Source organism: Streptomyces cellostaticus, from assembly GCF_001513965.1.
GTDB classification, from domain to species: Bacteria; Actinomycetota; Actinomycetes; order Streptomycetales; family Streptomycetaceae; genus Streptomyces; species Streptomyces cellostaticus.
Genome location: NZ_KQ948021.1, coordinates 14,852 through 72,032 on the forward strand (window position 1 = coordinate 14,852; position 57,181 = coordinate 72,032).

A 57,181-nucleotide genomic window follows, 5' to 3' on the forward strand; every position below is an offset into this window, starting at 1 on the left:
CCCGCCACAGCGGCCCGCGGGCCGAACGCCGAGCCGGACGTGCCGTGCAGTACGTCGGCCAGGCGTGGGCCGCCCGCGACGACCACGGTGAACACGCCCTGCATCCGGCCGCGCATCTCGTCGGTCGCGGCGGAGAGCAGGATGGCCCCGCGGAACACCATGGAGACCATGTCGGCGACACCGGCGGCGGCGAGGAAGGCCACGGCCAGCCAGAGGTTGCCGCTCAGCCCGAACCCGGCGATGGCCACGCCCCAGCCGACCACCGCGCCGATGACCATCCAGCCGTGCCGCCGCGCCCGCGAGAAGACGCCGGAGAACAGTCCGCCGAGTACCGCGCCGACCGGGATCCCGGCGAACAGGACGCCGAGCGCGAGCCCTTCGCCGTAGGAGGCGTACGTCTGCGCGGCCAGTTGCGGGAACAGGGCGCGGGGCATGCCGAGGACCATGGCGACGATGTCGGCCAGGAAGGAGAGCAACAGCACCTTGTGCCCGGAGATGTAGCGGAACCCGGCCGCTATCTCGCGCACCCCGGCCCGGCGGGCCGGCCCCTCGCCCAGCGGCGGCAGTGCAGGCAGCCGGAACACCGCCCACACGGTGACGCACAGGGCCAGCGCGTCGATCAGGTACAGCACGGGCAGCCCGATGACCGGGATCAGCACACCGGCCAGCAGCGGGCCCGCGACCAGGCCGGTCTGCATCACGGTCGAGCCGAGCGCATTGGCCGCGGGCAGTTCCCCGGCCGGGACGAGTCGGGCGATGGAGGCGTTGCGGGCCGGGGAGTTGAGGCCGAAGAACGCCTGTTGCAGCGCGAGCAGCACCATCAGGACGACGACCGAGTCCAGGCCGGTGACGGCCTGCGCCCAGAACAGCAGCGAGGTCACGGCGATACCGCTGTTGGTGACCAGCAGCAGCTTGCGCCGGTCCACCGTGTCGGCGACCGCCCCGCCCCAGAGTGCGAACACCACCATGGGCACGAGACCGGCGAGGCCGGCATAGCCGACCCAGGCCGAAGAGCCGGTGATGTCGTAGATCTGCTTGGGTACGGCGACGGCGGTGAGCTGGCTGCCGACGGCGGTGACGATGGTCGACGACCACAGCCGCCGGTAGGCGGGGATGCGCAGGGGCCGGGTGTCCATCGCCCAGCGGCGCCAGCCGCGCCGGGGCGGGGCGGGCGCGGCCGGCGGGGCGGTGTCGGGCTCGGTGCTGCTGCTCTCGCTCGTGTCCACGGGTTCCTGGTTCCTCGACAGAGGTCGCTCGACAGAGGTTGCTCGATACATCTTTCGATTCGAGCCTCACTATGGCAGCAACTCCTGTGGTCACCGAACCGGTTGTCTCACGATCCGGCGACGAGCACGGCCCCGAACGCCAGCATGGTCACGGCCACCAGGCCGTCCAGGGCCCGCCAGGCGGTGGGCCGGGCGAGGAAGCGGCCGAGCAGCCGGGCGCCGAAGCCGAGGGCGGCGAACCAGCACAGGCTGGCGAGGGCGGCGCCGAGCCCGAAGGTCCAGCGCAGCGGGCCGCGGTCGGCGGCCAGGGAACCGAGCAGGAACACGGTGTCCAGGTAGACGTGCGGGTTGAGCCAGGTCAGCGCCAGGCACGTCAGCACCGCCCGCCGCCGCGAGCCCACCGCCTCGCCCTCCGTGCGCAGGCCGGTGCCGGGCCTGAGCACCCGCCGGGCGGCGAGGGCGCCGTAGCACAGCAGGAACGCGCCGCCGACGAGCCCGACCGCCCGCACCGCGCCCGGCCAGGCCACCACCACCGCGCCGACCCCGCCGACACCCAGCGCGATGAGCACCGCGTCGGACAGGGCGCAGATGCCGACCACGGCGAGGACGGCGTCCCGGCGCACCCCCTGGCGCAGGACGAAGGCGTTCTGGGCGCCGATGGCGACGATCAGAGAGAGGCCGGTGCCGAATCCGGCGGCCGCGGCGGTCAGAGCGTGGTTCATGCCCTCGACGTTAGGCAAGCGATCACCGTAGGTACAGCTAAAGATTCTTACGTATCCTTAGCTCTCGTGATGACCGAGCTTCCCCTGGAGCAGGTGCGGACGCTGCTCGCCGTGGTGGACGAGGGCACGTTCGACGCGGCGGCCGCTGCCCTGCATGTGACGCCGTCGGCGGTCAGTCAGCGGGTCAAGGCGCTGGAGCAGCGCACGGGCCGGGTGCTGCTCCAGCGCACCAAGCCGGTGCGCCCGACGGAGTCCGGTGCGGTGCTGGTGCGGTTCGCCCGGCAGCTGGCCCGGCTGGAGCGGGACGCGCGCGGCGAGCTGGGGCTGAGCGGCCCCGGGGAGCCGACGCGGGTGTCGGTCGCGGTGAACGCGGACTCGCTGGCGACCTGGTTCCTCCAGGCGCTCCTCCGGGTGCCCGGGCTCTGCTTCGAACTGCACCGGGAGGACGAGGACCACACGGCGGCGCTGCTGCGCGAGGGCCTGGTGATGGCGGCCGTGACCTCCTCACCGGACCCGGTGCCCGGCTGCTCGGTCCGGCCGCTCGGCAGGATGCGCTATCTGCCGGTGGCCGCACCGGAGTTCGCCGCGCGGCACCTGGACGGGCCCCTGCCAGATCTCCTGCCCGAGGCCCCCGTCATGGTCTTCGACCGCAAGGACGACTTCCAGGACGGCTTCGTGCGACAGCTGGGCGGTACGGCGGCCGGCCCGCTCCGGCACCACGTGCCGACCTCGGAGGGCTTCCTGGACGCGGTCGCCGCGGGGCTCGGCTGGGGCATGGTCCCGGAGGCCCAGGCCCGCCCGCTGCTGCGCGAGGGCCGTCTCGTCCTGCTCGCCCGACGGGAGTGGATGGACGTCAGGCTGCACTGGCAGCAGTGGAAACTCGACTCCCCCGCGCTGGCGGCGCTGGCCGAGGCGGTGTCGACGACGGCGGCGCAGGCGCTGCGGCACTGAGGCCGGCCGCGCTGCCGGCGGCCCGGCGGCGGACGGCCCGCTGCGGCACCCCGAGCGGCCGCCGGCCGTCCTGCCCGGGCGGGGACGTCCCGCGCCGAAGCCGGTCGCCGGGGCCGCCGCCCGCGGCCCGCGTGCGCCGTCGCTGCCCCGGCGCCGCCTTCATCCACCCGCCATCGCCAGCCTCCCCGCGGCGCTGTCGAGGAGCATCTCCAAAGCCGTCGGATAAGCGCTGGTGACCATGCGCCCGGCCAGCAGCGGCGCCGCCTCGGCGATGCGGGGGTGGCTGGCGCGGGGCAGGCGGGCGTAGGTCGAGTGCCATTTGTCCTCGTCCGCCCGCTGGGAGGCGGTCGGCAGGGCCAGGGAGGCGGAGTCGAGGGCGGCGAAGGCCAGCGTCTGGTCGATGAAGGCGTGGTAGACGCGGACCGTCTCCTCGAGCGAGAAGCCGGCCGTGCGCAGGACGTCCAGGACCGCCTCGTCGGCGGCCAGTTCGTGGGCGCGGCCGGTGACCCGGTTGGCGGTCAGCAGCGCCGCCTGCGGGTGCGCGACGTACGCGGCGTGGATGCGCAGCCCGATCGTCCTGAGGTCCGCCCGCCACTGTCCCGTCGGCCCCCAGCCGGTCAGCGCCTGCCCGATCAGCGCGTCCCCGATGGCCAGGGTCAGGTCGTCCATGCCGCGGAAGTACCGGTACAGCGTGCTGGGATCGCAGTCCAGGGCGAGGCCCAGGCGGCGCGCGGTCAGCCCGGCACTGCCGTGCTCGCGCAGCAGACGCAGCGCGGTCTCGACGATCAGCCGCTCGGACAGCACGGTGCCGCTGCGGGTCGGGCGGCGCCGGCGGCGCTTCTCCTCGGGCACCACGGGCTTGGGCACGGGGGTCCTCCCTGCGATCCTTATGCCAACGCCATTGACCTTACGTCATGCCCGGGCGTTGGATTCCGGTCAAGGCGCGCCTGCCCCGTCCTCATTCCGTCCGTGTCAGGCAGGGAGTTTCGTCATGCGTGTACTGCTCGTGGGAGCCGGTGGTGTGGGCACCGCCATCACCCGGATCGTGGCCCGGCGCCCGTTCCTCGACCTGATGGTGGTCGCCGACTACGACCCCGCCCGGGCCGAGGCGGCCGTCGCGGCGCTCGGCGACGCCGGGGACCGGTTCCGTGCCGAGCGCGTCGACGCGGGCGACGAGGCCGGCGTGGCCCGGCTGCTCGCCCGCCACGGCTGCGACGTCCTGCTCAACGCCACCGACCCGCGCTTCGTCATGCCCCTGTTCCGGGCGGCACGCGCGGCTGGTGCGACCTACGTGGACATGGCGATGTCGCTGTCCCGGCCGCACCCCGAGCGGCCGTACGAGGAGTGCGGCACCAAGCTGGGCGACGAGCAGTTCGCGCTGGCCGGCGAGTGGGAGAAGGCGGGTGCGCTGGCGCTGGTCGGCATGGGCGTGGAGCCCGGTCTGTCGGACGTGTTCGCGCGGTACGCGGCCGACGAACTCTTCGACAGCATCGAGGAGATCGGCATCCGCGACGGCGCGAACCTCACCGTCGACGGCTACGACTTCGCGCCGTCCTTCAGCATCTGGACCACCATCGAGGAGTGCCTGAACCCGCCGGTCGTGTACGAGGAAGGGCGCGGCTGGTTCACCACGGCCCCGTTCAGCGAACCCGAGGTGTTCGACTTCCCCGAAGGCATCGGCCCGGTGGAGTGTGTGAACGTCGAGCACGAGGAGGTGCTGCTGGTGCCGCGCTGGGTCGGTGCGCGGCGCGTCACGTTCAAGTACGGGCTGGGCCGGGAGTTCATCGAGACGCTGAAGACGCTGCACCGGCTGGGACTCGACCGCACCGCGCCGGTGACCGTGCCCGGCGCGGACGGGCCGGTCGCCGTCTCGCCGCGGGACGTGGTCGCCGCGTGCCTGCCGGATCCGGCGACGCTGGGCGAGCGGATGCGCGGAAAGACGTGCGCGGGCACCTGGGTGCGCGGCACGAAGGACGGGGCGCCGCGCGAGGTGTACCTGTATCACGTGGTCGACAACCAGTGGTCCATGGCGGAGTACGGCTGTCAGGCGGTGGTGTGGCAGACGGCGGTCAATCCGGTCGTCGCCCTCGAACTCCTCGCCACCGGTGCCTGGTCGGGCACGGGCGTCCTGGGCCCGGAGGCCTTTCCCGCTCGGCCGTTCCTCGACCTGTTGACCGCGTACGGCTCCCCGTGGGGCCTGCGCGAGGAGTGACCGGATGTGCGTGTTTGACGGTTGGCTCGACGGTGACCCGAACTCGCGTTACACAGGTGCAAGGGCGCGGACGACATCGATCGCAGGTGACTTTCATGGGCAACTGGCGAGACCAGGCCGCGTGCCGCCACACGGACCCCGATCTCTTCTTCCCGATCGGCACCACCGGGCCCGCGACGGTGCAGACGCAGCGGGCCAAGGACGTGTGCGCGTGCTGCCGGGTCCGGGAGCAGTGCTTGGAGTGGGCACTGGGGACGGGGCAGCCGGTCGGCATCTGGGGCGGCACGACGGAGACGGAACGGCGGGTGCTGCGCCGGCGTCCGGGCGTGCGACAGCGCCGCTGATCCTGCACAGGGCACCGTTCCTCACCCGTCCGCCGGCGCCGCCGCGGGCAACCGCAGGGTGAACACCGCGCCTTCGCCGGGCTCGCTCGCCGCCTCGGCCGTGCCGCCGTGCGCGGCGACCAGGTGGCGGACGATCGGCAGGCCGAGCCCGCTGCCGCCGGTGCGGCGGCTGCGGGACTTCTCGGCGCGCCAGAACCGGTCGAACACATGCGGCAGGTCCTCGGGCGCGATGCCCGTGCCGGTGTCGGCGACGGTGAGGACGACCTCTTCGCCGTCCCGGCGGGCGGTCAGCGTGACCGTGCCGTCGGCGGGGGTGTGGCGCAGCGCGTTGGAGACCAGGTTCCCGAGGGCCTGCCGCATCCGTACCGGGTCGGCCTCCAGCCAGGCCGTGTCGTCGGCCTCGGCGCGCAGGGCGACCCCGGCGGCGTCGGCGGCCACCCGGTGGGCGGCGGCGACCTGGCCGAGCAGGTCGCCGGCCGGGACCGGCTCACGGTGCAGGCGCAGGGTGCCCGCGTCGGCGGCCGCGAGATCCTCCAGGTCGTCGATGATCCGCTGGAGCACCAGCGACTCCTCGTGCAGCGAGGCGAGCAGGGCGGGATCGGGGTCGACGACGCCGTCGCGGACGACCTCCAGCCAGCCGCGGATGTTGGTGAGCGGGCTGCGCAGTTCATGGGCGATGTCGCTGACCATCGCCTTGCGCTGGGCCTCCAGGCGCTCCCGGCGCTCGGTCAGGTCGTTGAACGCCTCTGCGAGGATGCCGGTCTCGTCCCGGGTGGTCACCGGCACCCGCACATGCAGTTCGGGCGGTTGCTGTGCGGCCTCGGTCAGCGCGCGCAGCGGCCGTACCAGCCGGACGGCGACGACGGCGGTCACGGCGAAGGTGACGGCGAGGACCAGCCCGGCCGCGCCGACCACTGTGGCCTTGTTGGCCGCGGACATGTCGAAGCGGGAGGGGTTCTGGTCCCCGATGCCGAGGAACAGCTCGGCGACCGGGGCGACATAGGGCTCCAGCTGGGTGCGGCGGGCGCTCAGCACACAGCGCTGCGCCGCCTGGCCGGCGGCTTTGGTGTTGCCGGGCCTGGGGGACTTGGCTGCCAGGTAGCCGCCGCCGAAGGGATCCTTTCCGCTGGGGTCGAAGGTGAGGAACAGCGGCCCGCCGAGGTCCAGACCCGCCCGTTTCAGACAGGGGCGGGCCAGGTCCGAGAGGTCGGTCAGGGCCTTCTCCTCCGTGGGCACGGGGGTGTTCAGCTGTCCGTCCGCGCACTGTTCCGCAGCGTAGGAGGTGTCGGTGCCCTCGGGGCTGCTGAGCACGGGGCGTCCGCTCGGGGTGCGCACGACCGTGGCGTCGACGCCGAAACGCTCGTAGCACTGCCTGCGCTTGGCGGCCAGCGCGTCCAGCCGGTCCCGCTCCTTGGCCGTGACCCGGTAGGGGCCCACCACCCGCGGGTCGATGCCGCTGAGCTGGGCCCCGGTCTCGGTGTAGGTGTCGGTGCGCAGGGGGTCGACGGTGGCGGCGGGCCGGGGCGGCAGCGGCGCGCCGCGTTGCGCGGAGTCGGCGACGAGCGTGCGGTCCGCGCTGGTGAGGGCGATCCGCCTGCCGGTCTCGCGGGCCAGGTCACGGACGGTGCGCTGGACGTCCGACCAGTCGGGGTGGGTCGCCGCGTACCCGCTGAGCCGGGCCAGGATGCTGTTGTCGGCGGCGAGGTCCTGGCCCTGTTCCTCCTTCAGGGCGCTGGTGGTGGTCGTCACCGCGAGCCAGGCGGTGGCGGCCACCGAGCAGACGGCGATGAGCGCGGAGACGAACAGCAGCCGGACGAGCAGCCGTTTGCGCAGCGGTGTCCGGCGCTTCACGGACGTGCGCCGCTCAGCTTGTAGCCGACGCCGAACACGGTCACCAGACGGACCGGGCGCCGCGGGTCGGCCTCGATCTTCCGGCGCAGGTTCATGATGTGCACGTCGACGGCCCGCTCGGTGGAGGCCCGGTCGAAGCCGCGGGTGCAGTGCAGCAACTGCCGCCGGGAGAAGACCCGGTCCGGCTCCGCGGCCATGGCGAGCAGGATCTGGAACTCGGCGGGCGTGCAGTCGACCGGCACCCCGTCGCAGCGCACCTCGTGCCGTACGGGATCGACGCTGACCCCTGCGGCCCGTACGACGGGATCGTCGTCCCGCACGCCGACACCGCGCCCGCTGCGCCTGAGGACCGTACGGATGCGAGCCATCAGCTCGCGCGGGCTGTACGGCTTGGTCATGTAGTCGTCGGCGCCCAGTTCCAGGCCGAGCAGCACGTCGTCCTCGGCGGCGCGGGCGGTGAGCATGACCACGGGGATGCCGGGGTCCTCGGCGTCCTTGCGCAGTACCCGGCACACGCCGAAGCCGTCGATCACCGGGAGCATCAGGTCGAGCACGACGAGGTCGGGTCTCAGCTGCCGGGCCGCGTCGAGCGCGGCCGCGCCGTCGTGCACCACCGTGGCGGTGTGCCCCTCGGCCAGCAGCGAGCGGCGGATCAGTTCGGCCTGCTTCTCGTCGTCCTCGGCGACCAGCACATGTGCGCACACGAGTTCGGATCCTAGCCAGGCGGCTCAGCGGGCGAGCCGGTCGGCGTACCCCATGGCGACGACCGGGTGCCGGTCCGGGTCCAGGGTGCGCAGGAGCTCCTTCATATGAGCCTGGGCGACGCTGACGCAGCCGTGGGTCGGGCCGCCGTGGTCGATGTGCAGCCAGACCCCGCCGCCCCGGCTCGGGCCGAGCGGGCGGGTCCGGTTCAGGGGTGAGGTGCCCGGCTCGCGGTCGTAGTCGATGGCGATGACGTAGTCGAAGGATCCGGCGAGGGGTTCGCCCTCGAAGCCGGTGCCGGGCGGGACGAACCCCGAGGAGTGGTGGTACGGGAGCCTGCTGCCCGGATCGGTCAGCAGGCCGCCGGCGTCGCTGAGGGTGTAGACGCCGAGCGGGGAGCGCAGGTCTCCGGCCAGGTGGTGGCTGCTCCAGCCGTGCAGCGCGTTGTCGGCGGGCCATGCGGCGCCCGCCTGCCGGCCGGTGGCGGTGCGCTGGTGCAGAACGACCGTGCACAGCGGGGAGTTCCTGCCGCGCCCGGTGACGACGACGGCCTGCCGGCAGCGGTCGGGTATCGCGGCGGTCACCTTCGGGCCGAGACCGGGTATGCCCTGCGGTGCCGGCTCCGCCTGGACTTGCGGTGTGGGGGTGGCCGTCGGCGCCGGGCGGGTGGCGGGGACGCGGCGCTCGGTCGCCTCGGCTCCGCCGCCGCAGCCGGTGAGCAGCAGCGGGGAGGCGAGGAGAGCGACGGCGGTTCTGCGATGGATCATGGGTCGACCATGGCCGACACTTGTGTGGAACTCGTCAGGGTTCAGGCGCTCTTCGGCTTGCCCTTGACGTAGAGCCAGGTGTGGAACAGCCCGTCCAGGTCCTTCCCGGACTCGCGCTCCGCAAGCCTCACGAACTGGGCCGTCGTACCGTGCCCGGCACGGTGCTCCGCCGCCCAGGCGTGCAGGATCCGCAGGAAGTCCGTGTCGCCGACGGCCTTGCGCAGCTCGTGCAGCGCCATGGCGCCGCGGGCGTAGACGGGCGTGTCGAAGATGTTCTTGCCGCTGCCCGGGTCACCGGGCGGGAAGGCCCACAGGTGGTCGCCCGCCGGGCGGGCGTAGAGGGCGTCGAAGGTCTTCTGGGCGCTGTCGCCGCCGTGCTGCTCGCTGTAGAGCCACTCTGCGTAGGTCGCGAAGCCCTCGTTGAGCCAGATGTCCTTCCAGGAGGTCAGCGAGACGGAGTCGCCGAACCACTGGTGGGCGCTCTCGTGGACGAGGGTGCTCAGGTCGGGCGCCGAGTCGTAGACGGGCCGGGTCTGGGTCTCCAGGGCGTAACCGACGCCCGGGGCGTGGTCGACGATCGCGCCGGCGGCGCGGAAGGGGTACGGCCCGAACAGCTTGCTCTCCCAGGCGAGCACGGAGGGCAGCTGCTTCAGCACCGGTGCGGACGCGTGCGCCTCCCGGGGGTCGACGGCGTTGTAGACCTGGATGCCGTCGGGGGTGGTGTACCGCTCCACCTTGAACGTGCCGACGGTGGCGGTGGCCAGATAGGCGGCCATGGGTGCGGCCTCGTGCCAGCGGAAGGTGGTGCGGCCGTGCGCGGTGTGCTGCCCGCGCAGAATGCCGTTGGCGACGGCGGTACGCCCCTCGGGGACCGTGATGGTGAAGTCGTACGACGACTTGTCCTTGGGGTGGCCGTTCGCCGGGAACCAGGTCATCGCGCCCTGCGGCTCGCCCGCGACGAACGCCCCGTCGTCGGTGGGTATCCAGCCGTCGGCGGAGCCGTCCGGGTCGGTGACCGGCTTGGGGGTGCCGTGGTACGTGACCGTGACGCGGAACTCCTGGTCCTTGCGCAGGGCGTGGCGCGGGGTGACGACGAGTTCCTGGCCGTGGCGGCGGTAGCCGGCGGCGGTGCGGCCGACGGTGACGCCGGTGACCTTCAGGCCCTTGAGGTCGAGGTCGAAGCGGGTGAGCCGCTGGGTGGCGCGGGCGCTGAGGACCGCCTTGCCGTCCAGGTGCCGGGAGGCGGTGTCGTAACGGAGCGTCAGGTCGTAGTGGCTCACGTGGTAGCCGCCGTTGCCGCTGAGCGGGAAGTAGGGGTCGCCGGCCCCGGCCGCGCCGGTCGTGCCGGCCGCCGCGGGTCCGGCGGCCCCGAGCAGTGCCGCGACGGCGACGGGCACGGTGGCGAGGACCGCCTCTCGGCGGAGGACTGCGGTGCGTCGTCTTGCGGCCTGACGGCGGGGTGGCGGCGTCACATGCGCTCCTCGGGGGGGGTGGGCGGGTGATCGATTCGCCCACAGACTAGGGGCGCGGGTGAGCCGGTTTCCCCCTCATTCTGGTCAAGTCACGCCGCGTCGCCACCTGGCGGGCCGGGCCTGCCGCAGTACGCTCGCGGGACCGTCCGCGACCCGAGAGGGGCCCCGACCGTGAGCGTGCGCGTACGCCGGATCTACGATCCGCCCGAGCCCGATGACGGCCTGCGGGTGCTGGTGGACCGGCTGTGGCCGCGCGGTCTCGCCAAGGACGCGGCGCACGTCGACGAGTGGCCCAAGGGGCTCACGCCGTCGACGGAGCTGCGCCGCTGGTTCCACGCCGGCGAGGGCTCGTTCGAGGAGTTCCGGCGCCGCTACGAGGCGGAGCTCGCGGCTCCTGAGGCCGCCGAGCTGCTCGACGGCCTCGGGGAGTCGGCCCGCAAGGGTCCGGTCACGCTGCTCACGGCGTCCAGGACGCCGGAGCAGAGCCACGCCTCCGTACTGGCTCAGTTGCTGGAAGGCTGAATGCAGCCCGTCTGCTTCATTCAGCCCGTCTGCTTCGCCGCCGCCCGGCCCGCCGCGCGGCCCGAGAACAGACAGCCGCCGAGGAAGGTGCCCTCCAGGGCGTTGTAGCCATGCACGCCGCCGCCCCCGAAGCCGGCCACCTCTCCGGCCGCGTAGAGGCCGCCGACGGGCGTGCCGTCGGCGCCGAGGGCGCGGGAGTCGAGGTCGGTCTGGATGCCGCCGAGGGTCTTGCGGGTCAGGACGTGCAGCCGGACGCCGATCAGGGGGCCCGCGGACGGGTCGAGGATGCGGTGCGGGGTGGCGACCCGGCCGAGCCGGTCGCCGATGTAGCGGCGGGCGTTGCGGATGCCCTGGACCTGGGAGTCCTTGCTGTACGGGTTGGCGATCTGCAGGTCGCGGGCCTCGATCTGGCGGCGCACCTCGGCGGCGTCGAGCAGGGGCTTGTCGGTGAGGCCGTTCATCTTCTCGACCAGCTGCTCCAGGGAGTGCGCGGTGACGAAGTCCGCGCCCTTGTCGAGGAAGGCCTGCACGGGCGCGGGGGCACCCTTGCCGAGCAGCCGGTCCCGCAGCACGGCCTTGCGGTCCTTCGCGGTGATGTCGGGGTTCTGCTCGGAGCCGGAGAGCGCGAACTCCTTCTCGATGATCTTCCGGGTGAGGACGAACCAGGAGTGGTCGTACCCGGCGATGTCCTCGGTGGTGCGCAGGTACTTGAGGGTGCCCAGGGTGTCGTAGCCGGGCAGGCAGGGGTCGGGCAGGCGGCGGCCGAGGGCGTCGAGCCAGACGGAGGACGGGCCGGGCAGGATGCGGATGCCGTGGCCGGGCCAGACGGAGTTCCAGTTCTGCAGGCCCTCGGTGTAGTGCCACATCCGGTCCCGGTTGACCAGGCGCACGCCCGCCTCGGCGCTGATGTCGAGCATCCGGCCGTCGACGTAGGCGGGGACGCCGGTGACCATCTGGGCCGGGGGCGTGCCGAGCCGCTCGGGCCAGTAGCGGCGGACGATGTCGTGGTCGGCGCCGATGCCGCCGCTGGTGACGATCACGGCCTGGGCGGCGAGTTCGAAGTCGCCGACGCGCTCGCGGCTGGAGGTCACGCCGCGCGGTGAGTCGTCGTCGGCGAGGACGGTGCCGCGCACCCCGCGCGCCGTGCCCTCCTCGATGACCAGCTCGTCCACCCGGTGGCGGTGGTAGAAGGTGAGCAGTCCGTCCCGGGCGGCCTGCCGGGCGTAGCGGACGAAGGGTTCGACCACGCCGGTGCCGGTGCCCCAGGCGATGTGGAAGCGGGGTACGGAGTTGCCGTGCCCGTCCGCCCGCAGGTCCCCGCGCTCGGCCCAGCCGACGGTCGGCAGCAGGCTGATGCCGTGTCCCTCCAGCCAGGACCGCTTCTCACCGGCGGCGAACTCGACGTAGGCGCGGGCCCAGCGCACCGCCCAGGAGTCCTCGTCCTCCAGCCGGTCGAACCGGGCGCTGCCCCGCCAGTCGTTCCAGGCGAGGTCGAAGGAGTCCTTGATGCCGAGGCGCCGCTGCTCGGGCGAGTCCACGAGGAAGAGCCCGCCGAAGGACCAGAACGCCTGGCCGCCCAGGTTGGCGGCGTTCTCCTGGTCGACCAGGGCGACGCGCCGGCCCCGGCTGGTGAGTTCGTGCGCCGCGACCAGGCCGGCGAGGCCCGCTCCGACGACGATGACGTCCGCGTCCATGGCGGCCATGGCGTCTGTGTCCTTCCGTCTACGACTCATACGGGGGTGCGCTGCCGTCCGTCAGCAGGGCGGTGAGCAGTTGCTTGAGCCAGGTGCGGGCGGTGTCGACGTCCCGGTCCAGCAGCAGCTGGGTGGTGACGCCGTCGTAGGCCGCGACGACCGCGCGGGCGGCGCCGTCGACGTCGCCGAGCACGGCGGGCAGTTCGGTGTGGCCCCGGGCCCGGAAGAGCCGGTCGGCGATGGCCTCCCGGAGCCGGGTGCGGTGGTCGAGGAGGGCCTGGGCGACGGCCGGGTCGCGGGCCGCGTGCACCAGGAAGTCGGTCTTCACCAGCAGCCAGTCCACGTCGAGCAGCAGGACCTCGGTGACCCGGTCCACGGAGGCGGGCACGTCGAGGTCCGAACTGTCCTGGGCGAGGGCGTCGGCCACCTGGGAGGCGATGAGGTCGGCGCGCTCCCGGTACAGGGCGAAGAACAGTTCGTCCAGGGTGGCGAAGTTGGAGTAGAAGGCGCCCCGGCTGTAGCCGGCGGCCTCGCAGACCTCCTCGATGGAGGCGCGGCCGAAACCCTTGGCGGCGAAGACCGCGAAGGCGGCGTCGAGCAGGTTGGCCCGTGTCCGGGCCCGCCGCCTGGTGACTCGCCGTGCCGCGTCCTGCGCCGTCATCGCTGAGACCTCCGTTCGATACATGAATGTATCCGATACACCGATGTATCGAAAGAGCCTCCTCCACCCCCATAATGGGAACGCATTTTCGATTTAGGAGTACGCTGGGCTCATGTCCACGCACCTCCAGGGCTCCCTGTTCGACCAGACCGACGAGCTGCGGCTCGGCTCCCTCGACGGACTGCGCCGGACCGAACTGGGCCCGGGCGCCTGGATCGACGTGCTGCCGGGCTGGCTGAGCGGCGCGGACGCCCTGTTCGAACAGCTGGCGGCCGAGGTTCCATGGCGCGCGGAACGCCGCACGTTGTACGACCACGTGGTGGCCGTACCGCGCCTGCTCGCCTTCTACTCGGCGCACGACCCGCTGCCGCACCCCGTCCTGGACGAGGCCCGCGCAGCCCTGTCCGCGCACTACGCCGGGGAGCTGGGCGAGCCGTTCACCACCGCCGGACTGTGCTTCTACCGCGACGGCCGGGACAGCGTCGCCTGGCACGGCGACCGGATCGGACGGGGCGCCCGCGAGGACACGATGGTGGCGATCCTCTCCGTCGGCGCGCCCCGGGACCTGCTGCTGCGACCGGCGGGAGGCGGCGGTACGACGGTCCGGCGGCCGCTCGGGCACGGCGACCTCATCGTGATGGGCGGCTCCTGCCAGCGCACCTGGGAACACTGCGTCCCCAAGACCGCTCGCGCGACGGGACCGCGCATCAGCATCCAGTTCCGGCCGCACGGCGTGCAGTGAACGGCTCGTTGCGCATGCCCTCGTGGACGGGATCCCGGCGACGCCCGGCGGGGCCTTAGGGTTCGTCCCATGGCCTTGCAGATCAGCGCCACGAACCCGGAGCACCCCGCGCTCCTGCTCGCACTGCCCTGGGACGTGCCCCTGGAGGAGTGGCCCGAGGAGTACCTCGTGCCACTCCCCCGGGGCATCTCCCGGCACGTCGTGCGCTACGCGCGCGCCGGTGACGAGGTGATCGCCGTCAAGGAGCTGGCCGAGCGGCCCGCACTGCGCGAGTACCAGCTGCTGCGCGACCTGGACCGGCTGGGCATCCCCGCCGTCGACCCCCTCGCCGTGATCACCGGCCGCACCGACCGCACCGGAGCCCCGCTGGAGCCGGTGCTGGTCACCCGGCATCTGCGCGGCTCGCAGCCGTACCGTTCGATGTTCGAGACGACCATGCGCCCGGCGACCATGCACCGTCTGATGGACGCCCTCGCGGCATTGCTGGTCCGGCTGCACCTGGCCGGGTTCGCCTGGGGCGACTGCTCGCTGTCCAACACGCTGTTCCGCCGGGACGCGGGCGCGTACGCCGCGTACCTGGTCGACGCCGAGACCGGCGACCTGCACCCGCGCCTCAGCCCCGGCCAGCGGGAGTACGACCTGGACCTGGCCCGGGTGAACATCAGCGGCGAGCTGCTGGACCTGGAGGCGTCGGGCGCCCTGCACCCGTCCGTCGACCCCGTCGAGTTCGGCCACGAGATCTGCACCCGCTACGGCGGCCTGTGGCAGGAGCTGACCCGCACCTCGGTCTACCCGGCGGGCAAGTACCACTACATCGAACGCCGGATACGCCGCCTCAACGACCTCGGCTTCGACGTGGCCGAGATGCAGATCGAGCACTCCGCGGGCGGCGACACGGTCACCTTCGTGCCCAAGGTCGTCGACGCCGGTCACCATCAGCGCCAGCTGCTGCGGCTGACCGGCCTCGACACCGAGGAGAACCAGGCCCGGCGGCTGCTGAACGACCTGGAGAGCTGGATGGCCACCCAGGACGACTACGCCCCGGGCGACCCCCTCGCCGCCCGCCCCGAGGTGCTCGCCCACCGCTGGGTGCGGGACGTCTTCCGGCCCACCGTGCGCGCGGTCGCGCCGGGGCTCCGCGGCTCGATGGACCCGGCCGAGATCTACCACGAACTGCTCGAACACCGCTGGTACCTGTCCGAGCAGGCCCAGCACGACATAGGCCTGGACACCGCCGTCGAGGACTACACCAGGAACGTCCTGCCCAAGGCCCGCGCGGCCCTGGAGCCGACGACGCCCGAGTAGTTCACCCGTGCGGGACGACCGCCACCGGGCACTCGGCGTGGTGCAGCACACCGTGCGCGACCGAGCCGATCCGGGCGCCCACGGCCGTGCGGTACGCCCGCCGGCCGACGACCGTCAGCTGGGCCCGCGCGGCCGCCGACAGCAGCACCTGCCCCGCGCTGCCCATCTCGACGTGCTCGGCCACGGGCACCTGCGGGAAGCGCTCCCGCCACGGCCGAACCGCCTCGGCCAGGGCCTTCTTCTCGTACGGCTCAAGACCGCCGACGTCGTCCAGGAGCTTGAGCGAGCCCGGGCTGTAGGCGAAGACGGGCGGCAGGGTCCAGGCCCGCACGGCGCGGACGGTGGCGCCGCGGGCGGCCGCCGTCTCGAACGCGAAGCGCAGGACCGCCGCGCTGTCCTCGGGGCCACCGTGCTGGCCGACGACGACGTCCCGCCCGGCCGCCTCCGCCGTCGGCCGGTCCCCGGCCCGCACCAGCACCACCGGCCGGCCCGCCTCGGCGATCACCTGCTGGCCGACGGAGCCCAGCAGGAACCCGACCACCCGGCCGTGCCCGCGCGAGCCCAGCACCAGCATCTCGGCATCCGCAGCCGCCGCGACCAGCGCCTCGACGGCCCCGGCCTCGACCACGTCGACGCTCACCCCAAGCTCCGGATGCCGCCCGGACACGGCGCGCACGGCCTCCCCCACCCCGTCCGACACCCAGCCGCGCTGCGTGTCCCGGTCGACCGCGCCCAGGGCCTCGTGGATGCGCCACGCATGCACCACGCGCAGCGGCAGTCCGCGGCGTACGGCCTCACGGCCGGCCCAGTCCAGCGCGGCCAGGCTCTCCTCCGTGCCGTCCACCCCTGCCGTGATCGGGCGTGTCATGCCTGGGCCTCCCCGTCGTTCCGAGTCTTCGTCGTACTCCTCCTGCTGTTGCCCACTATCGGGCACCGTCGCGCACGGGCACGACGATCTCGTCCACGAGCCACCGCGCGACCCCCGGCGGGTAAGGACTGCGCAGGCTCAGCACGATGTGCGTGAAGCCCGCGTCGACGAGGTCCGCGATGGTCCTGCGGTCCGCTGCCGGGTCGTCGTAGGACACGATGTACTGCACGGAGCGGGTGATCGTCCCCGGGTCCCGGCCCACGGACGCGCAGTGGGCGTCCAGCACACGGGCGCGTTCGGTGACGCGTTCGAGGGTGTTGTGCGGTGGCCCGGGCACGTTCCAGATGTCCGCGTGCTCGGCCACCAGCCTCAGGGTTCTGGTGCCCCAGCCGCCGATCAGCAGGGGCGGGCCGGGGCGCTGCACCGGCTTCGGCTCGCTGTAGGTGCCGGTGAGCGTGTGGTGGCGCCCCTGGAAGTCGAAGACCTCCTGCGTCCACATCCCCTTGAGGATGGCGATGGTCTCCGCCAGGCGGGCGATGCCCTCGGCCGGCGGGACCAGGGTGAGGCCGTAGGCCGCGTACTCGGCGACGGCGGGGTTCTCACCGGCGATGCCTCCCGCCCCGGGCGGCTGGTGCGTGCCGCCCACGCCGAGGCCCATGATCAGGCGGCCGCCCGAGATCACGTCCACGGTGGTGGCGATCTTGCCGAGGACTGCGGGCGGGCGGATCCGGTTGCTCGTCACCAGAAGTCCCAGCCGCAGCCGCCGCGTCCGTGCGGCCAGAGCGGCAAGCAGCGTCCAGCCCTCCAGGATCTGCCCGTCCTTCGGGCCGGCGATCGGCATCAGGTGGTCCCACAGCCATGCGTCCGCGATGTCGGGCAGGTCGTCGGCCTCCTGCCACACCCGCAGGATCTCGTCGTAGGTGACCCGCATCGGCGTCGTCTTGATGCCGAAGGTCACCGGGTACCGCGTCCGACCGGTCATGTCGCCCATCCCCTCACCGTCCACTGCCGAGAACGTCAGCTCAGTAAATCATCAGTGCTGCTGACTATCAGCAGATACGATGTGGCCATGACGGGCGACGCATCCACCGACGCGCAGACCACGCTGACCTCGCGACTCGGCTATCTGCTCAAGCATGTGCACCTGCGGTTCACCGAGGCCTCCGCACAGGCACTGGCGCCCTTCGGTGTCGACGGCCGCGAGCTCGCGGTGCTCGCCGTGCTCGCGGCGGACCGGCCGCTGTCGCAGATGGAGGCCGCGGGCCGGATCAGCGTCGACCGGACCACGATGGTCGCCCTCGTCGACACCCTCGAGGGCAAGGGCCTCGTGGCGCGCCGTCGCAGCACCGAGGACCGGCGCCGGAACACGGTGCAGCCGACCCCCGAGGGTCAGGAGCTGCTCCGCGAGGCCGAACTCGCCCGCGCGGAGGCGGAGCGCCGGTTCCTCGCCGCGCTCTCCGACACGGACACCGAGTGCTTCCTGCGCGCACTGCGAACCCTGGCCGGCGTTCAGGAGCAGAACGGTCCTGTAGCCCGCTGATCCACACTGCCGCCAGGGCCGGCGAGTTCTGTGTGCCCGGCAAGTGCCACGGCTGAGATCGCGGGCCCTGTCTGATCCCGGAGCGAACCCCGGCGATCGAACATACGATGGGCGGGAGCCGGTGCGGTGGGCCCAGCGACACCGTCCCGTGGATCCGAACGCTCGGGGTGGGAGACGTATGGCACAGGCCGCCGACGCAGCGCGGACCGTCATCCTGACCGTGGACGACGACCCGGGGGTCTCCCGAGCCGTCGCCCGTGACCTCAGGCGGCGCTACGGCGAGTCGTACCGGATCGTGCGCGCGGAGTCGGGCGAGTCCGCCCTCGAGGCGCTGCGCGAGCTGAAGCTGCGCGGCGATCTGGTGGCCGTGATCCTGGCCGACTACCGGATGCCGCAGATGAACGGCATCGAGTTCCTGGAACAGGCGCTGGACGTGTATCCGGGGGCGCGGCGCGTGCTGCTCACGGCGTACGCGGACACCAGCGCGGCGATCGACGCGATCAACGTCGTCGATCTGGACCACTACCTGCTCAAGCCGTGGGACCCGCCGGAGGAGAAGCTCTACCCGGTGCTGGACGACCTCCTGGAGGCGTGGCGCCACAGCGACTACCGGCCCGTGCCCAGCACCAAGGTCGTCGGGCACCGGTGGTCGGCGCGGTCGTCGGACGTGCGCGAGTTCCTGGCCCGCAACCAGGTGCCGTACCGCTGGTACTCGGTCGAGGAGCCGGAGGGGCAGCGGCTGCTGGCCGCCGCCGGGCAGGACGGGCAGCGGCTGCCGCTGGTGGTCACCCCGGACGGGTCGGTGCTGGTCGAGCCGGAGGCACCGGAGCTGGCCGCACGGGTGGGTCTGGCGACGAGGCCGACGGCCGACTTCTACGACCTCGTGGTCATAGGTGGTGGTCCGGCCGGGCTCGGCGCGGCCGTGTACGGCGCCTCCGAGGGCCTCAGGACCGTGCTCGTGGAGCGGTCGGCGACCGGTGGACAGGCCGGACAGAGCTCCCGGATCGAGAACTACCTCGGCTTCCCCGACGGCGTCTCCGGTGCCCAGCTCACCGACCGGGCGCGGCGGCAGGCTGCCAAGTTCGGCGCCGAGATCCTGACCGCGCGCGAGGTGACGGGACTGGAGGTCAACGGGGCGGCGCGCGTCATACGGTTCGCGGACGGCTCGGCGATCGCGGCACACAGCGTCATCCTGGCGACCGGCGTGCAGTACCGGCAGCTGGAGGCCCAGGGCTGTACGGACCTGACCGGCTGCGGGGTGTTCTACGGCTCCGCACTGACCGAGGCGGCCGGCTGCCAGGGACACGATGTGTACATCGTCGGCGGCGCCAACTCGGCGGGCCAGGCGGCGATGTACCTGTCCAGGTTCGCCAAGTCGGTGACACTGCTGGTGCGCGGCCCCGACCTGTCGGCGTCGATGTCGTACTACCTGATCCAGCAGATCAACGAGGCCCCGAACATCTCTGTGCGCGCTCACACGGTGGTCGACGCCGCGCACGGCTCCGAGCGCCTGGAGCGGCTGACGCTGCGTCATGTGGCGAGCGGTGAGAGCGAACAGGTCGACGCCCAGTGGATGTTCGTGTTCATCGGCGCGGCCCCGCTGACCGACTGGCTGGGCGACACGGTGCTGCGCGACGAGCGCGGCTTCATCCTCGCCGGACCCGACCTGACCGCCGACGGGCGGCCGCCGGCCGGCTGGGAGCTGGACCGGCCGCCGTACCACCTGGAGACCAGCATTCCCGGCGTGTTCGTGGCGGGCGACGCACGCGCCGAGTCCGCCAAGCGCGTCGCGTCCGCCGTCGGAGAGGGAGCCATGGCCGTCATGCTCGTCCACCGGTATCTGGAGCAGTCATGAGCGGGCAGCCGATGCCGTGCAGCCCCAGGGAGATCGGCTCGCTGTTCCTCTTCGAGAAGCTGGCGCCCGAGCAGTTGGGGCGGCTGTGCAGCGAGGGCCGGGTGGAGCTGTTCCAGCCCGGCCCGGTGTACGCCGAGGGTGACCCCGCCACCTGCTTCTTCGTGATGATCGAGGGCACGGTCGTGCTCTCCCGCCGGGTCGGCGGCGACGATGTGGAGGTGAACCGGTCCTCGCAGCCCGGGGTGTACGCGGGTGCCATGCAGGCGTACCTCGGGGACCGGGTGCGGCAGGCGTACAACAACTCGATGCGGGTGACGGAGCCGACGCGGTTCTTCGTGCTGCCGGCGGACACCTTCGCGGCCGTCATGAGCGAGTGGTTCCCGATGGCCGTGCATCTGCTGGAGGGCCTGTTCTTCGGTGTGAAGAACACCCAGGCCATGGTCGGGCAGCGGGAGAGGCTGCTGGCGCTCGGCTCGTTGTCCGCCGGGCTCACGCATGAGCTGAACAACCCGGCGGCCGCGGCCGTGCGGGCCACGTCGACGCTGCGGGAGCGGGTCGCGAAGATGCGGCACAAGCTCGCCGTGATCGCCGAAGGCCCGTTCTCCCGGGACGCGTTGGCGAGCCTGATCGAGATCCAGGAGCGCACCGCCGAGCGCGTCGCCAAGGCGCCGGCGCTCAGCCCGCTGGAGGCCGCCGACCGGGAGGACACGCTCACGGACTGGCTGGAGGACCACGGCATCGACTACGGCTGGCAGCTGGCGCCGACCTTCGTGCAGGCGGGACTCGACACCGACTGGCTGGAGCAGGTCGCGGCGGCCGTGGACGAGGAGATCCTGCCCGGGGCGGTCGGCTGGCTCAACTACACCATCGAGACCGAGCTGCTGATGACCGAGATCGAGGACTCCACCACCCGGATCTCGCACCTGGTCGACGCCGCCAAGCAGTACTCGCAGCTGGACCGAGCCCCTTACCGGGTGGTCGACGTGCACGAACTCCTCGACAGCACGCTGCTGATGCTGTCCGGCAAGATCGGGCAGCGCATCCAGGTGGTCAAGGAGTACGACCGTACGCTCCCGCAGGTCCCCGGCTATCCGGCGGAGCTGAACCAGGTGTGGACCAACCTCGTCGACAACGCGGTCTCCGCCATCAACAGCGCGGGCGGGGAAGGCACGTTGACCGTGCGGACCGCGCTGGACCACGAGCGGGTGCTGGTCGAATTCCGGGACACCGGGCCCGGGGTCCCGCCGGAGATCAGGAGCCGCATCTTCGATCCGTTCTTCACCACCAAGCCGGTCGGCGAGGGCACCGGCCTCGGCCTGGACATCTCGTGGCGGATCGTCGTGAACAAGCACCACGGCACCATGCAGGTCGAGTCGGTGCCCGGCGACACCCGTTTCCAGGTGCTGCTGCCGCTGACCGCCGAGGCGCCTCAGGAGGAGTCCGCCCTGACGACCCCCGAGGAGGCAGCATGAGCGGCGAATCCGCGATCGACCCGAGCGTTGCGCCGAGCGGCACCGGATGCGTGGAGTGCGACGAGGCCGGCGGCTGGTGGTTCCACCTGCGCCGCTGCGCGACCTGCGGCCACATCGGCTGCTGTGACGACTCCCCCGCCAAGCACGCCACCGGCCACTACCGGGAGACCGGGCATCCGGTGATCCGCAGCTTCGAGCCGGGCGAGGGCTGGTTCTGGAACTACGACACGAACGAGCTGTACAACTCCGGTCCCGAACTCGCGCCCCCGGCCAGCCATCCCGCCGACCAGCCGGCGCCGGGTCCGGCCGGGCGGGTGCCGGCCGACTGGGCCGAGACGCTGCGCTGAACGCTCGCGGGTCACACGCGCGCGATGCCGCACGGTCACGGGTCACTCGGGCGGGCGATGTCGGTGCCGCGTGTCAGGATGAGGCCGTGTCGCAGAGTGCCTTCATCACACCGCCGTTGATCGGCCGGGCCGGGGAACTGGCCCGGCTCACGGGCGTACTGGAGCGTGCCCGGGGCGGTGAAGCACGGGCCGTGCTGGTCGCCGGGGACGCGGGGGTCGGCAAGACGCGGCTGCTCGACGAGGTCGCCGGGCGGGCGGCGCGGGCCGGGACGACCGTGGTCACCGGGCACTGTGTGGACCTCGGTGACGTCGGTCTGCCGTATCTGCCGTTCACCGAGGTCCTCGGAGTGCTCGCCGCCGACGAGCGGTTCTCGGCCGTGCTGGCCGCGCACCCGGTGGCGGACCGGCTGCTGGGTGCGGGAGCGGATCCGGCGCGCGACCCGGACGGGCGGCTCAGGCTCTTCGAGGGCATCGCCGGGCTGCTCGCCGACCTGGCCACCGTCGCGCCCGTGCTGCTGGTGCTGGAGGACCTGCACTGGGCGGACCAGTCCTCCCGCGACCTGCTGCGCTTCCTGCTCAGCAGGGGTGTGCTGCACCGGCCGGGCCCCGGCGCCCCCGACCGGCGCCTCGCCGTGCTCGCCTCCTACCGCGCCGACGACCTGCACCGCCGCCACCCCCTGCGCCCGCTGCTGGCCGAGCTGGTGCGACTGCCGGCCGTGGAGCGCCTGGAGCTGCGCCCGCTGCCCGACGCGGAGGTCACCCGCCTGGTGCGGGCGCTGCGCGAGCGCCCGCTGCCCGAGGCCACCGTGCGCGGCATCGTCGCCCGTGCCGAGGGCAATGCGTTCTACGCGGAGGAGCTGGTCGCGGCGGCCGGCGCCGAGGCCGACGGGGTGCCCAGCGGGCTGGCCGACCTGCTGCTGATCCGGGTCGAGCAGCTGTCCGAGACGGCCCAGCAGGTGCTGCGGACGGCGGCGGTGGCCGGCCGCCGCGTCGGGCACGCGCTGCTGTGCGAGGCCGCCGGGCTGCCCGAGGACGAGCTGGAGTCGGCCCTGCGCGAGGCCGTCGGACGGCAGTTGCTCGTCCCCGGGGAGGGCGGCACGTACACCTTCCGGCACGCGCTCACCCGCGAGGCCGTCTACGCCGATCTGCTGCCCGGCGAGCGGACCCGGCTGCACGGCTCCTACGCCCGGCTGCTCGCGGCCCGCGGGCGCACCGCGGAGACCGCGGCCGAGCGCGCCCACCACTACCGCGAGAGCCACGACCTGCCCGAGGCGCTGACCGCCTCCCTGGACGCCGCCGACCACGCCCAGCGGCTCGGCGCCCCCGCCGAGGAACTGCGGCATCTCGAAACCGTCCTGGAACTGTGGCCGTCGGTGGCGCCGGACGCCCGGCCCGCCCTCGCCGGGGTCGACCCCGTCACGCTGACGCTGCGCGCCTCGGCCGCGGCGGCGCACGCGGGGGACTCCCATCGGGCGGTCTCGCTCACCCGGGCGGCGCTCGCCGGGGTCAGCCAGGACGCCGACTCCGCGCTCGCCGCCCGGATCCGCTACACCCTCGCCGGCAACCTGCTCACCGTGGACCAGCTGAAGGCCGCGTTCCGCTACAGCAGCGAGGCGCTGGCGCTGATCCCCGCCGAGCCGCCGTCGCGGACCTGGGTGTGGGCGGCGGCCACGCATGTCATGGCGGCCATTCACCTCGGCGAGGCCGAAACGGCCCTGCGCATCGCCCACCGCGCGCTGGGCGTGGCTGAGGAGCTGGGCGCGAGCGACGCCCAGGCCGATCTGCTGATCTCCCTGGCCATTCTCGAAGGCGGCGGCCGGCGTTCCGCGCAGGGCCAGGAGCGGCTGCGGCGGGCCCGGGAGCTGGCCCGGTCCGTCGGGCACGGTCCCGTGGAGATGCGCGCGCTGTTCAACCAGGCCATCAGCCGCTTCGAGGCCGGCGACCTGGATGCCTGCCTGCCGCTGCTGGCCGAGGCCCTGGAGCGGGCGCGCCGGACCGGGCTGCTGTCCTCGACGTATCCGCTGGGGATGCGGTACCTCCAGCTGCTGGTGATGTACACGCTGGGCCGCTGGGACGAGTGCCTCGGCGCGGCGGCCGAAGCCGAGGCCGCGCTGCCCGCAGCGGGCACGTTCGCGACCGGCCCCGCGCTGTACGTGGCGGTGGCGCGGGGCGACCTCACGGCGGCCGAGCGGGCCCACGCGCTGGCGGACGGCCCGTTCGACTGGATGGGCACGCTCGTCGCCGGCATCGTCCGCACCGACGCCGCCGCGCTGCTCGGCGACCCGGAGGCGGCCGTCGAGCGGATGCGGGAGGCGCTCACGGCGCTCCGCGACGACTCGGGGCGGCGGCCCGATGTGGGGGTCCGGCTCGCCGCGCTCTGTCTCGCCGCGGTCGCCGACCGGGCCGCCGAGCTGCGCGGCAGCGGGGACGAGCGGGAGCTGCGCCGCTGGACGGACACCGCGACCGCGCTGGTGGAGCAGGCGCGTGCCTCGGCCGCGGACGACAAGGAGGGCCGCCCGCAGGGTCCGGAAGGGCAGGCGTGGCTGGCCCGCGCCGAGGCGGAGTGGGCCACGGCCGTCTCGGGGCCGGACCCGGCGGCCTGGGAGAAGACGGTCGCCGCGTTCGGCTTCGGCGACGCGTACGAACAGGCGCGGTGCCGGCTGCGGTATGCGCAGGCCCTGGCGGCCGTCGGCCGTCGTACGGAGGCGCTGGAGTGTGCGCGGGAGGCCCACAAGACGGCTGCCGCGCTCGGCGCCGTACCGCTGCTGGAACGCATCGACACGCTGATACGCGCGACCCCGTCGCCCGGCGGGAACACCGTCTCGCCGCTGACCGCGCGGGAGCGGGAGGTGCTGCGGCTGCTCGCGCTCGGGCGCAGCAACCGGCAGATCGGCGAGGAGCTGTTCATCACCGGCAAGACCGCCAGTGTGCACGTGTCCAACATCCTCGCCAAGCTGGGCGCCACGAGCCGTACGGAGGCGGTGGCGATCGCCCACCGCCGGGGCCTGCTCACCCCGGAGCCGACCGGGTCCGGGTGACCCGGCCGGCCCGGGGTGTCAGCGTGTGCAGTCGAGGCTGCCCAGGTCGACGGCGTCGGCCAAGGCCTGCATCCCCTTGTCGTTGGGGTGCAGATGGTCGCCGTTGTCGAAGAAGGGCAGGATCCGCTCGGGGTCGTAGGGGCTGTGCAGGGTGCGGTCGAAGTCGGTGATCGCGTCGAACTCCCCGCTGCTGCGGATGAACCGGTTGACGTCCTGCCGTACGGCTTCGGCGGCCGGGTCGAATTCGGACCAGCCCTTGAACGGGCCGATGGTCGCCACGGCCACGCACTTCCCGGCCGCGTGCGCCCGCTGGACGATCTCCCGGTATCCGGCGATCAGATCGGCCGCGGTGACGCCGGTGTGGGCCTTGAGGTCGTTCACCCCCTCGAAGAGGAAGACGGTCCGCACTCCGGGCTGGGACAGCACGTCCCGGTCCAGCCGGTGCAGGGCGCTCTGCCCGGCGCCGTCCGCGAGGACCTTGTTGCCGGAGATCCCCTCGTCGGCCACACCCCTGACGTCCGTTTTGGCGGTGTCGAGGCGCCGGGCGAGGTAGTCGGGCCAGCGCCGGTTGAGGTCGGTGGTGGACTGCCAGCCGTCCGTGATGGAGTCGCCGAGCGCCACCACGGCACCGGTGCCGGTCCTCGACGGGCGTACGGAGACGGCGTCGAGGTACCACCAGGAGCCGGTCGTCGCCGTCCAGTCGGCGGCCGAGTCCTCGGCGGTGTGGTCGCCCTCGCCGAGGTACGACGTCTGCATCGCCAGCCCGTGGCCGGTGGCCGGACCCGCCGCGTCCGGGGTGTGGAGGCTGACGACCAGGTTGACGGCGGCGGGGACCCGGCCGGGCAACGGGTCGCTCCACACGAGGGCGCCCGCCGGGACGGTGACCGCACGGGCTCCGCCGAAGGTCAGCCGCCGGTTGGTGCCCGGCCGGAGTGCGGCACCCCGGCTCTGCAGGCCCGCGTAGACGCTGTCCAGGGTCAGCGGGCGGTCACCGAAGGCGTTGGACAGGCGGACGCGCAGGTCGCTGCCGCCGGCGCTGGTGTGCACGACGAGCCGGTAGCCGCGGTCGGCGGCGCCCTCGCCCAGGCGGTCCGCGCTCGCCGCCCAGGTGACGACGCCGGAGGCCCGGGTGGCGGCCTCGGGAAGGCGGGCGGCGGCCTGGGCGGGCGCGGACTGGCAGGCGACGGCGGCGAGCAGGGCGGCGGCGATCCGGCAGGTCCGCCCGAACCGGATACGGCGCGCGGGGCGCACCGGGCCGGTCACCGGGCGAGGTCCTTGAGCGTGACGGACTCGCCGGGCTCGAGGCGGACCGTCCGGGACGTGCCTGCGTATCCCACGGAGGTCATGGTGCCGCCGACGCTGCGGATCCGCACCTCGGTGGGTTTCCCGTCCCGCCAGCGCAGGTCGACGACGAAGCCGCCGCGGGCCCCGGCACCGGTGAGCGCACCGGAGGCGGCCCAGGCGCCCGGCAGGGCGGGCAGGAGTTCCAGGTGGCCGGGGCGGGAGTACAGCAGCATCTCGGCCACGGCGGCCGGGGTGCCGAGGTTGGCGTCGATCTGGAAGATGCCCCGGCCCTGCTCGACCTGGTAGATGTCGAAGAGGTTGGGTGCGGTGCCGTTGCTGCCGTGGACCGACGGGCGGAGGTTGTTGACGATCAGCTGGTAGGCCTTGCCGGCGTCCTTCAGCCGGGCCCAGCACAGGGCGCGCCAGGCGTTGGCCCAGCCGAAGCTGTCCATGCCGCGGGCGGTGAGCAGGGCGGTGGCGCCGGCGACGATGTCGGCGGGGGTGGAGCCGTCGGGGCGGATGCGGTCGCCGGGGAAGAGGCCGATGAGCGGGGACAGATGGCGGTGGGTGGTCTCGCCGAGGTTGTCGGGGGACATCCACTCCTCCAGCCAGCCCGTCTTCGGGCTCACCACGGGGAGGTAGAGGCGCTCGCGCAGCGCGCCGATGGTACGGGCGTACTCGGCGTCTGTGCCCAACTCGGCAGCCGCGGTGCGGTAGTTACCGAAGAGCGCGCGGACGAGTTCCTGCGCGTAGGTGATGCCCTTGGCGTCGAGTGGGCCCTGTTCCGGTGACCAGTCGCTGTCGGCGATGAGGACCTCCCGGCCGGTGTCCGGCAGAGTGTGGGTGAGCAACCGTGCCTCCCAGAACTCGCAGGCGCCCTTGAGGAGTGGGTAGATCTTCTTCAGGTGGGCGCGCGATGCCGTGAACTCGTAGTGCTCCCACAGGGAGTTGCACAGCCAGGCGTTGCCCGCCGGGTGCCACCACCAGCCTCCTCCACCATAGGGGTTGGTGGAGACGGCCACCGTCCAGCCGGCGTTCCTGCCGCTGGAGTTGCGGTAACGGTTGCGGGAGTCGTCGAAGAGTCTCCTGGTGAGGTCGGTCCAGGAAGGGAGCTGGGCCACGCAGTAGTCGGTGAGCGCATCGAAACAGGGCGACAGGCCCGCCCGGTCGGCCATCCAGTAGTTCATCTGGAGGTTGATGTCGGTGTGGTAGTCGCCCATCCAGTCCGGGTCGTTCCCGTCGAGCCACAGTCCCTGCAGGCCGAGCGGCAGGCTGCCCCGGGAGCCGGAGATCATCAGGTAGCGGCCGAACTGGACGTAGGCGGCCTCCAGTTCGGGGTCCGGTGTGCCGTCCAGGGCGCGGGCCTTGATCCGCTCCCAGGTGTCCAGGGCGCGCTGCCGGGCGGACGAGGTGCCGAGCCGGATGTCGAACCGTCCGTACAGCGCCTGGTGGTCGGCGACGTGCGTGCGCAGCAGCGTGTCCGCCGCGTGGCCCGCGGCGGCACGGACCTTGGTGCGGGCGAGCGCCGCGGGGTCGAGGGAGGGGTTGCGGTAATGGGCCGAGGCGTCGGGCGCGTAGTCGGTGCCGCCGCTGACCACCACGGTCAGGTCCTCGCATCCGGCGAAGGTGACACGGGTGCCGTGGACGCGGACGATGCCGCCGCTGCCGTACGCGGCGACGGCGGCACCGTAGCGCAGTCCGTTGGGGAGGGAACCTGCGAAGGAGGTGGCGCTCGACGTCTTCTCGCCGTGGGTGCCTTCCAGTGTCACGGTGCCGGTGTAGTGGCCGCCGCCCTTCTGGGTGAAGTGCAGCACCACCACGTCGTCGGGGCGGCTGGCGAACAGCTGCCTCTCGTACGTGGCTCCGGAGCGGGCGTACGACGTCGTCACCACGCCCTGGGCGAGGTCGAGGGTGCGGCGGTAGCGGGTGACGGCGCCGAGGTCGTGGCCGGGGAGGTCCACGGTGAGCCGGGCGAGCAGGGTGAAGGAGCCGAAGTCGGCGCGGCCGTAGGGGAACTGGCCGTCGGAGTCGAGGGTGTCGTTGAGGCCGCCGGTCCACAGGGTGGCGTCGGTGACGAGCAGGAGTTCTCGGCCGGGGTCGTTGGTGGCGAGGGCACCGAGGCGGCCGTTGCCGACCGGGAGGCCCTGTTCGATCAGCGAGTGCTCGTCGGCGGGGGCCTGCCACCACAGCTGGTGGCGTGCGTCGGGCACAGGAGCCGCGGTGGGCCGCTGCGGGGCGGCGGTGGCGGTGAAGGCGGGCAGCGAGGCGAGGGCTCCGGTGGCCGCGGCGAGGGCGAGGAAGCCGCGTCTGCTGGGCAGGTTCTCCATGGCGGGCTCCGATCACTGACGGGGAGACGAGGGGACGTCGATCCGGTCGATGTCCGGTGCGTAGTCCGAACCGCTGTCGAAGGTGACGGTGTTGGTGCCCGCCTTCAGGGCCACGGGAACGCTCACCGTCTCCACGCTTCCCCAGTCACCCGTGGAGGGGAACTTGTGGCGCACGGCGCTGCCGGAATCGGCCGAAATGTTCACCGCGCGGGCGTCACCGCTGACATAGGCGACCTGCACGAGGTAGGTGCCGGCCTTGGAGACGACCACGTCGTCGAAGCGGAGCCTGCCGCCGAGGTAGAGGTTGCCCACCTTCTTGCCGCCGGAGCAGGCGGAGCAGTCGGCGACGGAGGCGTTGCCGCTGAGGGTGTTGCCTGCGGACTCGGCTTCGTAGCCGGTGGTGCGCAGGGCGCTGCCGTGCGGGGTGACGGTGAACAGGCGGGAGCCGTGGGCGGGCAGGGCCTCGGTGATCTTGTTCTGGTAGGAGCCGAGGTTCTCGTGATTCCACAGGTCACGGACTCCGGCCTCGCCGGTGAAGCCCAGGGACGACCAGTCGGCGGTGACGGCGGCGGGGGCGTCGGCGAGGTTGAACAGGGCGACGGTGTAGCCGCCGTCGGGGTTCTTCGCGGCCCACACCTGCTGCGGGTCGGAGGGGGTGACCGGCCGGGCGGGCGGGGCGGAGCCCTGGTCGACGGCGATGACCTCGCGGTTGGTGAGGAGCCTTACGCCGTAGTCGTCAAGCTTGGTGAGGTCGTCGCCGGTGTAGAGCGGGGACTTGGCGACGGCCCACAGGGTGGCGTAGGTCTGGCGTTCGGCCTGGGTCAGGCCGTCCATGGCGCCGTTGCCGACATCGAGGGAGTCGAGGTCGTTCCAGCCGCCGGGGCCGGCGTGCCTCGTCCAGCCGGGGGTGTCGTCGAAGCGGTCGTCGACGGAGTTCTCCCAGCTGACGAGGGTGTTGCAGTAGCACTCGACGTCGGTGTCGACGCGCCAGCCGTTGGAGTACTTCTTCCAGTCGGCCGCGTGCCCGATGTCCAGGGACCAGGAGATCTCCAGGTGGACGGTCCGGCCGGTGGCGGCTATCGCCTTCTGCCAGGCGGCCACGTCGGCAACGTTGTCGTAGTGGTCGCCGCTCTTGAAGGAGCCGGGACCCACGCCGTCGAGCTTGAGGAAGTCGTAGCCCCAGTCGGCGAGCGAGCGGGCCTGCGAGTCGACGTACTTCTGGGTGCAGGGACGGGAGAAGTCCAGCTTGTAGGCGCTGTCCCAGCCGTTGGTGGTGCGCAGGTCGCCGTAGACGATGTCGGCGGTGGTGCAGCCGTCGCCGTGCCAGATCGGCACCTTGCCGTCGCCGTAGGCCTCCTTCTCCAGACCGACGGGCAGGTAGATGCCGGCCTTGAGGCCCTTGGCGTGGATGTGGTCGGCGACCGCCTGCATGCCGTGCGGGAAGCGGACCGGGTCGGCCTGCTGGCGTGCGTACGCGTCGAACTCCGGTTTCCAGCTCTTGTCCCGCCACCAGCCGGAGTCGATGTTGACGTACTCGTAGCCGTACTGCTTCAGCCTGGCGGCGAGGGCGTCGGTCTGCTTCAGAACGTTCGCCTCGGTGAGGTAGCTGTAGTCGCCGTCCGGGTTGAGGCCCGGGTACTTGGACGACTGCATGCTCCAACTGGACCAGCCCATATAGGGCTTGACCGCCGTGGTCGTCGCGGCCCGGGCATGCGGGGCGGTCGCGGCGAGGCCCGCGGTGAGGGCCAGGACGACGGCGCATCTGAGCCCGCGTGCGGGCAGGACGGAGTACGAGGGTGACCACATGGGCCGTACCTCCTGGGTGGGTTCGGGTCGGGGCTGCTCAGCCCTGTCCGCTGCGGGGAGTCGAGGTGATGAAGGACTGGATGGCGGCGGCTGCGGCGCCGCGGGCCCACTCCTCGAAGGGGAGTGGGCGGGTCTGTACGTCGCACTGCGCGGCCGAGCCGAAGGCGGCCGCGGTGAACGCCTCGCGGATCTGTCCGGCGAAGAGGTCGTAGGCGGCCAGGCCCTCGCCGGAGATGATCACGCGCTCGGGTCCGAGCAGGTTGGCCACGGTGGCGATGCCCCGGCCGATGGCCTCCCCCGCCCGCGCGTAGACCTCGCGCGCCCCGGGGACGCCCTGGCGGGCAAGGGCCACCGCCTCGGCGCTGTCGGCGACATGACGGCCCGTCACCTCACGGATACGGGTGACGATGGCGGCGTCCCCGGCGATCGCCTCCACGCAGCCGCGGTTGCCGCAGTGGCAGGACGGTCCTGCCGGATCGATGACGACATGGCCGATCTCGCCCGCCACGCCGTGCGCGCCCGCGACCACCTGCCCGTGGACCACGAGTCCGCAGCCGATGCCCGCGCCGACGGTCACCACGGCGAAGTCGCTGAGACCTGCTCCGGCGCCGAACCACTGCTCGGCGACGGTCAGCGCGCGCACGTCGTTGTCGACCGTGACCGGCAATCCACCGGCCATTGCGGCGAGTTCGGCCAGCGGTATGTCCCGCCACTCCAGGAAGGGCGAGTAGCGCACCACGCCCTCGGCGCGGTCGACGTCACCGGAGACGGCGATGCCGAGCCCGAGGACCGGGGCGCCCGACTCGGCGGCGTGGACGAGGAGTTCGTGGACGAGGCCCGCGACCGAGGCCAGCACCTTGCGGACCGACCGGTCCGGCAGCGGCGTGCGCCGGGCGAGGCGGATGCGGCAGCACAGGTCGGTCAGTACGGCGATCAGCTCGTCGCCCGTCACCTTGACGCCGATGAACAGCGCCCGTTCGCCGTTGACCCGCACCAGACCGGCGGGCCGGCCGAGCGCGGGGCGGGCCTCCTCGTCGGCGCCCTCCACCAGGTAGCCGGCCTCCAGCAGGGGGCGGACGGCCTTGGTGACGGCGGCCGGGGACAGCCCCGCCCGGCGGCCCGCGTCCAGGCGGGTCAGGGGGCCGTGGGACAGGACCGTCGTGAAGACCTGCGAGGCGGCCGGCGTCTGGGCCGGGAACGTCTCGGCGGCGGGGGTCGAGCGCATGGCCGGGAACCTAGAGCCATTATTTTCCGCTGTCAATAAAAGAAACAGCGGTGGTTGCGGGGGCAGTTGGCGACGGCTCAGGACTGCGGACATGCGGATGCCCCGCGCGAGGCGGGGCATCCGGTGGTGCTGGTGTGCGCTGCCGTCCGTCAGTGGCGGGCGGCCGGCGTGTTGGCGGCGGTCACGTTGACCGCGGCCCACGCCTTGTCCACCGTCTTGTACTCGGTGCTGTTCGCGCCGTACAGGTCCTTGGCCGCCTTCAGCGTCGCGAGGCGCGCCTGGTGGAAGTCGGTGGTGGAGACCATGTAGCGGGTGAGCGCACGGTAGAAGATCGCGGTGGCCTTGGTGCGGCTGATACCCGTGACCTTGATGTTGTGGTAGGTCGGCGAGTTGTAGTTGACGCCGTTGATCGTCTTCTTGCCGCTGCCCTCCGCGAGGAGGTAGTAGGCGTGCGAGGAGACACCGGAACCGGCGTGGACCTCGGTGTAGTAGGTGTCCGGCGACCAGTAGTCGATCGTGCCCTCGAGCTTGTCGAGCGACGGGTGGTCGAGGCGGCGCAGGAACTTCTGGGCGAGGCCCAGCTTCTCGCCGATCAGGTAGTCCGGCGTGTCCTTGGTGTTCTTGGCGTAGAACTCGACGTTGGAGCCGAAGATGTCCGCGAGCGATTCGTTCAGCGAGCCGGGCTCGCCGTACTGGTTGCCGTCGGAGTCGACGTAGGTCGGCTCGAGCTTGGCGGTCGCGTCGACCACGCCGTGGGTCAGCTCGTGACCCGTGACGTCGAGGACGACCAGCGGCTTCTTGAACATGTCGCCGTCGCCGTCGCCGTACAGCATGCAGCCGCAGGTCGGGTCCCAGAAGGCGTTGGCGACCTTCTTGCCCCAGTGGACCATGCCCAGGGCGGCCTTGCTGTTGTTGGCGATGCCCTTGCGCCCGAAGGTGCTCTTGTAGAAGTCCAGCGTCTTGGTGATGCCGTACTGGGCATCCGCGGCGGCGCTGGCACGGTTGGAGGTCGTGCCGTTGCCCCACACGTTGGTCGTGCTGGTGAACTTCGAGCCCGCGCTGAACTTCTCCGTGTACGAGCCCTTGGCGTCCCGGGTCTCGGTACCGTACCGGCTCGGGTCCTTGAGCTGGTAGTGGCCGCGCGAGGTCGCCGTGGTGGTCAGGCCGACGTTGCCCACGAAGAGGGTCTTGCCGGTGCCGTGCGCGGTCGACGGGTAGGTCGTCGCGCCGGAGGCACCCGAGCCGAGCAGGCCGGCGGCGGCGTCGGAGCCGATGCCGGTGGCCGGGTCGATCGTCTCGCCGCGCTTGCGCAGCGCGTCGAGCAGCTTCGGCGACAGGAACTCGTCCGCGTCGGGCGTGTTGCTGCGCACCTTGCCGGTGAGGGCGTCGATGACGACGGTGCTGGAGCTGCCGTTGTCGGTCACCGTCACCTGGTAGGCGAGGGCGGCCGACCCGCCGCGGGCGTCCACCACCAGTTCGGCGCTGCCCGCGTCGCCCTTGGCGACCTGGGCGGCCTTCGAGGCGGCCTGCTCCGCGGTCAGCTTGGCCTCGGTGGAGGACGGCTTGACGGCGTGGGCGGCCGCGCTGGTGGCACCCGTGTAGGCCAGCTGCCGGTTCAGGTGGACGACGAGGTCGCCGCCGAGCACCGGCATTCCGTTGTGAGTACGGATGAAACGGACGTGGCGCGCACCCTCGGGGTCGACCATCACGTCCTGGGCGTGGAGTTCGTCGCCCTTCGAGACGCCCGTCGCCGCGGTGTGGGCGAAGGCCGCGGTACGCGCCGCCTCCACCATCACCGAGGCAGTCGTGGCGGCGGACGCGGCGGACCGCTCCGCCCCCTTGGAGGGACCCGCGAAGGCCGTACCGGCCAGGCCCGTGGCAGCCGTCGTCACCGCGACGGCAACGGCGATGCTGCGTATGTGCGGTCTACGCACTGATCTCCTTCGTTGGAAGGCAGCCGGGATCACCAACCGCCCTGCTACATGACGCCGTTGAGCGCCACGGGGGCTGGTCGGGCCCCAGGGCGTAACCCTTACGGATGAGTCATGCGCACGTAAAGACGGAATGATCCATTTCGCGGGCTCTATGGCAATCCTTTACAAATGGGCGCCACAGGGTGATCACGAGATGACCAACTGTGTGTCGGCTGTGGAGACGTTGCCTCAATCGCCTAGGTTCCCAGGCCTGAATGTGACCGATGTCGCATCAGAAACCCTGTGGAGGGGAGCGGGAGCCGGATGGTCTCAGCAACGGTGGGCAGGAGTGCCGTACTCGGAGCGGTCGCGCTCGTGCTGCTCGCGGTCCCGGCGCGGGCCGCGACCGCGGCGGCCGACACTCCGGCGCCCGCGGCACTTCCGGCGCCCGACATCGCGGGCCTGGACGAGGTGCTGCGCACGGCGGTGACGCAGGGCGCGCCCGGCGCACTGGCCCGGATCGACGACAACGGCACGACCTACCAGGTGACCCGGGGAGTCGCCGACCTCAGCACAGGGCAGGACATCAGCGCGGACGACCGCTTCCGCGTCGGCAGCGTCACCAAGTCCTTCTCGGCCGTCGTCCTGCTCCAGCTGGCCGACGAGCACCGGGTGGACCTGGACGCCCCGGTCAACCGGTATCTGCCCAAGCTGCTGCCGGACGACAGCATCACCGTCCGGCACGTGCTGGGCCACCGCAGCGGTCTGTACGACTACACCGACGACATGTTCACCCAGAGCGTGTCCGGCTTCGAGGTGGTCCGGAACAAGGTCTTCACCTACCAGCAGCTGGTCGCGCTCGCCCTGAAGAAGCCCCGCACCAACGCGCCCGGCGCCGCGTACTCCTACTCGAACACCAACTTCGTCGTCGCCGGCCTGCTCATCGAGAAGCTCACGGGCCACTCCGTGAAGACCGAGTACGAGAACCGCATCATCAATCCGCTCGAGCTGCGCGACACCCTCTACGTCCACCCCGACACCCGGATCCCGGGCCGGTACGCGCACGGCTACCTCACCCCGGACACGGCCGGCGAGGAGCTGGTCGACGCGACCGACCAGACGGTGTCCTGGGCGCAGAGCGCGGGCGCCGTCATCTCCAGCGCCAAGGACCTGAACACCTTCTTCTCCGCGCTGCTCGGCGGGAAGCTGCTGTCCGAGGCGCGGCTCGCGGAGATGGAGCGGTTCACCCGGGTCGACAGCACGTCGTCGTACGGGCTCGGGCTGCGTCGCCGTGACCTGTCCTGCGGGATCTCGGTGTACGGCCACACGGGCTCGGTCCAGGGCTACTACACGTACGCGTTCGCCACGGAGGATGGCAGGCGTGCCGTCACCGCTGTCGCGAACACCTCCAACAACGAGGGGGTGCTCCGCGTGATGGCGGGGGTGCTGGAGTCGGCGTTCTGTGGCAAGGAGTAGGGACGCGTCATGGGCGAGTGCGGGCGGGTGGGGCTGGTCGCGCCCCGCGGCGGAGCCGCATATCGATACAGCCCCGCGCCCCTTGAGGTTGGACATGTCGCCGTTCGCCCGAAAGTTGCCGGAACTCGCACGCCCCCGTCACGCGTTCCTTGCTGTGTGATGAGCGAGCTGGTTTCCGGGGGGAATCTGCCCCTGCCGGGCGGGGTGCTGCGGCTGCGGGTGGTCGGGGAGTTCGATGTGTCCGCCCTCGTCACCGACGGGGGTGGCAGGGTCAGTCGTGATGGCGACTTCGTGTTCTACAACCAGCCGCGTGCACCTGGTGTCCGGCTGCGTGGGGACACGCTCAGCATCGATCCTGCGCGGCTGCGGCCCGGAGCCACCCGGGTCACCGTGGCAGTCAGTGCGGCCCAGCCCGGGACGCCCCTGGGCCGACTGCCCGCGCCCCGGCTCGACGTCACTGACAGCGACGGCCGCTTGGTGGCCCGGTTCGCCCCGCCGCACCTTCAGCGGGAGACCGTCCTGCTCCTCGCGGAGCTGTATGCGCGCGGCACCGGCTGGAAGCTGCGCGCGATCGGGCAGGGGTACGCCGACGGGCTGGCGGGGCTGGCCCGGGACTTCGGCGTGAACGTCGTCGACGACGATCCGCGGTCCGCGCCCGCCCCGGATGCCGATGGATTCCTCGGTCTGGTCAACTCCGCCCGCGCGCAGGCCGGCCACCCGCCCGTCGCCTTGGACGCACGCCTCGCCTCCGCCGCGCGGGCGCACGCCTCGGCGATGGCGGCCATGGGCAGGCTCGGGGCGGAGGGGCGGGACGGGGTGTCGGTCCATCAGCGGATCAGCGCCGCCGGATACACGTACATCACCGTCGGTGAGCACCTCGTCTCCGGCCCGCACACCCCGGCCGAGTTCGTCGCCTACTGCCTGCGCACCGGCCAGGCTCGGCCCACCCTTCTCGACCCGGCTTTCACCCACGCCGCCCTGGCCCACGCCGACGCGGGCGACCGGTACTGGACCGCATTGTGGGCCAGACCCCTCACCCGGGGCGCGCTGTCCCGGACGGCCGCCGAGGTCGTCGCCCTGACCAACGCCGAGCGGGCGCGGGCCGGACTGTCTGCCCTGGCGGCCGATCCGCCGCTCGCCACGGCCGCGCAGGCGCACTGCGCCGACATGGTGGCCCGCGACTTCTACGCACACACCTGCCCGGACGGCACCCAGCCCTGGGACCGGGCCGCCGCCGCGGGCTCCCGCCGGTCCACGATCGGCGAGAACATCGCCTGCGGACAGCGCTCCCCCGCCGAGGTGGTGGAGGGCTGGATGAACAGCCCGGGCCATCGCGCCAACATCCTCACACCGGAGTTCACGCACATCGGTGTCGGCTTCACCGGCGGAGGCCGGGCGGGCACCTACTGGGCCCAGCTGTTCGGTGGCTGAACGGACACATGCCGTGATCTTGGCGGAACGGCACCCTCCGGGACACCATGCCCGCATGAAGGGTGACCTCTTTTCCAGTGAGCACATGGTGCAGCCCGCCGTCGAGCCGGGCATGACCATCGAGAACGCCAAATGCATCAAGTACACGGTGAACGGCGAGATGTACGCACGCCAGGGCGCCATGATCGCCCACCGCGGCAGCCTCCAGTTCGAGCGCAAGGGCCAGGGGGTCGGCGGCATGCTGAAGCGTGCGGTCACCGGTGAGGGGCTGCCCTTGATGGCGGTGCGCGGGCAGGGCGAGGTCTGGTTCGCGCACGAGGCACAGAACTGTTTCGTGCTCGACGTGGAGCCGGGCGACCGGTTCACCGTCAACGGCCGCAACGTGCTCTGCTTCGACCCCTCGTTGTCGTACGAGATCAAGACCGTGAAGGGCTCGGGCATCGCGGGCGGCGGCCTGTTCAACAGCGTGTTCAGCGGACAGGGCCGGCTCGGCCTGGTCTGTGAGGGCAACCCGCTGGTCATACCGGTCTCGGCGCAGTACCCGGTGTACGTCGACACGGACGCGGTGGTCGGCTGGAGCGCGCAGCTGCAGACCTCGCTGCACCGCTCGCAGTCCATCGGCTCGATGCTGCGCGGCGGTTCCGGTGAAGCGGTACAGCTGATGCTCCAGGGCGAGGGGTACGTCGTGGTGCGGCCGAGCGAGGCGATCCCGCAGAAGGCCCAGCAGCACTGACCCCCCCGTGAGGTGATCTACGCCTCACAGGCAACCCCTGCCGCCGTGCCGGCGTCTTGATCAGCAACAGACCACGCCCTGGCCCCCGGGCCGGGGCAACTTTTCGGCGCGCTATACACACCATGTATACACTTCGTGTATAGAAAGGCATGCATGTACGGCAAGGCATTCGCCCCGGAGTACCAGGGCGCCCTGACCACCCTGTCCGTGAACTCCTCGCTGGTCGACGTGCTGGCCGAGGGCACCGAGCGGTTGCGCGAGGCCGAGCGGTCCGGGCGGCCCGAGGAGGCGGCGCGCTGTGGGCTCGCCGTCGCCGAGGCCCACCGGCGGCTCGGCCAGGTGCGCGACGCCGACCGGGCCTGGAAGGCGAGTTACCGGTCCGCCCGGGAGGCCGGCGACACGGCCGCGATGGCCTGGGCGCTGTGGAGCGGCGGCACCCTCGCGCGGCAGCGTGGCGCTTTCCCGCTGGCCTGGCGGCTGCTCGGGCTCGCGGCGGAACTCGGCGAGCGGGGCGGGGACATCGTCGTCCGCGGCTACTCGCTGGCGGGCCTCGCGGAGACCGGCCGCATCCAGGGCGACTACGAGGCGGTCGGCCGGCTGCACGAGCAGCTGCTGGCCGAGGCCCGCCGTCGCGGGGAGGCCCGGCACACGGTGTGGGCCCTGGAGGGCATCGCGCAGATGCACCGCAACACCGGGGACTACGACAGGGCGTACGCCCTGTTCGAGGAGGCGGCGGAGATAGCCGAGCGGGCCGACGACCGGCGTGGCCACGCCTGGGCGCTGCGCGGACTCGCCGACGTGCTCTCGGTCCGCGACGGCAACACCGAGCGGGCGCTGGAGCTGCTGGCGCGGGCCGAGGCCGCCTGCCGCACGATGAACCTGTCCAGTGCGCTCGCGTACAACCACAAGATGCGCGGCAACGTCTTCTACCGGGCCGGGCGCTACGCCGAGGCCCGGGAGCTGTACGAGCTGGCCCTCGGGGAGTTCCGCGCGATGAGCGAAGCGCGCGGCGAGGCGCTGGCCCGCCTCGGCCTCGCCAAGGCGCTGGCCCGACTCGGCCGCGACCGGACCGAGACGGCGGCCGAACTCGCCGACCTGGCAAAGGTGCTGGAGCGCAGCGGGCTGCGGCACGCGCGGGAGATGGTGGCCCGGGCCCAGGAGGAGTTCGCCCCGGACCCGGAGGTGGCACGGTGAGCGCGCTCCCCTCGGCGGTGCAGGCGCCGCCGTCGGCCCCCGACATCCTCCACCGCTGCCGGAAGTTGGTGCGTCCCGCGCTGACGGAGGCGGTCGGGCGGCTGCATCCGTGGGTGGCCGAGATGGCCGCGTACTCCTTCGGCTGGTGCGAGGTCGGCGGAGCGCCCGCCGCCGCGCCGGGCGGCAAGGGCGTACGGCAGGCGCTGGCGGTGCTCGGCGCGGAGGCGGCGGGTGCGGACGGCCGGGCCGGGGTCCCGGCGGCGGTCGCGGTGGAGCTGGTGCACGCCTTCTCACTGCTGCACGACGACATCATGGACGGCGATGCGACCCGGCGCCGCCGCCCCGCGGTGTGGAAGGCGTACGGCACCGGTCCGGCGGTCCTCGCCGGGGACGCGCTGTTCGCACTCGCCGTGGAGACCCTGGCCGTCACGCCGGGCGGTCCCGGCGCCGTACGGCTCCTGTCCGCGGCCCTGGCCGATCTGGTGCGCGGGCAGGCCGACGACCTGCTGTTCGCCGCGCGGCCCTTCGGCGGGCCGCAGCGGGTGACGCCCGAGGAGTACCGGGCGATGGCCGAGCACAAGACCGGCGCGCTACTGGGCTGCGCCGCCGCGCTGGGGGCCGCGCTCGGCGGGGCTCCCGAACCGGCCGTCGCCGCGCTGGACCGGGCCGGGCGCCATCTGGGCGTCGCCTTCCAGCTGGTGGACGACGTGCTGGGCATCTGGGGCGATCCGGCCGTCACCGGCAAGCCCGCCGGCGGGGATCTGCGGGAGCGCAAGAAGACCTTCCCGGTCCTGGCCGCGCTCGGTTCCCCCGCGGCCCGCCACCTGCCCGCGCTCCTGGCCGCTCCCGCGCGTACCGAGGAGGCGGCCGCGCTGATCGAGGAGGCGGGCGGACGGGCGGCCGCGCTGGACGAGGCCCGTGCGCACACGGCCGCCGCGCGGGCCCTGCTCACGGAAGTCCCCCTGACCGCCCGTGCCGCCGGTGAGCTGCACGGCCTGCTGGACTTCCTGGTGGGCCGGGATCTCTGAACGGGTGAACCGCGGCCTCCCGAAACCGTGTTGACCCTGGGCGGCCCCGCGGGTCAGGGTGCCAGCGGCGCGGTCCCCACCCCCGCGCCGGGAAGGGTGAACCACCTTGATCGGCATCTCGGACATCGAAGCCGCCGCTCGGCACATCGCCGGACACGTCGTACGGACGCCGACCGTGCCGAGCCCCGGCCTCACCGCGCTGCTCGGCGTCCCGGTCACCGCCAAGCTCGAACTGCTCCAGCGCACCGGCTCGTTCAAGGCGCGCGGAGCGACGGCCAAGCTCCTGTCGCTCAGCGAGGCCGAGCGGGCGGCCGGTGTGGTGGCGGTCAGCGGCGGCAACCACGGGATCGCCCTCGCGGTGATGGCGGCGGCCCTCGAGGTGAAGGCGACCGTGGTCATGCCGCGTACCGCGTCGGCCCGCTCCATCGAGCTGGCCGAGGAGGCCGGGGCGTCGGTGCGGCTGACCGAGGGCATGGACAGCGCCTTCGAGCTGGTGCTCCGGTTGCGGGACGAGGGGCTGACCCTGGTCCACCCGTTCGACGATCCGGTCGTGATCGCCGGACAGGGCACCGTGGGGCTGGAGTTCGCCGAGGACGCGCAGGAGCTGACGGACGTGATCGTCAGCATCGGCGGCGGGGGCCTGATCGCCGGGGTGGCGGCCGCGCTGCGTGCCCGGCGCCCGGATGTGCGGGTGTGGGGAGTGGAGACGGAGGGCGCCGAGGCCATGTCCGCCGCGCTGAGGGCGGGCGGCCCCCTGCGGGTGCCGGTGTCCTCGATCGTCACCACACTGACGGCGCCGTCCGTGTCCCAGCTGACGTACGACCATGTGTCCGCGCTGGTCGAGGAGGTCCTGGTGGTGCCGGACCGGGAGGCCGTGCAGGGCTGCCTGGACCTCGCCGACCGCGCCAAGGTGTGGACGGAGCCGGCCGCGGGCTGTCTGCTGCCGGCCGCCCGGCAGGTAGCGGCGCGGGTCGGTGACGGCGCCCGGCTGGGGCTCGTGGTGTGCGGGGGCAATGCGACACCCGGGGACCTGTTCGGCTGGGCGGACCGTTTCGGGCTGCTCTGAGCGCAGCGGCGCACCCGGGCATTTACCGTCGGTTACCCGCAGGTCGATGCCCGGTCGCGTACTGTTTTCCCAAACTAGCAAACCCTTTCGAATAATTGAATAAAAGGCAGGAACGGGGCCGGAGTTGCAGATTCTTTGAACGCACCCCCGCGCACCCCGCGTACCCCTGGGAAAGGACGAATCAGGGGTTTCAGCGAGGGATGACCATGGTCAAGGCACACGTCTCCGCACACGAATTGGTCGCCGGCCGGTACCGGCTCCTCGAGGTCTTCGCTCGCGAGACGAACCGCCTGTGGTGGTACGCCGAGGACGTGACGGCGAACCAGCCCCGCCTGGTGGCACAGACCGGCCTTCCGGAGACCTGCGACGCGGACACCCTGCGCCGCGCCACGGCCCGGGTGGTGCGGACGTCCGAGATCATGCGGCTGCTGTGCCCCGGCCAGGTCGCCACCGTCGTCGACGCCGTCGTGGAGGCGGGCACCCTGTGGACGGTCACGGACTGGATCGACGGCACTCCGCTCAGCGAACTCCTCGATCGTGAGGGCCCGTTCAACCCCGCGCGGGCGGCGCGGCTCGGCCTCGAACTCCTCGACGTGCTCCAGGCAGCGCACGACGAGGGCATCACCCACGGCGAGCTGAGCCCCGGCCAGGTCTTCGTCCGGGACGCAGGCCCGGTCGTGGTGGCCGGGTTCGGGCTGGCGGGCACGACCCTGGCCCCGAGGCTCACGGCACCGTCGTACGCCTCGCCGGAACAGGCCCGCGACGAGCGCATCGGACCGGCCGCCGACCTGTGGGCGCTGGGCGCGATCCTCTACACGGCCGTCGAGGGACGCCCGCCGTTCCGCGACCGGGGCCGCCCCGACGCCACCCTGAAGGCCGTGGACCGGCTGCCTCTGCGCACCCCGCTGCGCACCGGCCCGCTCACCCAGGCCGTCCAGGGGCTGCTGCGCAAGAACTCCCGGGAGCGGCTGACCCGGCCGGTGGTCCGCGAGGCCCTGACCCGGGCCCTCGACGAGGACGCCGACGCCGACCGGTGCCCCGCGCCCGTGCCCCGGCTGCGCAGCGCCTATGCGGCCGTACGGCACGCGGGTCCGGAACACGGCAGACGGATGATGGCGGCCGGGACCGCGCTGGCCGTCGTCACCGTCGCTGCCGCCGTCCTGGCCGCGACCCACCATCTGCCCGGCACCTCGACCGCGGCCGAGCCGCCGCGCCCCACCGCCACAGCCGCCCCACCGGCCGACCACACCGAGAACAACACCCCGAGCCCGAGCCCGAGCACCAGCACCAGCACCAGCACCAGCACCAAGCCCGTTACCTCCCCGTCCCCGTTCCCGTCCTTGCCTGCCGGTTTCCACCGCTACACCGCCCCGGAGGGCTTCTCCGTGGCCCTGCCGGACGGCTGGAAGCGGCTGGGCATCGCACGCGGGGCCGACCGCGCCTACCGCATCACCTTCGGCACGGACGCCGGCTCACCGACACTCGCCGTCACCTACAGCGAGCAGGCCGGCCCGGACCCGGTCGCCGTCTGGCGCGACGACGTCGAACCGGACCTGGAGCAGCTCCCCGGCTACCACCGGATCGGCACCATCCGGGCCACCACCTACCAGGGACACAGGGCAGCCGACCTGGAGTGGCTGTCCGGGTCCGGCGACCAGCAGGTGCACACGTTCGGTCGCGGTTTCCTGCTCGGCGGCGGCCGCAGCTTCTCCCTGCGCTTCACCACACCGGCCGGGGCCTGGGACGACGCCACCGACCGACTCACTCTCAGGACCATCCTGCAGACCTTCCGCGAACCGAAGAGCTGACCGGTCCCCTCGCTTGACGGGCGGGGCCGTCAAAGCGTCGCCAATGGGGCCATATAGGCTTCCTTCCCGCACTCGCGCACCGAGTGCGGTCCCGTAGAGCCATGCCTCCAGGAGAGTCATCCGTGACCCTTGCGATCGACCCGTCCGAGACGTCCGCCCCGGCCGCGGCGCCCCTGTCCGACCTCGTGGCGCGCGACGCGCGCGAGTTCGGCGTCTACGCGCGCACCGGTGGCTGGGCCTTCGCGCTGATGGTGGCGCGCAGCGTGCGGCCGGGCGGACAGGCCGCCGGTGAGACACCGAAGGTGTCGGCGAAGGAGTTCGCGGAGCTGGCCGGCTGCTCCCCCGAGCGGGTGATGCGCTACTACAAGGCCTGGGACCGCGCGGCCGACGACGCTCTCGTCCCGCACTTCGAGGCGCTTCAGCCGGGCCAGGAGACCGAGCTGCCGGACGCCGACGTGTGGCTGAGCTACTACGTCTCCCGCAACAGCGCCACCTCCGAGCGCGGCACCGCCATCGCCGAGGCAGCCGAGGCCGAGGGCATCCGCCCCACCAAGGCCCTGGAGGTCGCCGAGAACCCGACCGCGCTGCGCGCCGCGATCCTCGCCGACCCCTCCACCGCCCGGGCGGCCCGCTCCGCCCTGCTGGACCGGCTCAGGGAGGACCCGGACCTGCAGGCCGAGCTGGCCCGGGACGTCGTACGCACCGACGACCTGAAGAAGGCCGTCGCCACCGAGAGCCGGGCGGCCGACCGGATCGGCTACGTGCGGCAGATCGCCGAGTCCGGGCAGTTCAGGACCCCGGCCGGGCAGACCGTGGACGCGCCCGCCGAACTGCGCGAGGAGGCCGAGCGGCATCTGTCGCTGATCGACGAGCTGGAGGACGGCGAGGACACCGGCGAGTGGGCCACCGAGGCCTACGACACCATGAAGACCCTTGTCGCCGAGACGGTCGAGGCCGACCCCGAACTGCGTGTCCAGGAGCGGCGGACGAAGTTCTACGGCAGCCTGCAGAAGGCCACCCGGGCGTTCGAGGAGCTGACCTTCGACGACGCCCAGGACTTCTACGAGGACGACATGGTCCAGCGCCTGGAGGAGCTCCAGCAGGCCATCGGCTCCTGCCTGACCGCGCTGCGCGGAGCCCGGGAAAGCCGGCCGCGGGGCTGAGCATCCTGGGCGTCGCAGGGGTACTAGAGGGTATGACGCCGATCGCTCTCGGAGGCCCTCGCGTGAACCCCGTCGTGCACAGGACCCTGGTGGTGCAGCTCCGGGCGGACGGTACGGGCCGGTGTCCGGTGCTCGCCCATCTGAGCTACGGCGCCGACGACCCGTTCGCCGTCACCGCCGTGTTCGGCCACGACGGTCATGTGCTGGCCCGGTGGCGGCTGGACCGCACGATGCTCGCCGACGGCCTGACCGGTCCGGTCGGCGTCGGTGACGTGCGGCTGCGTCCGGTGGCCACCGGGATGTGGCGGGAGCTGCGCATGGACTTCCTCGGGGACGCCCGGCCGGACGGCAGCCGGCACCACGCGGTGGTGTTCGCCTGGGCGCCCGCGGTCGCCGCGTTCCTGCGCGAGACCCACGCGGTGGTGGCTCCCGGGCAGGAGGAGGTACCGGTCGACACGTTGCTCGCTCAGATCCTCAGCGCGGGCTGAGTAGCGGTACTCATGCCGCGCCCGCCGGCCGGCGCCACGATGGGGCTCCTTCTGAGTTCACAGGCAAGGAGCCCCGCCATGACCGCAGTGCACCCCGCCCCGCGTCCCGCGCCGCGCCGCGTGCCGCCCGCTCTGTTCGCGGGCGTGGCGGCCGTGGGCCTCGCCGTGTCGGCGTGGGACGTGCACGACCGCACGACCTGGTTCCTGGAGACGGTCTGGGCGCTGGCCGGGCTGCCCCTGGCGGTGCTGGTGTGGCGCCGCTTCCCGCTGACCGGACTGCTGTGCGGGCTGCTGTCCGTGCACGCCCTGGTCCTCGCGGTCGGCGGTCACTACACGTACGCGCAGGTACCGGCGGGCGACTGGGTACGGGACACCTTCGGCCTGTCCCGCAATCCGTACGACCGGTTCGGGCACCTGATGCAGGGCTTCGTCCCGGCCGTGCTGGTCCGTGAACTGCTCAGCCGTACCTCGCCGCTGCGCGGCAGCCGCTGGCTGGCCCCGCTCACCGTGTGCGCCTGCCTCGCCTTCAGCGCCTGCTTCGAACTGCTGGAGTGGGCGGCCGCCGAGATCGGCGAGCACAGCGCGGACGCGTTCCTCGCCACCCAGGGCGATGTGTGGGACACCCAGTGGGACATGTTCTGCGCGCTGATCGGCGCCGTCCTGTCGCTGCTGCTGCTCAGCAGGGCGCACGACCGTCAGCTGGCGGCTCTCGAGGCCGGCACCGCCGGCTAGCCGTTCGACCGGCTGGTGTGCCGTCGGCGCACCCACAGCGGCAGCGCGTACCAGCACACCAGGTACCAGGCGACGACGGCCGCGACCAGCCACGGCACATAGTCGCCCTGTGTGGCCACCCGGAGGATCAGCAGCAGGGACGAGGTCATGGTGGCGAGCAGCAGAACCAGGCCGACCAACGTCATTCGGGCGGCGATCCGCACCGCCTGCGGCTTGACCCGGCGGCCGGCGACCAGGCGGTGCAGGGAGACCGGCCCGATGAGGGCACCGGTCGCGCAGGCGCCCAGGACGACCGTCACGATGTAAATGACCTGGTCGGTGTGGGCCAGCCTCGCGTACTTCGGCTGGAAGACGACGGTCAGCAGGAAGCCGAAGAGGATCTGCACGCCCGTCTGGGCCACCCGGACCTCCTGGATGAGCTCGCCCCACATCCGGTCGGCCCGCTCCTCCTCGGTCTCGTCGCGCCCCCTGCGCCGTCCCTCCTGCATCATGCGGTGTGGGTAACCGGCCGGACGCTCGTTCAAACGGTCGGCCCCGCCGGGTGCTACCAGCGCTGCTCGACCTGGTCCTTGATCCGGCGCTCGTACAGGTCACGGATCGCGGTGAACGTCTCCTCGGGCACCGGCGGGAGCTTGGCGGCGGCCGCGTTGGCGCGGGCCTGCTCCGGGGTGCGGGCGCCAGGGATGACCGTGGTCACGCCGGGCTGCTCAATGATCCAGCGCAGGGCCAGCTGCGCCGGGGTCCAGCCCTCGGGGGCGAGCGCGGCGAACTCGGCGGCTGCCTCGACGCCGGCCGCGTAGTCGACGCCGGAGAAGGTCTCGCCCTGGTCGAAGGCCTCGCCGTGCCGGTTGTAGGTGCGGTGGTCGTCGGCCGCGAAGACCGTGTCCTTGGTGTACTTGCCCGACAGCAGGCCGGAGGCGAGGGGCACGCGCGCGATGATGCCGACGCCCGCCTCCCGCGCGGCCGGGAGCACCCCGTACAGGGGCTTCATGCGGAACGGGTTGAGGATGATCTGCACGCTCGCCACGTTCGGCCGGGCGATCGCGGTCAGCGCCTCGGCGCAGGTCTCCACGCTCACGCCGTACGCCGCGATGCGTTCCTCCGCCACCAGGGTGTCGAGGGCGTCGAACACCTCGCCCGAGGAGTAGACGGGGGTGGGCGGGCAGTGCAGCTGCACCAGGTCGAGGCGGTCGACGCCAAGGTTGCGGCGGGACCGGTCGTTCCAGGCGCGGAAGTTGTCCAGGACGTAGTTCTCGGGGATCTGCTCGACCCGGCGGCCCATCTTGGTGCCCACCAGCACATGCAGATCGGGCCGGCCGCTCAGGAAGGCGGCGATGGTCGACTCGCTGCGCCCGTCGCCGTACACGTCGGCCGTGTCGAAGAAGGTGACCCCCGACTCGGCGGCCGCCTCCAGGACGGACAGGGCCTCCTTGTCGTCCACCTCGCCCCAGTCGGCGCCCAGCTGCCATGTGCCGAGCCCGACGACCGATGCCCGCTGACCCGACCTGCCCATCACGCGTTCGTCCATGGCGTCAGTGTGTCATCCGGACCGGCATCCTGCGGAACAGGTCGCTCCGGCGGGAAGCCTGTGAGTTTTTCACCCACACGGGTGATAGGGGTCGACGAAAGGGCTGCTGCCGTAAAGCGGCCCTTAGCGTGAGTCCGTGATCGATCGTCCAGTGAGCAACTTCCCTTCGCCAAGCGGTGGTTCGGCCCCTGTCAGCCGCCGCGGCTTCCTGCGCACCGCCGCCGCGCTGGCTGCCGTACCCGTGCTGGTGGCAGCCGATCCCGCCCTCGCCGCGGCCGAACTCCCGCAGTTTCCGGCCGAGGTGGCGCTCTACCGCTCGGCGTACCGCAACTGGGTGGGCGAGATCACCGCAGACGGGCTGTGGGCCTGCGCGCCGACCACCCCAAAGCAGGTGCTCTCCGTCGTCAACTGGGCGTGGCGCAGCGGGTGGCGGGTGCGCGCGCGGGGCCGCTCGCACGGCTGGTCACCGCTGACGATCACCGAGGGCACGACCGGGGACACCCCCGTCCTGCTGGTCGACACCGCGCCCCGGCTGACCGGTCTGGCACTGGACTCCGCGTCGGCGGTACGGGCCGGCGCGGGTGTCACGATGGAGGCCCTGCTCACCTTCCTGGAGGAGCACGGTCTCGGCCTCACCGCCACGCCCGCGCCCGGAGATCTGACGCTCGGCGGCGCCCTGGCGATCGACGCGCACGGCACCGCCGTTCCGGCCGACGGCGAGCGCCCGCCGGCCGGGACGACGTACGGCTCGCTGAGCAACCGGGTGCTGGAACTGACGGCCGTGGTGTGGGACGAGGGCAGCGGGGCCTACGTCCTGAGGACCTTCCGCCGTGCGGAGGCGGACTGTGCGGCGCTTCTCACCCACCTCGGCCGGTCCTTCGTCATCGAGGTGGTCCTGCGGGTCGGCCCGGACAGCAGCCTGCGCTGTGTCAGCCGCACCGACATCCCGGCCGGCGAACTGTTCGCGGCCCCGGGCTCCGGCGGGCGCACCCTGGACACGTTCCTGCGGCGCTCGGGCCGCGTCGAGGCGATCTGGTTCGCCTTCACCGAGCACCCGTGGCTGAAGGAGTGGAGCGTCGCCCCGGTCAGTCCGCTCACCTCACGGCACGTCACCTCGCCGTACAACTACCCCTTCTCCGACAACGTACCGACCGTCGTGGCCGACCTGGCGGGGCGGATGGTCGCGGACGCGGCCTGGTACCTGGCGCCGGTGCTCGGCGGCGCACAGCTCGACGCGGCCTCCCTCGGGCTGGCGGCCACGCTGTCCGCCGATCTGTGGGGGCCGTCGAAGAACACCCTGCTGTACGTGCGGCCGACCACCCTGCGGGTGACGGCCAACGGGTACGCGGTTCTGACGGCGCGCGCAGAAGTTCAGCGCGTGGTGCACGAGTTCACCAGCCACTACCGCGAGCGGCTCGCCGCGTACGCGGCGCAGGGCCGCTTCCCGGTCAACGGCTCGGTGGAGATCCGGGTGACCGGGCTGGACGACCCGGCGGACTCCGGCGTCGAGGGCGCCCGCGCCCCGCTGCTGTCCGCGCTGCGGCCGAGCGGGGCCCGCCCCGAGTGGGACACCGCGGTCTGGCTGGACGTGCTGACCCTGCCGGGGACTCCGTACGCGGAAGCGTTCCTGCGCGAGCTGGAGCGGTTCCTGCTCGGCACCTACGACGGCGGGTACGCCCTCGCGCGCGTGGAGTGGTCCAAGGGCTGGGCGTACACCGAGGACGCCGTCTGGAGCGACGCGCAGGTGCTGGGCACGGCCGTGCCCGGCTCGTTCGAGGCGGGCGTGTGGGAGCAGGCGGTCGAGGTTCTCGACCGCCTGGACCCGCACCGGGTGTTCGGCAACGGCTTCCTCGACCGTCTCCTGCGCTGACCAGGGTCTGTCCGGCGGATCAGGCAGGTTCCAGGCAACGGTGCCTCATCAGCGCGCTTCCGGCAGGATCCGCCGGACCGGCCCTAGACGTCGAAGTAGTGCCCCGCGTCGAGGTCCGCGAGGAGGCCGGGCTCGCGCGGCTCCCAGCCGAGGAGCCTGCGGGTCAGCGCGCTCGACGTCGGGTTGTCGACGCCGGCGAACCGGCCGAGCCAGCCGAAGTGGTCCTCGGCCTGTTCGGCGGGCACGCTGCCGACGGGCACACCGAGATGCCGGCCGATGACCGCGGCGATGTCCCGGAAGGGCACTCCTTCCTCGTCGTTCGCGTGCAGCCGGGTGCCGGCCGGCGCGGACTCCAGGGCCAGCCGGTACAGGCGGGCCGCGTCCAGCCGGTGGACGCCCGGCCAGCGGTTGGTGCCGTCGCCGAGGTAGGCCGCCACGCCCTTCTCCCGGGCGATGTCGATCAGGCGCGGCACGAAGGCGTGGTCGCCCCGGCCGTGCACGGAGGCGGCGAGCCGCACCAGGGACACGCGCACCCCGCGCTCGGCCAGCGCGAGCGCGGCCTGCTCCGACGCGGTCCGGTGCAGGCCCGGGGCGGGCCCGTCCGCCTCGGTGATCACACCCTCCGCCCGGGCGATCGCCGTGCCGGAGGTGACCAGGAAAGGCTTGTGGGAGCCGGCCAGGGCGGCGCCGATCGCCTCGATGGCGCGCAGGTCGGTGGCGCCCGCGGCGTAGATGTCGGTGAAGTCGTGGATGAAGGCCAGGTGAACGACGCCGTCGGCCGCGGCCGCGGCGCGGGCCAGGCCTTCGGGGTCGTCCAGGCTGCCGCGGTGCGCCCCGGCTCCCGCCGACTTCAGCGAGGCCTCCGCCTCGTCCGAGCGGGCGAGGCCGACGACCTCGTGACCTGCGGCGACGAGTTCGGGAACCACGGCGGAACCGATGAACCCCGTGGCACCGGTGACGAAAACACGCATGCTCGATGTACTCCTCGGCTGCTGGGCGGAAGTCACTCCATCGTTGGTGCGCGGCCGGACCCGCGTCCAAAGCCTGTTTCGCATGACGCAATGCAAAGCAGGCATCACCACAGGTCAACCCGGCTCTGTGCATTCGGGTGAGGCTCGCACGGCAGTACGCTCGAGGCATGACCGACTCGGCCGCCCACGCGGATCTCGATCTTCGGCTGGTGCGGTACTTCACCGTCGTCGCCGAGCACCGGCACTTCGGGCGCGCCGCCACCGCCCTGCACATCACGCAGCCCTCCCTGAGCCGCCAAGTGCGGCGCCTGGAGCAGGCGTTGGGTGCCCGGCTGCTCGACCGCACCCCGCAGGGCACCCGGCTCACCGAGGCCGGCGAGGTCTTCCTGCCCCGGGCCAGGGCGCTGCTGCGCGCCGCGTCCCAGGCCGGCGCCCTCGCCCGGGCCGCCGCCGCGCCCAGCCGCATCACCGTCGGATTCACCACCGGCGTGTTCGTCACCCCGGCCGCGCGCGACCTGCGGCGCAGGTTCCCGGACGCCGACGTACGGACCGCGCATCTGCGCTGGCAAGAGGCGCGGGAGGCGCTGCTCGGCCACCGTGTGGACGCCCTTGTGGCCCGGCTGCCGTTCGCCACCGAGGGGCTGCGGGTGACGGTCCTCTACGACGAACCGCGCGTCGTGGTCGTCCCGCTCGACCACCGGCTGGCCAGCAAGGAGTCGGTCACCGTGGACGACATCGCCGACGAGCCCCTGCCCCGGGTCCCGGACCGGCTGTGGGACGCGTTCTGGCGCATCGACCCCCGGCCGGACGGCAGCCCGGCTCCCGACGGCCCGTACGTGGACGACCTGGAGGACAAGTTCGAACTCGTCGCCTCCGGGCAGGCGGTGGCGATCGCGGCGGGGGTCCCCGGCATCCCCATCCGCCCCGGCCTCACCGCGATCCCCCTGCACGGCGTCGAACCGAGCCATGTCGCGCTGGCGACCCGCGCGGGCGACAACCGCCGCCTGCTCACGGCGTTCCGCAGGTGCGCGGAGGCGCTGCTGACCGGCCCCGAGGCCGGGGGGTGACTCAGGTACCGGGCGTCAGCTGTTCCTGTACGGCGGGGCCGTAGCGGTCGGCGATGGTGTCGAGGTCGCTCGCGCGCAGGTGCGGTCCGCGCGCGATGCCGTACATGACGCCGAGGCCGACGAGGGCCGCGACGGCGAGCTCGGCGCGCAGGCCCGCGTCGGGGCCGGTGAGCCGGCCGGCCAGGCGTTCGGTGACCTGGGCGCGGAAGTTGGCGCGCAGGACGTCGCCGTGGTCGCCGTGCAGGGGCGCGAAGGCGATGCGCAGCAGCGGGTCGGTGCCGCGCTCGCGCTGGCTGGCCAGCACATGGCGGACCATGTGGCGGCCCAGCTGGGCCAGGGGCGCGGCGAGCAGGTCGTCCGCATCGGTGTCGAAGGACATCACGCGGGCGAAGAGAGCGTCCTTGTTGCCGAAGTACTTCAGGATCAACGGCGGGCTGACACCGGCCCGTTCGGCGACCGCCTTGAGGGTGATGTCGGCGTGCGCGTGCCGGGCCAGGAGATGGCGGGCGGCCTTGAGGATGGCCGCCTTGGTGGCCTCGGCGTCACGGCGTGCGGGGGCGGGCTCCGCGGGGACGGGTGGGGTGGTCACGCTCCTCATGCTCCCTCCATCGCCTCGTCGCGGGCGCCCCGGGTGGCTTTCCGGGCGCGCCGCGCGTGTGCGGCGGGCTCGTCGCCCGGGATGGACAGGGCCGCGGCGCAGGCGGCGAGGGCGACCGCGCCCGCCATCGCGAACGCCAGCAGATAGCCGTGCAGCGTGGGCACCGGGACGGCGGCGACGGCGGCGCTGGAGACAGCCTGGCCGATGGTGCGCATCAGGACGTTGACGCCGTTGGCCGAGGCCGTCTGGCCGGCCGGGACGGCGCGCAGGATCAGCGTCGGCAGCGCGGAGTAGGCGAGGGTGGTGCCGGTCGCCACCACCGTGGCGCCCAGGATGATCATCCACAGGTCGCGGCTGTCGGCGATGCGGACCGCGTACCCGCAGGCGATGACGGCGGCGCCGAGGGCGAGGGTGATGCGCGGGCCGCGCGCGGCCGAGATACGGGCGGACAGCGGCGAGAGGAGCAGCATGGTGACGCCGCCGGGCAGCAGGCACAGGCCGGTGGCGACGATCGAGAGACCCAGGCCGTACCCGGTGGCCTTCGGCGCCTGCACCAGCTGGGCGGTCACGAGCGAGTTGGCGTAGAAGGCGAACCCGGTGAGCAGGGCCGCCACATGGGACAGTCCGACCCTCGGCCGGGTGACCAGGCGCAGGTCGACCAGTGGCCGCTCGGCGCGCAGTTGCTGCCACCACCACAGGGCGAGGACCACGGTGGCCGCGAGGAACAGCCCGAGGATCCGGGGGCTGCCCCAGCCCCACTGACCGCCCTGGGAGACGCCGAGCAGCAGACATATCAGCCCGGCGGCCAGGCCCAGCGCGCCGAGGACGTCGAAGCGGCCCGGCTCCCGCACCGGCGACTCCCCGACCGCCCACCACGTGGCCGTCACGCCCAGCCCGCCCAGGGCGCTGGTCAGCCAGAACATGGTGTGCCAGTCGGCGTACTGGACGACGAGGGCGGCGAGCGGCAGGCCGAGGGCGGCGCCGATGCCGACCGTGGAGCTCATCAGGGCCACCGCCGAGCCCCGGCGCTCGGGCGGGAGTTCGTCGCGCAGGATGCTGATCGACAGCGGGACGACGGAGGCGGCGGCGCCCTGGAGGGCGCGGGCGGTGATGAGCACGCCGATGTCGGAGGAGAGGGCGCACATCACCGAGCCGGCGGTCATCAGGGCAAGGGCGGCGGTGAGGACCCGGCGCTTGCCGTACATGTCGCCGGCCCGGCCGAGCACGGGGGTGAGCACGGCTCCGGACAGCAGGGTGGCGGTGACCAGCCAGGAGACGGTGGCGGCCGATGCGCCGGTCAGCCGGGGCAGGTCCGGCAGGAGCGGGACGACCACGGTCTGCATGACCGCCATGAGGATGCCGCCCGACGCCAGCACGGGGATGGTGAGGCGGTCCCGCAGCCGGGGCGCGGGGGTGCCGGTGAGGGGCGGCTGGGACATCGGGTCCGGCTGGTCCATCGGCGCTCCTGCGGGCGGCACGAAACGAGGTGAATAACAATTCACCCTAGCGGGGTGAATGCGCATTCACCAATGGTTTCCCGGGCCCGACCTGAGGGAAGGCGGGCTCCGGCGGGAGCCGGGGAACGATGTCGTCGTCGTTGACGAAGGGCGGGCCCGGTGCCGCGGAGCACCACCGCGAGGACCGGCCGGGCTTCCCGATCACGCCAGTCTGGCGCGGTGACCGGCGCCACTCGGGCGGAACCGGGCCGCGAAAGATCACCGGAATCCCGGGCGCCCCGGCAAGGAATTTCCCGTTCCGTAGCAGATGAGCCCTTCATCACAGCAAGATCATCCTGGTTCAATCTTGCACGACATTTGGTTAATTGTCCGGATCACAGCCAACCGGTTACGGGCGATTTCTTCCCCTCCGGGACGGCCCTGTAGGCATGCGGAGTCACCACTCGAACACCCGCACAGGAGAACACGCATGCCCGAACTCACCCGGCGCCGCGCGCTCACCGCGGCGGCCGCCCTCGCCGCCACGGCCTCGGCCGCCACGCTCGTCGCACCCGGCGCATCGGCCGCCGAGCACATGCACGGCTCCCCGGATTCCTTCGACGAGGTCTACAAGGGCCGCCGAATACAGGGCCGGCCGTCGGGCATGGGCGGTCACCACCACGGACACGGCGCCGGATACTCCGTGTCCGTCGACGGGGTGGAGCTGCACGTCATGCAGAACGCCGACGGCACCTGGATCAGCGTCGTCAGCCACTACGCCCCGGTGTCCACGCCACGCGCCGCCGCCCGCGCCGCGGTGGACGAGCTGCAGGGTGCCCCGCTGCTGCCGTTCCCCGCCAACTGACCGCCCCCGCAAGGACATCCGGAGTACCGCGCACATGACCGTACGCAAGAACCAGGCCACCCTGACCGCCGACGAGAAGCGGCGGTTCGTCAGCGCCGTCCTCGAACTCAAGCGCAACGGACGCTACGACGAGTTCGTCCGCACGCACAACGCCTTCATCATGTCCGACACCGACACCGGTGAACGGACCGGGCACCGCTCACCGTCCTTCCTGCCCTGGCACCGCAGATTCCTGCTCGACTTCGAGCGGGCGCTGCAGTCGGTCGACGCCTCCGTCGCCCTGCCGTACTGGGACTGGAGCACCGACCGGACGGTGCGCGCCTCGCTGTGGGCGCCGGACTTCCTCGGCGGCACCGGGCGCAGCTCCGACGGCCGCGTGATGGACGGCCCGTTCGCCGCGGCCGCCGGCAACTGGCCGATGAGCGTGCGCGTGGACGGTCGCACGTTCCTGCGCCGCTCGCTCGGCACCGCCGTGCGCGAGCTGCCGACGCCCGCTGAGGTGGAGTCGGTGCTGGCGATGTCCACGTACGACATGGCGCCGTACAACAGCGGGTCGGACGGTTTCCGCAACCACCTGGAGGGGTGGCGCGGGGTCAATCTGCACAACCGGGTCCATGTGTGGGTCGGCGGGCAGATGGCCACCGGGGTCTCCCCCAACGACCCGGTGTTCTGGCTGCACCACGCCTACATCGACAAGCTGTGGGCCGAGTGGCAGCGCCGGCACCCCGACGCCGGCTATGTGCCGACCGGCGGGACGCCGGACGTGGTGGACCTGAACGAGACGATGAAGCCGTGGAACGACGTGCGTCCGGCGGACCTGCTGGACCACACGAAGTTCTACACGTTCGACGTCTGATCAGGCCTCGGCGGCCCGGCACTCCGGGTGGCCCCAGCCCTGCGCGTTCTTGGCGATGGGCTCGCCGGCGGCGTAGGAGCGGCCGCACAGACAGCGGCCGGGGAACTTCGCCTTGATGGTGCGCGAGGACGCCGCGCCGCCGGTCCGGCCGGGCGCCTTGCGGCGCGGAGCGGCCGCCTTGGGTGTGTCGGGCGACGGCGGCGGCACCGGGGAACCGTGGGCGCTGCCGGCCGCCTCCTGCACCGAGGCGGCCTGGCTGGCGGCGCGGTCGGCGAAGTCGTTCAGCGGGTCGCCGTCGACCTGGTGGGCGGGGACGTAGCGGAACTCGACGGACCGGCCGTCGAGCAGCTCGTCGATGCGGACCACCAGGTCCTGGTTGGCGACCGGCTTGCCGGCGGCCGTCTTCCAGCCGTTGCGCTTCCAGCCGGGCAGCCAGGTGGTGACGGCCTTCATCGCGTACTGGGAGTCCATCCGGATCTCCAGCGGCACGTCCGGGTCGACGGCCGCGAGCAGCCGCTCCAGCGCCGTCAGTTCGGCGACGTTGTTGGTGGCCCGGCCGAGCGGGCCCGACTCCCAGCGGGCCGGGGTCCGCTCGTCGTCCGAGACCACCCACGCCCATCCGGCCGGTCCGGGGTTTCCCTTCGAAGCCCCGTCGCACGCGGCCACCACTCGTTCACGCATGGGGTCGATCATGCCATGACCGCGCGGGCCGCCCCTGCGGCCCCGGTCAGGCCTCGGCGAACGTCGGCATCTCGCCCTCGGTGGTCGTGATGTCGATCACCGAGAAGTTCGCGCCCTGCGGATCACTGAGCGCGGCGAACCGCCCGAAGGGGCTGCTCATGGGCCCGAAGCGCAGCACGGCGCCGAGCTTGGTGGCCCGGGCGACGGCCTCGTCGCAGTGGTCGACGCCGAAGTACACGTTGATGTACGAGGGGACCTCGGGCGGGAACTCGTCGGTCATCCGCATCCGGCCGAGGACCGTGTCGTCACCGATGTTGAAGACCCGGAAGTCGACCCCGTCGTCCTCGAGCTGCTTCGCCGCGTAGGGGAAGACGCTGGTGAGGAACGCGTCCGTCCGCTCGGGCTCGCGGGTGAAGACCTCGGCCCAGTTGTAGGCACCGGGCACCGACGTCGCCTCGAATCCCTCATGGACGCCCGCCTGCCACACCCCGAACACGGCCCCGCCGGGCTCCCGGGCCAGACACATGGTGCCGAACTCGCCGACCTGCATCGGTTCCATGAGCACCTCGCCGCCGTTGTCCCGGATCTTCGCCGCGGTCGCGGCGGCGTCCGGCGAGGCGAAGTACAGGCACCACTGCGACGGTCCTTCCTGGCCGGGCATGGGCGGTACGACGGCGGCCACCGCCTTGCCGTTCGCATAGGCCTGCGTGTAGTTGCCGTACTCCGACGACGACTCGCCGAACGTCCAGCCGAGGACGTCGCCGTAGAAGCTCTTGGCGCCTTCCAGGTCGCTGAACATCGCGTCGGCCCAACAAGGCGTTCCTTCAGGTTGCACGGCCATGGTCCGGACCCTCCCGGTCAGACGGATGTGTCCCCGGACATCACGCTAGTCACCTTGCGGTCGGCCCGCGCGCCGAGCGGTCCCCGGGCGATCAAACCCGGGCGCGGGAGCGGAAGACCGGCGTGCGATCACCGCTCGCGGCGCGCCATGCCTTCACCAACGGGTTTGCACCACGCGGAGATCAAAAGCGCCCCTTTCGCGCTGTACCCGCGGATCACGCGTCCTGTTTGGCTGGTCCGAGCGCACCCGCACCCCGCGCACCACCGACCGATCCGCATCACCCGTGTTCACCTCTCCGCAGGAGGGAATGTGTCCACTCCGGACATCGCCACCGGTTCCGCTGTCGACGAACCCGACCCCGTGCCCTCGGCCGACGGGCAGCTCACCAGTCTGAGCACCCGGGCGGCCCGCCAGCTCACCACCACCACCAAGTCCGAACCTCAGATGCAGGCCATCACCTCGCGATGGCTGCTGAAGAGCCTGCCATGGGTGGACGTCAAGGGAGGCGCCTACCGGGTCAACCGGCGCCTGCAACTGCGGACCGGGCGCGGGCGCGTGCACTTCGAGCAGAACGGCGCCGACGACATCCGGGTCATCCCCGAGACGCTGACCGAGCTGCCGATCCTGCGCGGCTATCCCGACATCGAGGTACTGCGGGAGATCGCCGGCCGCTTCCAGCCCCGCGAGGTGCGCGCCGGTCAGGTGCTGTTCGAGGCGGGCCAGCCCGTGACGGAGGCGTACCTGGTCGTCCACGGCCGGTTCACCCGCTACACCTCCGGCAAGTACGGCGACGAGGAGATCACCGGGGTCGTCACCGACGGCGACCAGATGGGCGACGAGGCGGTGGGCCAGACCGACCCGCTGTGGCTGGCCTCGGTGCGGGCCGAGACCGCCGGTGTGGTGCTCGCGCTGCCCTGGGCCGTCGTGGAGGAGTTCACCGAGCGGGTGCCGTCCCTCGCCGCGCATCTCCAGGCGTATGTCGAGCGGCAGAGCAAGCCCATGAACCGCAAGGGCGAGGCCGAGGTGCCGGTGCACGCCGGCCATGTCGGCGAGCCCACCCTGCCCGGCGGCTTCGTGGACTACGAACTCGCCCCGCGTGAATACGAGTTGTCCCTCACCCAGACCGTGCTGCGGGTGCACACCCGGGTCGCCGACCTCTACAACCACCCGATGGACCAGACCCAGCAGCAGCTCCGGCTCACGGTCGAGGAGATCCGCGAGCGCCAGGAGTGGGAGCTGGTCAACAACCGGGAGTTCGGGCTTTTGCACAACGTCGACTACGGCCAGCGGATCAGCACCTTCACCGGCCCGCCGACCCCGGACGACATGGACGAACTGCTCTCCATGCGGCGCAAGACGAAGGTCTTCCTCGCCCATCCCAAGGCGATCGCGGCTTTTTTCCGACAATGCAACCGGCGTGGCCTGGTTCCCGGCACCGTGAGCGTGGACGGCCACGAGGTACCGGCGTGGCGCGGTGTGCCGATCTTCCCCTGTGGCAAGATCCCGATCAGCGACGACCACACCAGCAGCATCATCGCCCTGCGCACCGGCGAGGCCGACCAGGGGGTCATCGGCCTCTACCAGACCGGCATCCCGGAGGAGCATCAGCCGGGCCTGAACGTCCGGTTCATGGGCATCGACTCTGCCGCGATCGTCAACTACCTAGTGACCGCGTACTACTCGCTGGCCATCCTCGTGCCCGACGCGGCCGGGATTCTGGAGAACGTCCAGGTCGGCCGGCTCCCCGAATGACCGCCTGGAGCATCCCATGACCACAACAGCGACCGCCTACCAGCTGCCCGGTCCCCCGAACCTCGCCCAGAGCCTGCGGGCCCGCCGGCGCACCGGAGCGATCCCGGGACTGCTGTACCGCCCCGCGGTGCCCGCCGACCCGGAGAAGGCGGCCGAGATCGACCGCCGCCTGGAGACCTGGGCCCGGGACCTGGACCTGTTTCCCGCGTCCTGGAACGGGGACTTCTCCGGCTTCCAGTTCGGCCGGGCGGTCGTACTCCAGCATCCGGGCGGCCTCGACCTGGACCGGCTCACCGCCGCGGGGAAGCTGCTGCTCGCCGAGAACATCGTCGACTCCTGCTACTGCGAGGAGGACGAGGGCCGGGGCGGATCCCGGCGCGGTCTGGGCGGCCCGCTGATCATCGCCCAGTCGGCGCTCGACCCCTACCACGGCGTCCCGGAGGTGGAGGCCGAGTGGCGCGAGGGCATCCAGGCCGACGGTCCGCTGCGCTCGTACCACTTCGCCCTCGAGGACTACGCGACCTTCGCCACGCCCAGCCAGACCGACCGGTTCGTCCAGGACATCGCCCGGCTGCACATGGGCTATCTGGGCGAGGCCGCCTGGATGGAGACGAAGTACGTGCCGCAGGTCTGGGAGTACCTGGTGATGCGGCAGTTCAACAACTTCCGTCCCTGTCTGACGCTCGTCGACGCCGTGGACGGCTACGAACTGCCCGCGCAGGTCTACGCCCGCCCCGAGATCCAGCGGATC

Annotated in this window: 50 protein-coding genes (1 of these 50 only partly in view); 27 read left to right on the forward strand and 23 right to left on the reverse strand. The window is 72.5% G+C overall.

The genetic code is table 11. The annotated features are described in order from the left end of the window. A partial coding sequence (locus AQI88_RS15105) for an MFS transporter (RefSeq protein WP_066999118.1) occupies positions 1-1,226 on the reverse strand: 1,226 nt, incomplete at its 3' end. A 107-nt stretch (positions 1,227-1,333) separates the two neighbouring features. Further along, positions 1,334-1,948: a LysE/ArgO family amino acid transporter gene (locus AQI88_RS15110; RefSeq protein WP_066998223.1), complete on the reverse strand. Its 615-nt coding sequence runs from the start codon at positions 1,946-1,948 to the stop codon at positions 1,334-1,336. Between the two features lie 66 nt (positions 1,949-2,014). On the opposite strand from AQI88_RS15110, the gene AQI88_RS15115 reads away from it, so the two are divergent. After that, positions 2,015-2,899, forward strand: a complete 885-nt coding sequence (locus AQI88_RS15115) for a LysR family transcriptional regulator ArgP (RefSeq protein WP_066998225.1) — start codon at positions 2,015-2,017, stop codon at positions 2,897-2,899. Between the two features lie 159 nt (positions 2,900-3,058). Here AQI88_RS15115 and AQI88_RS15120 read toward each other — a convergent pair whose 3' ends face one another. Beyond that, positions 3,059-3,766 carry a TetR/AcrR family transcriptional regulator gene (locus AQI88_RS15120; protein WP_066998228.1) on the reverse strand — a complete coding sequence of 236 codons (708 nt, stop codon included), beginning with the start codon at positions 3,764-3,766 and terminating at the stop codon, positions 3,059-3,061. A 124-nt stretch (positions 3,767-3,890) separates the two neighbouring features. Here AQI88_RS15120 and AQI88_RS15125 point away from each other — a divergent pair, with 124 nt between their 5' ends. Together AQI88_RS15125 and AQI88_RS15130 are read left to right on the forward strand one after the other, a co-directional pair. Then, complete coding sequence (locus tag AQI88_RS15125; protein WP_066998230.1) at positions 3,891-5,111, forward strand: saccharopine dehydrogenase family protein; 1,221 nt, start codon at positions 3,891-3,893, stop codon at positions 5,109-5,111. Between the two features lie 95 nt (positions 5,112-5,206). Further along, the gene (locus AQI88_RS15130; RefSeq protein WP_066998242.1) at positions 5,207-5,455 is read left to right on the forward strand and encodes a WhiB family transcriptional regulator; all 249 of its coding nucleotides are present in this window, start codon (positions 5,207-5,209) and stop codon (positions 5,453-5,455) included. A 21-nt stretch (positions 5,456-5,476) separates the two neighbouring features. Here AQI88_RS15130 and AQI88_RS15135 read toward each other — a convergent pair whose 3' ends face one another. Genes AQI88_RS15135 through AQI88_RS15150 form a run of 4 tightly spaced genes read right to left on the reverse strand, consistent with a single transcriptional unit; the run spans position 5,477 to position 10,247 of the window. Beyond that, entirely contained in the window at positions 5,477-7,306 is a 1,830-nt protein-coding gene (locus AQI88_RS15135) for a sensor histidine kinase (protein ID WP_066998245.1), read from the reverse strand. Next, complete coding sequence (locus AQI88_RS15140) at positions 7,303-8,010, reverse strand: response regulator transcription factor (protein ID WP_066998248.1); 708 nt, start codon at positions 8,008-8,010, stop codon at positions 7,303-7,305. The genes AQI88_RS15135 and AQI88_RS15140 overlap by 4 nt, the downstream gene beginning before the upstream one ends. Before the next feature lie 24 nt (positions 8,011-8,034). Further along, on the reverse strand, positions 8,035-8,775 hold the full coding sequence (locus AQI88_RS15145) for a L,D-transpeptidase family protein (protein ID WP_066998251.1): 741 nt from the start codon (positions 8,773-8,775) through the stop codon (positions 8,035-8,037). A 41-nt stretch (positions 8,776-8,816) separates the two neighbouring features. After that, complete coding sequence (locus tag AQI88_RS15150) at positions 8,817-10,247, reverse strand: M1 family metallopeptidase (RefSeq protein ID WP_066998254.1); 1,431 nt, start codon at positions 10,245-10,247, stop codon at positions 8,817-8,819. Positions 10,248-10,418: 171 nt separating this feature from the next. Here AQI88_RS15150 and AQI88_RS15155 point away from each other — a divergent pair, with 171 nt between their 5' ends. Then, positions 10,419-10,769, forward strand: a complete 351-nt coding sequence (locus AQI88_RS15155) for a DUF488 domain-containing protein (protein WP_066998257.1) — start codon at positions 10,419-10,421, stop codon at positions 10,767-10,769. 20 nt (positions 10,770-10,789) lie between these two features. On the opposite strand, the gene AQI88_RS15160 is transcribed toward AQI88_RS15155, so the two are convergent. Further along, positions 10,790-12,463, reverse strand: coding sequence for an FAD-binding dehydrogenase (locus tag AQI88_RS15160; RefSeq protein WP_066999121.1), 1,674 nt, complete (start codon positions 12,461-12,463; stop codon positions 10,790-10,792). Between the two features lie 28 nt (positions 12,464-12,491). Then, positions 12,492-13,124 carry a TetR/AcrR family transcriptional regulator gene (locus tag AQI88_RS15165; RefSeq protein ID WP_066998260.1) on the reverse strand — a complete coding sequence of 211 codons (633 nt, stop codon included), beginning with the start codon at positions 13,122-13,124 and terminating at the stop codon, positions 12,492-12,494. A gap of 112 nt (positions 13,125-13,236) precedes the next feature. On the opposite strand from AQI88_RS15165, the gene AQI88_RS15170 reads away from it, so the two are divergent. Next, positions 13,237-13,866, forward strand: coding sequence for an alpha-ketoglutarate-dependent dioxygenase AlkB family protein (locus tag AQI88_RS15170; protein ID WP_066998265.1), 630 nt, complete (start codon positions 13,237-13,239; stop codon positions 13,864-13,866). Between the two features lie 69 nt (positions 13,867-13,935). Then, the gene (locus AQI88_RS15175; protein WP_066998269.1) at positions 13,936-15,171 is read left to right on the forward strand and encodes a DUF4032 domain-containing protein; all 1,236 of its coding nucleotides are present in this window, start codon (positions 13,936-13,938) and stop codon (positions 15,169-15,171) included. A gap of 1 nt (position 15,172) precedes the next feature. Here the strand turns inward: AQI88_RS15175 and AQI88_RS15180 are convergent, their stop codons facing one another. Both AQI88_RS15180 and AQI88_RS15185 read right to left on the reverse strand, forming a co-directional pair. Continuing rightward, on the reverse strand, positions 15,173-16,039 hold the full coding sequence (locus AQI88_RS15180; protein WP_066998271.1) for a universal stress protein: 867 nt from the start codon (positions 16,037-16,039) through the stop codon (positions 15,173-15,175). Between the two features lie 55 nt (positions 16,040-16,094). After that, complete coding sequence (locus AQI88_RS15185) at positions 16,095-17,021, reverse strand: LLM class flavin-dependent oxidoreductase (RefSeq protein ID WP_066999124.1); 927 nt, start codon at positions 17,019-17,021, stop codon at positions 16,095-16,097. Positions 17,022-17,108: 87 nt separating this feature from the next. Between AQI88_RS15185 and AQI88_RS15190 the strand changes: the two genes are divergently transcribed. The 5 genes from AQI88_RS15190 to AQI88_RS15210 all read left to right on the forward strand — a co-directional run bounded on the left by AQI88_RS15190 (position 17,109) and on the right by AQI88_RS15210 (position 24,291). Beyond that, positions 17,109-17,579, forward strand: coding sequence for a MarR family winged helix-turn-helix transcriptional regulator (locus tag AQI88_RS15190; protein ID WP_066998274.1), 471 nt, complete (start codon positions 17,109-17,111; stop codon positions 17,577-17,579). Between the two features lie 178 nt (positions 17,580-17,757). Next, a complete protein-coding gene (locus AQI88_RS15195; protein WP_066998278.1) occupies positions 17,758-19,434 on the forward strand; it encodes an NAD(P)/FAD-dependent oxidoreductase in 1,677 nt (558 codons plus the stop codon). Further along, complete coding sequence (locus AQI88_RS15200; protein ID WP_066998281.1) at positions 19,431-20,906, forward strand: ATP-binding protein; 1,476 nt, start codon at positions 19,431-19,433, stop codon at positions 20,904-20,906. Before AQI88_RS15195 ends, AQI88_RS15200 begins: the two co-directional genes overlap by 4 nt. Continuing rightward, the gene (locus AQI88_RS15205) at positions 20,903-21,253 is read left to right on the forward strand and encodes a UBP-type zinc finger domain-containing protein (protein WP_066998283.1); all 351 of its coding nucleotides are present in this window, start codon (positions 20,903-20,905) and stop codon (positions 21,251-21,253) included. The genes AQI88_RS15200 and AQI88_RS15205 overlap by 4 nt, the downstream gene beginning before the upstream one ends. Before the next feature lie 86 nt (positions 21,254-21,339). Next, complete coding sequence (locus tag AQI88_RS15210) at positions 21,340-24,291, forward strand: helix-turn-helix transcriptional regulator (protein WP_066998286.1); 2,952 nt, start codon at positions 21,340-21,342, stop codon at positions 24,289-24,291. Positions 24,292-24,309: 18 nt separating this feature from the next. Here AQI88_RS15210 and AQI88_RS15215 read toward each other — a convergent pair whose 3' ends face one another. From AQI88_RS15215 to AQI88_RS15235, 5 genes are all read right to left on the reverse strand, one after another. After that, positions 24,310-25,554, reverse strand: a complete 1,245-nt coding sequence (locus tag AQI88_RS15215; RefSeq protein ID WP_244184141.1) for an SGNH/GDSL hydrolase family protein — start codon at positions 25,552-25,554, stop codon at positions 24,310-24,312. Further along, positions 25,551-27,902, reverse strand: coding sequence for a glycosyl hydrolase family 95 catalytic domain-containing protein (locus AQI88_RS15220; protein WP_066998289.1), 2,352 nt, complete (start codon positions 27,900-27,902; stop codon positions 25,551-25,553). The genes AQI88_RS15215 and AQI88_RS15220 overlap by 4 nt, the downstream gene beginning before the upstream one ends. 12 nt (positions 27,903-27,914) lie before the next feature. Continuing rightward, positions 27,915-29,708: an alpha-galactosidase D gene (locus AQI88_RS15225; RefSeq protein WP_066998290.1), complete on the reverse strand. Its 1,794-nt coding sequence runs from the start codon at positions 29,706-29,708 to the stop codon at positions 27,915-27,917. Positions 29,709-29,745: 37 nt separating this feature from the next. Then, complete coding sequence (locus tag AQI88_RS15230) at positions 29,746-30,933, reverse strand: ROK family transcriptional regulator (RefSeq protein WP_066998292.1); 1,188 nt, start codon at positions 30,931-30,933, stop codon at positions 29,746-29,748. A gap of 149 nt (positions 30,934-31,082) precedes the next feature. Beyond that, a complete protein-coding gene (locus AQI88_RS15235) occupies positions 31,083-32,867 on the reverse strand; it encodes a M4 family metallopeptidase (RefSeq protein ID WP_066998294.1) in 1,785 nt (594 codons plus the stop codon). A gap of 303 nt (positions 32,868-33,170) precedes the next feature. Between AQI88_RS15235 and AQI88_RS15240 the strand changes: the two genes are divergently transcribed. The 10 genes from AQI88_RS15240 to AQI88_RS15285 all read left to right on the forward strand — a co-directional run bounded on the left by AQI88_RS15240 (position 33,171) and on the right by AQI88_RS15285 (position 43,965). Next, a complete protein-coding gene (locus AQI88_RS15240; RefSeq protein WP_066998296.1) occupies positions 33,171-34,322 on the forward strand; it encodes a serine hydrolase domain-containing protein in 1,152 nt (383 codons plus the stop codon). Positions 34,323-34,481: 159 nt separating this feature from the next. After that, on the forward strand, positions 34,482-35,753 hold the full coding sequence (locus AQI88_RS15245) for a CAP domain-containing protein (RefSeq protein WP_066999131.1): 1,272 nt from the start codon (positions 34,482-34,484) through the stop codon (positions 35,751-35,753). 55 nt (positions 35,754-35,808) lie between these two features. Further along, positions 35,809-36,486: an AIM24 family protein gene (locus tag AQI88_RS15250; RefSeq protein ID WP_066998299.1), complete on the forward strand. Its 678-nt coding sequence runs from the start codon at positions 35,809-35,811 to the stop codon at positions 36,484-36,486. Between the two features lie 153 nt (positions 36,487-36,639). Beyond that, positions 36,640-37,680 carry a tetratricopeptide repeat protein gene (locus AQI88_RS15255; RefSeq protein WP_066998302.1) on the forward strand — a complete coding sequence of 347 codons (1,041 nt, stop codon included), beginning with the start codon at positions 36,640-36,642 and terminating at the stop codon, positions 37,678-37,680. Beyond that, the gene (locus AQI88_RS15260; protein ID WP_066998311.1) at positions 37,677-38,708 is read left to right on the forward strand and encodes a polyprenyl synthetase family protein; all 1,032 of its coding nucleotides are present in this window, start codon (positions 37,677-37,679) and stop codon (positions 38,706-38,708) included. Before AQI88_RS15255 ends, AQI88_RS15260 begins: the two co-directional genes overlap by 4 nt. A gap of 106 nt (positions 38,709-38,814) precedes the next feature. Next, on the forward strand, positions 38,815-39,774 hold the full coding sequence (locus AQI88_RS15265) for a threonine/serine dehydratase family protein (protein ID WP_066998313.1): 960 nt from the start codon (positions 38,815-38,817) through the stop codon (positions 39,772-39,774). A gap of 200 nt (positions 39,775-39,974) precedes the next feature. After that, complete coding sequence (locus AQI88_RS15270; RefSeq protein ID WP_066998314.1) at positions 39,975-41,582, forward strand: serine/threonine protein kinase; 1,608 nt, start codon at positions 39,975-39,977, stop codon at positions 41,580-41,582. Between the two features lie 122 nt (positions 41,583-41,704). Continuing rightward, complete coding sequence (locus AQI88_RS15275; RefSeq protein WP_066998317.1) at positions 41,705-42,745, forward strand: hypothetical protein; 1,041 nt, start codon at positions 41,705-41,707, stop codon at positions 42,743-42,745. A 62-nt stretch (positions 42,746-42,807) separates the two neighbouring features. After that, the gene (locus AQI88_RS15280) at positions 42,808-43,233 is read left to right on the forward strand and encodes an SsgA family sporulation/cell division regulator (RefSeq protein ID WP_066998321.1); all 426 of its coding nucleotides are present in this window, start codon (positions 42,808-42,810) and stop codon (positions 43,231-43,233) included. Between the two features lie 78 nt (positions 43,234-43,311). After that, positions 43,312-43,965: a DUF2238 domain-containing protein gene (locus tag AQI88_RS15285; RefSeq protein ID WP_208615790.1), complete on the forward strand. Its 654-nt coding sequence runs from the start codon at positions 43,312-43,314 to the stop codon at positions 43,963-43,965. On the opposite strand, the gene AQI88_RS15290 is transcribed toward AQI88_RS15285, so the two are convergent. After that, positions 43,962-44,456: a DUF6328 family protein gene (locus AQI88_RS15290; RefSeq protein ID WP_066998324.1), complete on the reverse strand. Its 495-nt coding sequence runs from the start codon at positions 44,454-44,456 to the stop codon at positions 43,962-43,964. The two genes, AQI88_RS15285 and AQI88_RS15290, sit on opposite strands and share 4 nt — an antisense overlap. A 53-nt stretch (positions 44,457-44,509) precedes the next feature. Next, the gene (locus AQI88_RS15295; protein WP_066998327.1) at positions 44,510-45,493 is read right to left on the reverse strand and encodes an aldo/keto reductase; all 984 of its coding nucleotides are present in this window, start codon (positions 45,491-45,493) and stop codon (positions 44,510-44,512) included. Between the two features lie 136 nt (positions 45,494-45,629). Here AQI88_RS15295 and AQI88_RS15300 point away from each other — a divergent pair, with 136 nt between their 5' ends. Further along, positions 45,630-47,363 (forward strand): cholesterol oxidase substrate-binding domain-containing protein, encoded by a 1,734-nt coding sequence (locus tag AQI88_RS15300; protein ID WP_244184143.1) that lies wholly within the window; start codon positions 45,630-45,632, stop codon positions 47,361-47,363. Positions 47,364-47,446: 83 nt separating this feature from the next. Here the strand turns inward: AQI88_RS15300 and AQI88_RS15305 are convergent, their stop codons facing one another. Next, a complete protein-coding gene (locus AQI88_RS15305) occupies positions 47,447-48,334 on the reverse strand; it encodes an SDR family oxidoreductase (RefSeq protein WP_066998333.1) in 888 nt (295 codons plus the stop codon). Between the two features lie 167 nt (positions 48,335-48,501). Here AQI88_RS15305 and AQI88_RS15310 point away from each other — a divergent pair, with 167 nt between their 5' ends. Next, on the forward strand, positions 48,502-49,401 hold the full coding sequence (locus AQI88_RS15310; RefSeq protein ID WP_066998336.1) for a LysR family transcriptional regulator: 900 nt from the start codon (positions 48,502-48,504) through the stop codon (positions 49,399-49,401). A 1-nt stretch (position 49,402) separates the two neighbouring features. Here AQI88_RS15310 and AQI88_RS15315 read toward each other — a convergent pair whose 3' ends face one another. Continuing rightward, positions 49,403-49,999, reverse strand: coding sequence for a TetR/AcrR family transcriptional regulator (locus AQI88_RS15315; protein WP_066998339.1), 597 nt, complete (start codon positions 49,997-49,999; stop codon positions 49,403-49,405). Beyond that, positions 49,996-51,456: an MFS transporter gene (locus AQI88_RS15320; protein ID WP_066998342.1), complete on the reverse strand. Its 1,461-nt coding sequence runs from the start codon at positions 51,454-51,456 to the stop codon at positions 49,996-49,998. The genes AQI88_RS15315 and AQI88_RS15320 overlap by 4 nt, the downstream gene beginning before the upstream one ends. Before the next feature lie 469 nt (positions 51,457-51,925). Between AQI88_RS15320 and melC1 the strand changes: the two genes are divergently transcribed. Further along, positions 51,926-52,300 carry an apotyrosinase chaperone MelC1 gene (gene melC1, locus AQI88_RS15325; protein ID WP_066998345.1) on the forward strand — a complete coding sequence of 125 codons (375 nt, stop codon included), beginning with the start codon at positions 51,926-51,928 and terminating at the stop codon, positions 52,298-52,300. A gap of 34 nt (positions 52,301-52,334) precedes the next feature. Then, positions 52,335-53,156, forward strand: coding sequence for a tyrosinase MelC2 (melC2, locus tag AQI88_RS15330; protein WP_066998349.1), 822 nt, complete (start codon positions 52,335-52,337; stop codon positions 53,154-53,156). On the opposite strand, the gene AQI88_RS15335 is transcribed toward melC2, so the two are convergent. Both AQI88_RS15335 and AQI88_RS15340 read right to left on the reverse strand, forming a co-directional pair. Next, entirely contained in the window at positions 53,157-53,849 is a 693-nt protein-coding gene (locus AQI88_RS15335) for a ribonuclease H family protein (RefSeq protein WP_079057587.1), read from the reverse strand. Positions 53,850-53,883: 34 nt separating this feature from the next. Next, complete coding sequence (locus tag AQI88_RS15340) at positions 53,884-54,678, reverse strand: VOC family protein (RefSeq protein WP_066998352.1); 795 nt, start codon at positions 54,676-54,678, stop codon at positions 53,884-53,886. 309 nt (positions 54,679-54,987) lie between these two features. Here AQI88_RS15340 and AQI88_RS15345 point away from each other — a divergent pair, with 309 nt between their 5' ends. Next, the gene (locus tag AQI88_RS15345; protein WP_066998354.1) at positions 54,988-56,430 is read left to right on the forward strand and encodes a family 2B encapsulin nanocompartment shell protein; all 1,443 of its coding nucleotides are present in this window, start codon (positions 54,988-54,990) and stop codon (positions 56,428-56,430) included. A gap of 16 nt (positions 56,431-56,446) precedes the next feature. Beyond that, positions 56,447-57,181, forward strand: partial view of a family 2 encapsulin nanocompartment cargo protein terpene cyclase gene (locus AQI88_RS15350; protein WP_066998356.1) — the 5' portion only. Its footprint extends 318 nt past the window's final position; 735 of the gene's 1,053 nt are visible here — the first part of the coding sequence; its start codon is at positions 56,447-56,449; its stop codon lies off the right edge, out of view.

Bases quoted from the DNA above. Each gene is read 5' to 3' on its own strand.
- AQI88_RS15110 (WP_066998223.1), bottom strand. From the start codon at position 1,948: ATGAACCACGCTCTGACCGCCGCGGCCGCCGGATTCGGCACCGGCCTC.
- AQI88_RS15125 (WP_066998230.1), top strand. From the start codon at position 3,891: ATGCGTGTACTGCTCGTGGGAGCCGGTGGTGTGGGCACCGCCATCACC.
- AQI88_RS15130 (WP_066998242.1), top strand. From the start codon at position 5,207: ATGGGCAACTGGCGAGACCAGGCCGCGTGCCGCCACACGGACCCCGAT.
- AQI88_RS15145 (WP_066998251.1), bottom strand. From the start codon at position 8,775: ATGATCCATCGCAGAACCGCCGTCGCTCTCCTCGCCTCCCCGCTGCTG.
- AQI88_RS15160 (WP_066999121.1), bottom strand. From the start codon at position 12,463: ATGGACGCGGACGTCATCGTCGTCGGAGCGGGCCTCGCCGGCCTGGTC.
- AQI88_RS15165 (WP_066998260.1), bottom strand. From the start codon at position 13,124: ATGACGGCGCAGGACGCGGCACGGCGAGTCACCAGGCGGCGGGCCCGG.
- AQI88_RS15170 (WP_066998265.1), top strand. From the start codon at position 13,237: ATGTCCACGCACCTCCAGGGCTCCCTGTTCGACCAGACCGACGAGCTG.
- AQI88_RS15175 (WP_066998269.1), top strand. From the start codon at position 13,936: ATGGCCTTGCAGATCAGCGCCACGAACCCGGAGCACCCCGCGCTCCTG.
- AQI88_RS15180 (WP_066998271.1), bottom strand. From the start codon at position 16,039: ATGACACGCCCGATCACGGCAGGGGTGGACGGCACGGAGGAGAGCCTG.
- AQI88_RS15185 (WP_066999124.1), bottom strand. From the start codon at position 17,021: ATGACCGGTCGGACGCGGTACCCGGTGACCTTCGGCATCAAGACGACG.
- AQI88_RS15190 (WP_066998274.1), top strand. From the start codon at position 17,109: ATGACGGGCGACGCATCCACCGACGCGCAGACCACGCTGACCTCGCGA.
- AQI88_RS15195 (WP_066998278.1), top strand. From the start codon at position 17,758: ATGGCACAGGCCGCCGACGCAGCGCGGACCGTCATCCTGACCGTGGAC.
- AQI88_RS15200 (WP_066998281.1), top strand. From the start codon at position 19,431: ATGAGCGGGCAGCCGATGCCGTGCAGCCCCAGGGAGATCGGCTCGCTG.
- AQI88_RS15205 (WP_066998283.1), top strand. From the start codon at position 20,903: ATGAGCGGCGAATCCGCGATCGACCCGAGCGTTGCGCCGAGCGGCACC.
- AQI88_RS15220 (WP_066998289.1), bottom strand. From the start codon at position 27,902: ATGGAGAACCTGCCCAGCAGACGCGGCTTCCTCGCCCTCGCCGCGGCC.
- AQI88_RS15225 (WP_066998290.1), bottom strand. From the start codon at position 29,708: ATGTGGTCACCCTCGTACTCCGTCCTGCCCGCACGCGGGCTCAGATGC.
- AQI88_RS15230 (WP_066998292.1), bottom strand. From the start codon at position 30,933: ATGCGCTCGACCCCCGCCGCCGAGACGTTCCCGGCCCAGACGCCGGCC.
- AQI88_RS15240 (WP_066998296.1), top strand. From the start codon at position 33,171: ATGGTCTCAGCAACGGTGGGCAGGAGTGCCGTACTCGGAGCGGTCGCG.
- AQI88_RS15245 (WP_066999131.1), top strand. From the start codon at position 34,482: ATGAGCGAGCTGGTTTCCGGGGGGAATCTGCCCCTGCCGGGCGGGGTG.
- AQI88_RS15250 (WP_066998299.1), top strand. From the start codon at position 35,809: ATGAAGGGTGACCTCTTTTCCAGTGAGCACATGGTGCAGCCCGCCGTC.
- AQI88_RS15255 (WP_066998302.1), top strand. From the start codon at position 36,640: ATGTACGGCAAGGCATTCGCCCCGGAGTACCAGGGCGCCCTGACCACC.
- AQI88_RS15270 (WP_066998314.1), top strand. From the start codon at position 39,975: ATGACCATGGTCAAGGCACACGTCTCCGCACACGAATTGGTCGCCGGC.
- AQI88_RS15285 (WP_208615790.1), top strand. From the start codon at position 43,312: ATGACCGCAGTGCACCCCGCCCCGCGTCCCGCGCCGCGCCGCGTGCCG.
- AQI88_RS15290 (WP_066998324.1), bottom strand. From the start codon at position 44,456: ATGATGCAGGAGGGACGGCGCAGGGGGCGCGACGAGACCGAGGAGGAG.
- AQI88_RS15295 (WP_066998327.1), bottom strand. From the start codon at position 45,493: ATGGACGAACGCGTGATGGGCAGGTCGGGTCAGCGGGCATCGGTCGTC.
- AQI88_RS15305 (WP_066998333.1), bottom strand. From the start codon at position 48,334: ATGCGTGTTTTCGTCACCGGTGCCACGGGGTTCATCGGTTCCGCCGTG.
- AQI88_RS15310 (WP_066998336.1), top strand. From the start codon at position 48,502: ATGACCGACTCGGCCGCCCACGCGGATCTCGATCTTCGGCTGGTGCGG.
- AQI88_RS15315 (WP_066998339.1), bottom strand. From the start codon at position 49,999: ATGAGGAGCGTGACCACCCCACCCGTCCCCGCGGAGCCCGCCCCCGCA.
- AQI88_RS15320 (WP_066998342.1), bottom strand. From the start codon at position 51,456: ATGGACCAGCCGGACCCGATGTCCCAGCCGCCCCTCACCGGCACCCCC.
- melC1 (WP_066998345.1), top strand. From the start codon at position 51,926: ATGCCCGAACTCACCCGGCGCCGCGCGCTCACCGCGGCGGCCGCCCTC.
- melC2 (WP_066998349.1), top strand. From the start codon at position 52,335: ATGACCGTACGCAAGAACCAGGCCACCCTGACCGCCGACGAGAAGCGG.
- AQI88_RS15335 (WP_079057587.1), bottom strand. From the start codon at position 53,849: ATGATCGACCCCATGCGTGAACGAGTGGTGGCCGCGTGCGACGGGGCT.
- AQI88_RS15340 (WP_066998352.1), bottom strand. From the start codon at position 54,678: ATGGCCGTGCAACCTGAAGGAACGCCTTGTTGGGCCGACGCGATGTTC.